The organism is Sphingomonas sp. ID0503, assembly GCF_048565625.1.
In the GTDB taxonomy this organism is placed as follows: Bacteria; Pseudomonadota; Alphaproteobacteria; order Sphingomonadales; family Sphingomonadaceae; genus JBLZUR01.
Window position 1 is genome coordinate 2,598,615 of sequence record NZ_JBLZUR010000002.1, and the last position, 41,386, is coordinate 2,640,000.

The 41,386-nt window shown below is 62.9% G+C and carries 35 protein-coding genes, 1 tRNA gene, 2 rRNA genes and 2 pseudogenes (2 of these 40 only partly in view); 19 read left to right on the forward strand and 21 right to left on the reverse strand.

The genetic code is table 11. The features are described 5' to 3' along the window. Positions 1-705, reverse strand: a protein-coding gene (locus tag ACM608_RS13705; RefSeq protein ID WP_419682130.1) for an IS5 family transposase whose coding sequence is annotated in 2 segments (ribosomal slippage) — positions 1-372 and positions 372-705 — 762 coding nt in all; it reaches 56 nt to the left of the window's first position. Because the reading frame shifts where the segments join, the coding sequence is not laid out codon by codon here. A 183-nt stretch (positions 706-888) separates the two neighbouring features. On the opposite strand from ACM608_RS13705, the gene ACM608_RS13710 reads away from it, so the two are divergent. After that, positions 889-1,656 carry an SDR family NAD(P)-dependent oxidoreductase gene (locus tag ACM608_RS13710; RefSeq protein WP_419683909.1) on the forward strand — a complete coding sequence of 256 codons (768 nt, stop codon included), beginning with the start codon at positions 889-891 and terminating at the stop codon, positions 1,654-1,656. 185 nt (positions 1,657-1,841) lie between these two features. Here the strand turns inward: ACM608_RS13710 and ACM608_RS13715 are convergent. Then, a pseudogene (locus ACM608_RS13715) lies at positions 1,842-2,957 on the reverse strand (IS3 family transposase). A 142-nt stretch (positions 2,958-3,099) separates the two neighbouring features. Beyond that, positions 3,100-3,377: pseudogene (locus tag ACM608_RS13720) on the reverse strand (DMT family transporter); the annotation flags it as partial. Here ACM608_RS13720 and ACM608_RS13725 point away from each other — a divergent pair. Next, a complete protein-coding gene (locus ACM608_RS13725; protein WP_419683911.1) occupies positions 3,377-3,508 on the forward strand; it encodes a hypothetical protein in 132 nt (43 codons plus the stop codon). The pseudogene ACM608_RS13720 and the gene ACM608_RS13725 sit on opposite strands and share 1 nt — an antisense overlap. A 415-nt stretch (positions 3,509-3,923) precedes the next feature. Here ACM608_RS13725 and ACM608_RS13730 read toward each other — a convergent pair whose 3' ends face one another. From ACM608_RS13730 to ACM608_RS13740, 3 genes are all read right to left on the reverse strand, one after another. Further along, positions 3,924-4,685, reverse strand: coding sequence for an SDR family NAD(P)-dependent oxidoreductase (locus tag ACM608_RS13730; protein ID WP_419683913.1), 762 nt, complete (start codon positions 4,683-4,685; stop codon positions 3,924-3,926). A gap of 166 nt (positions 4,686-4,851) precedes the next feature. Further along, positions 4,852-7,320 (reverse strand): TonB-dependent receptor, encoded by a 2,469-nt coding sequence (locus tag ACM608_RS13735; protein WP_419683915.1) that lies wholly within the window; start codon positions 7,318-7,320, stop codon positions 4,852-4,854. Between the two features lie 482 nt (positions 7,321-7,802). Next, positions 7,803-8,546: a glucose 1-dehydrogenase gene (locus ACM608_RS13740; RefSeq protein ID WP_419683917.1), complete on the reverse strand. Its 744-nt coding sequence runs from the start codon at positions 8,544-8,546 to the stop codon at positions 7,803-7,805. 308 nt (positions 8,547-8,854) lie between these two features. On the opposite strand from ACM608_RS13740, the gene ACM608_RS13745 reads away from it, so the two are divergent. The 4 genes from ACM608_RS13745 (at position 8,855) to ACM608_RS13760 (ending at position 12,554) form a co-directional block, all read left to right on the forward strand. Beyond that, positions 8,855-9,937, forward strand: coding sequence for a zinc-binding dehydrogenase (locus ACM608_RS13745; protein ID WP_419683919.1), 1,083 nt, complete (start codon positions 8,855-8,857; stop codon positions 9,935-9,937). A gap of 11 nt (positions 9,938-9,948) precedes the next feature. Further along, positions 9,949-11,214 carry a cytochrome P450 gene (locus ACM608_RS13750; protein ID WP_419683921.1) on the forward strand — a complete coding sequence of 422 codons (1,266 nt, stop codon included), beginning with the start codon at positions 9,949-9,951 and terminating at the stop codon, positions 11,212-11,214. After that, positions 11,211-11,702, forward strand: a complete 492-nt coding sequence (locus ACM608_RS13755) for a flavin reductase family protein (RefSeq protein ID WP_419683922.1) — start codon at positions 11,211-11,213, stop codon at positions 11,700-11,702. Before ACM608_RS13750 ends, ACM608_RS13755 begins: the two co-directional genes overlap by 4 nt. A gap of 97 nt (positions 11,703-11,799) precedes the next feature. Beyond that, a protein-coding gene (locus ACM608_RS13760; RefSeq protein ID WP_419681115.1) for an IS5 family transposase occupies positions 11,800-12,554 on the forward strand; the annotation gives its coding sequence in 2 pieces (ribosomal slippage) (positions 11,800-12,141 and positions 12,144-12,554; 753 coding nt in all). Between the two features lie 9 nt (positions 12,555-12,563). On the opposite strand, the gene ribB is transcribed toward ACM608_RS13760, so the two are convergent. After that, complete coding sequence (gene ribB, locus ACM608_RS13765; protein WP_419683924.1) at positions 12,564-13,673, reverse strand: 3,4-dihydroxy-2-butanone-4-phosphate synthase; 1,110 nt, start codon at positions 13,671-13,673, stop codon at positions 12,564-12,566. A 31-nt stretch (positions 13,674-13,704) separates the two neighbouring features. Further along, positions 13,705-15,390 (reverse strand): class I adenylate-forming enzyme family protein, encoded by a 1,686-nt coding sequence (locus ACM608_RS13770; protein ID WP_419683926.1) that lies wholly within the window; start codon positions 15,388-15,390, stop codon positions 13,705-13,707. A 284-nt stretch (positions 15,391-15,674) separates the two neighbouring features. On the opposite strand from ACM608_RS13770, the gene ACM608_RS13775 reads away from it, so the two are divergent. The 4 genes from ACM608_RS13775 (at position 15,675) to ACM608_RS13790 (ending at position 19,304) form a co-directional block, all read left to right on the forward strand. After that, positions 15,675-16,787, forward strand: coding sequence for an LLM class flavin-dependent oxidoreductase (locus tag ACM608_RS13775; protein ID WP_419683928.1), 1,113 nt, complete (start codon positions 15,675-15,677; stop codon positions 16,785-16,787). A gap of 69 nt (positions 16,788-16,856) precedes the next feature. Continuing rightward, positions 16,857-17,708 (forward strand): crotonase/enoyl-CoA hydratase family protein, encoded by an 852-nt coding sequence (locus ACM608_RS13780; RefSeq protein WP_419683930.1) that lies wholly within the window; start codon positions 16,857-16,859, stop codon positions 17,706-17,708. A gap of 19 nt (positions 17,709-17,727) precedes the next feature. Next, a complete protein-coding gene (locus ACM608_RS13785) occupies positions 17,728-18,660 on the forward strand; it encodes an SMP-30/gluconolactonase/LRE family protein (protein WP_419683932.1) in 933 nt (310 codons plus the stop codon). A 53-nt stretch (positions 18,661-18,713) separates the two neighbouring features. After that, positions 18,714-19,304: a TetR/AcrR family transcriptional regulator gene (locus tag ACM608_RS13790; protein WP_419683933.1), complete on the forward strand. Its 591-nt coding sequence runs from the start codon at positions 18,714-18,716 to the stop codon at positions 19,302-19,304. A gap of 51 nt (positions 19,305-19,355) precedes the next feature. Here ACM608_RS13790 and ACM608_RS13795 read toward each other — a convergent pair whose 3' ends face one another. Next, positions 19,356-20,492, reverse strand: a complete 1,137-nt coding sequence (locus ACM608_RS13795) for an LLM class flavin-dependent oxidoreductase (protein ID WP_419683935.1) — start codon at positions 20,490-20,492, stop codon at positions 19,356-19,358. Between the two features lie 248 nt (positions 20,493-20,740). Between ACM608_RS13795 and ACM608_RS13800 the strand changes: the two genes are divergently transcribed. Further along, entirely contained in the window at positions 20,741-21,415 is a 675-nt protein-coding gene (locus tag ACM608_RS13800) for a TetR/AcrR family transcriptional regulator (protein WP_419683937.1), read from the forward strand. A gap of 15 nt (positions 21,416-21,430) precedes the next feature. Here ACM608_RS13800 and ACM608_RS13805 read toward each other — a convergent pair whose 3' ends face one another. From ACM608_RS13805 to ACM608_RS13830, 6 genes are all read right to left on the reverse strand, one after another. Continuing rightward, positions 21,431-22,018: a TetR/AcrR family transcriptional regulator gene (locus ACM608_RS13805; protein WP_419683939.1), complete on the reverse strand. Its 588-nt coding sequence runs from the start codon at positions 22,016-22,018 to the stop codon at positions 21,431-21,433. Between the two features lie 59 nt (positions 22,019-22,077). Then, positions 22,078-22,335: a cytochrome C oxidase subunit IV family protein gene (locus tag ACM608_RS13810; RefSeq protein WP_419683941.1), complete on the reverse strand. Its 258-nt coding sequence runs from the start codon at positions 22,333-22,335 to the stop codon at positions 22,078-22,080. Next, complete coding sequence (locus tag ACM608_RS13815; RefSeq protein ID WP_419683943.1) at positions 22,335-22,883, reverse strand: cytochrome c oxidase subunit 3; 549 nt, start codon at positions 22,881-22,883, stop codon at positions 22,335-22,337. The genes ACM608_RS13810 and ACM608_RS13815 overlap by 1 nt, the downstream gene beginning before the upstream one ends. Before the next feature lie 120 nt (positions 22,884-23,003). Further along, positions 23,004-23,744 (reverse strand): hypothetical protein, encoded by a 741-nt coding sequence (locus ACM608_RS13820; protein WP_419683945.1) that lies wholly within the window; start codon positions 23,742-23,744, stop codon positions 23,004-23,006. A gap of 131 nt (positions 23,745-23,875) precedes the next feature. Continuing rightward, a complete protein-coding gene (locus tag ACM608_RS13825; protein WP_419683946.1) occupies positions 23,876-26,155 on the reverse strand; it encodes a TonB-dependent receptor in 2,280 nt (759 codons plus the stop codon). A 329-nt stretch (positions 26,156-26,484) separates the two neighbouring features. After that, entirely contained in the window at positions 26,485-27,255 is a 771-nt protein-coding gene (locus ACM608_RS13830) for an enoyl-CoA hydratase-related protein (RefSeq protein WP_419683948.1), read from the reverse strand. 586 nt (positions 27,256-27,841) lie between these two features. Here ACM608_RS13830 and ACM608_RS13835 point away from each other — a divergent pair. Continuing rightward, on the forward strand, positions 27,842-28,651 hold the full coding sequence (locus ACM608_RS13835; protein WP_419683949.1) for a hypothetical protein: 810 nt from the start codon (positions 27,842-27,844) through the stop codon (positions 28,649-28,651). 198 nt (positions 28,652-28,849) lie between these two features. Then, complete coding sequence (locus ACM608_RS13840; RefSeq protein ID WP_419683950.1) at positions 28,850-30,424, forward strand: hypothetical protein; 1,575 nt, start codon at positions 28,850-28,852, stop codon at positions 30,422-30,424. A 35-nt stretch (positions 30,425-30,459) separates the two neighbouring features. Here the strand turns inward: ACM608_RS13840 and ACM608_RS13845 are convergent, their stop codons facing one another. The 3 genes from ACM608_RS13845 to ACM608_RS13855 all read right to left on the reverse strand — a co-directional run bounded on the left by ACM608_RS13845 (position 30,460) and on the right by ACM608_RS13855 (position 33,719). Further along, positions 30,460-31,371 carry an IS481 family transposase gene (locus ACM608_RS13845; protein ID WP_419685215.1) on the reverse strand — a complete coding sequence of 304 codons (912 nt, stop codon included), beginning with the start codon at positions 31,369-31,371 and terminating at the stop codon, positions 30,460-30,462. A 238-nt stretch (positions 31,372-31,609) separates the two neighbouring features. Then, entirely contained in the window at positions 31,610-32,221 is a 612-nt protein-coding gene (fixJ, locus tag ACM608_RS13850; RefSeq protein ID WP_419683951.1) for a response regulator FixJ, read from the reverse strand. Continuing rightward, the gene (locus tag ACM608_RS13855) at positions 32,211-33,719 is read right to left on the reverse strand and encodes a sensor histidine kinase (protein ID WP_419683952.1); all 1,509 of its coding nucleotides are present in this window, start codon (positions 33,717-33,719) and stop codon (positions 32,211-32,213) included. Before ACM608_RS13855 ends, fixJ begins: the two co-directional genes overlap by 11 nt. A 137-nt stretch (positions 33,720-33,856) precedes the next feature. Between ACM608_RS13855 and ACM608_RS13860 the strand changes: the two genes are divergently transcribed. From ACM608_RS13860 to ACM608_RS13885, 6 genes are all read left to right on the forward strand, one after another. Next, positions 33,857-34,546 (forward strand): alternative oxidase, encoded by a 690-nt coding sequence (locus tag ACM608_RS13860; protein ID WP_419683953.1) that lies wholly within the window; start codon positions 33,857-33,859, stop codon positions 34,544-34,546. Between the two features lie 72 nt (positions 34,547-34,618). After that, on the forward strand, positions 34,619-35,068 hold the full coding sequence (locus ACM608_RS13865) for a globin domain-containing protein (RefSeq protein ID WP_419683954.1): 450 nt from the start codon (positions 34,619-34,621) through the stop codon (positions 35,066-35,068). 161 nt (positions 35,069-35,229) lie between these two features. Beyond that, on the forward strand, positions 35,230-36,828 hold the full coding sequence (locus ACM608_RS13870; RefSeq protein WP_419683955.1) for a DJ-1/PfpI family protein: 1,599 nt from the start codon (positions 35,230-35,232) through the stop codon (positions 36,826-36,828). A gap of 45 nt (positions 36,829-36,873) precedes the next feature. Next, positions 36,874-37,533 (forward strand): hypothetical protein, encoded by a 660-nt coding sequence (locus tag ACM608_RS13875; RefSeq protein ID WP_419683956.1) that lies wholly within the window; start codon positions 36,874-36,876, stop codon positions 37,531-37,533. Continuing rightward, positions 37,530-37,799 carry a hypothetical protein gene (locus tag ACM608_RS13880; RefSeq protein WP_419683957.1) on the forward strand — a complete coding sequence of 90 codons (270 nt, stop codon included), beginning with the start codon at positions 37,530-37,532 and terminating at the stop codon, positions 37,797-37,799. The genes ACM608_RS13875 and ACM608_RS13880 overlap by 4 nt, the downstream gene beginning before the upstream one ends. A gap of 207 nt (positions 37,800-38,006) precedes the next feature. Continuing rightward, positions 38,007-39,719: a recombinase family protein gene (locus tag ACM608_RS13885; RefSeq protein WP_419685217.1), complete on the forward strand. Its 1,713-nt coding sequence runs from the start codon at positions 38,007-38,009 to the stop codon at positions 39,717-39,719. Here ACM608_RS13885 and ACM608_RS13890 read toward each other — a convergent pair. The 3 genes from ACM608_RS13890 to ACM608_RS13900 form a co-directional block, all read right to left on the reverse strand. Next, positions 39,676-39,752, reverse strand: a tRNA-Met gene (locus tag ACM608_RS13890). The genes ACM608_RS13885 and ACM608_RS13890 overlap by 44 nt on opposite strands. A 115-nt stretch (positions 39,753-39,867) precedes the next feature. Continuing rightward, positions 39,868-39,982, reverse strand: a 5S ribosomal RNA gene (gene rrf / locus ACM608_RS13895). Positions 39,983-40,120: 138 nt separating this feature from the next. Continuing rightward, positions 40,121-41,386: ribosomal RNA gene (locus tag ACM608_RS13900) — 23S ribosomal RNA — on the reverse strand (it continues 1,525 nt past the right edge of the window).

Consider the following 41,386-nt stretch of genomic DNA (forward strand, 5'->3'; position numbering starts at 1 on the left):
TGTGCGCGCATCGGTCATAGCGTGTGTGGATGCGTCGCCAGTCTTTGAGGCGGGCGAACATGTTTTCGACGCGATGACGCTGGCGGTAGAGGGTGGTGTCGTGCGGGATCGGCACCTTGCGCGAGCGGGTGGACGGGATGCAGGGCGCGATCCCGCGTTGAGCGAGTGCGGCGCGGAAGCGGTTGCTGTCGTAGCCGCGGTCGCCGAGCAGTTCGCGGGCAGGCGGCAAGACCGGCAACAGCAGGGCAGCACCTTTGTGGTCGCTCATCTGCCCTTCGGTCAGCAGCATCGCGACGGGGCGCCCCTGTCCGTCGCAAACGGCGTGGAGCTTCGAGTTCAGCCCGCCTCTGGTCCGGCCGATGCAGCGGGGAGCAGCCCCTTTTTGGCAAGGCTCGCCGCCGTGCGGTGCGCCTTCAGGTGGGTGGCGTCGATCATTAGCCGTTCGGGCGGGGCACCCTCGGCCGCGAGCCCTGCGAATATGCGCTCGAACACGCCGAGCCGGCTCCACCGCACGAAGCGATTATACAGCGTCTTGTGCGGTCCGTAGCCAGCCGGCGCATCCTTCCACTGGAGGCCGTGGCGGATGACGTAGACGATCCCGCTCACCACCCGTCGATCATCAACCCGCCGCAGCCCGCGCGAGCGCGGGAAGAACGGCTCGATGCGCGCCATCTGTGCGCGCGACAACAGCATCAGGTCGGACATGGCTCACCTCCGACCCGATTGGAATCACATGCTCACGCCGTCGTAAAGGGTCCTGAGCCTAGACATGGCGCTTGCGATCGAGAACCCGACGCAAAATGTCGCCAACTCGACAGCCGATCATAAGGAAGTGGTACGGGCTTTTGCGGAAAAGCGGCCGCCCGGTTTCAAGGGAGAGTGAGCGAGATGGTCGTGAGCAAAGAGGAATTCAACGGGAAGGTCGCGCTCGTAACCGGCGGGGCTGCCGGCATCGGCCGCGCGACCGCGCTCGGCCTGGCAGCCGGCGGCGCGCAGGTAGTGGTGAGCGACATCGCCGTTGAGGCTGGTGAAGCGGTCGCGGCCGAGATCCGCGCCGCCGGGGGCAGCGCGCACTTTCGCCGCGCGGATGCGACGCAGGGAAGTGAGGTGCGCGAGCTCGTCGCCTTCGCCGCAGGCCTCACCGGCCGGCTGGACATCGCCCACAACAATGTCGGCTTCAGCTGGGGCACTGGCGTCGAGGACATCACCGAGGAGGACTGGGACAAGACCGTCGACCTCTGTATGAAGGCGCCGTGGCTCTGCATGAAGTCGGAGCTGCCCCTGATGGTGGCGAAAGGCACTGGCGCGATCGTAAACACCGCATCGATGTCCGGTGTCCGCTATTCGGAGGTGGCGAACGTCGCCTATTCGGCTGCCAAGGCCGCAGTCATCCACATGACGCGCTATGTCGCAGTCGCCTATGCCAAGCACGGCATCCGCGTCAACGCGGTCTCACCCGGGCTGGTGAAGACGCAGGCGGTGGAGAAGTTCCTGGACCCTGAGCAGCAAAATGCGCTTGCCGCCATGTCGCAGCCGATCGGACGGATCATCTCGCCGGACGAGATCGCCGACGCCGTCATCTGGCTCTGCTCCGGGGCGGCCTCCATGGTGACTGGTGAGAATGTCTGCGTGGCCGGAGGGCACCAGGCGCTCTGATCGAGCCGCTGTCCGGCGGCCGAGTCAGTCGGCCGTCCAAGCCTTGTCAAGTTGCGGCAGCTGGAGTGTGAAAGAATGCCAGCGGCGGCTAGTCTGAGCTGACGTGACCCCGGCCCTCACCCAACCGGAACCAGAGACCGGCGGTTGTTGAGCTGCTACCCGTTCTTGGACCACTCTGCTGGCCGTCATCCAGCATCTGCCATCAGCGGCGGGCCATGTGCCGCTGACCGGTTCACCAGCGATATCGGCGGCTTGTTACCGATGGCGCTATGCGGTCGCACCTCGTTGTAGTCTCTGCGCCAAGCCTCGCATTTTCGGACAGTCGTCGAGGCTCATGAACCAGTGCTGGTTCAGGCATTTCGCCCGGAACTTCCCGTTGAAGGACTCGATGAACGCGTTGTCCGTTGGCTTTCCAGGCCGGCTGAAGTCGAGCGTGACGCCGCGGGTGTACGCCCACAGGTCCAGGTCGCGCGAGATGAACTCGCTGCCCTGGTCGACCCGGATCGAGGCCGGATAGCCCACCTCGCTGCAGACCCGTTCGAGCACCGCCACAACGTCGGGAGCTCGAAAGCTGAACCGCGGCACCACGGCCGGCGAGAACCGGCTGAACGTGTCGACCGCCGTCAGGATACGCAGCTTCGGCCCCGTCGCGAGTTGGTCATGGACGAAGTCCATCGCCCATACCTCATTAGAACAAGACGCCGCGCAGCGGGCTTCCCTCAGCTTCGCCTTCACCCGGCGCTTCGGCGGCTTGTGTCGCAGCTGCAGCCCCATCTCCTTGTAAAGCCGATAGATCCGCTTCGCGTTCACGTCCCAGCCTTCCCGCCGGAGCAGCACGTGGATGCGGCGATAGCCGTAACGCACCCGCGTCTCGGCGATCTCCTTCATCCGCCTCTTCAGGTCGGCCTGATCGGCGCGGCACTCACGATAGTGGTAGCTCGACCGCTCCGCCCGGAGCACCCTGCAGGCCCGCCTGATGCTGACCTGCCATGTGCTGCGGACATCGTCGACGAGCTGCCGGCGCCGGTCAGGCCTTAGAGCTTTCGCGACACGACATCCTGCAACATCGCCTTGTCGAGGCTCAGATCAGCGACCAGTCGCTTCAGCTTGACGTTCTCCTCCTCGAGTTGGCGCAGCCGTCGCATCTCCGAGGGCATCAGACCCGCATACTTCTTGCGCCACGCATAGAACGTTGCCTCGCTGATCCCCGTCTTCCGGCACACCTCGCCCACGCTCGTGCCATCCTCCGCCTGCTTCAGCACGAAGGCAATCTGCGCCTCTGAGAACTTCGATCTCTTCATCGCTCACTCCGCTTCCCTGGCCCTCCTTCATAACTGGAATTTTCCAGCTCAAAGCGGTCCAAAAAACGGGCAGCAGGTCAGCTGCAGCGTCGAGCTTTTGCCCTTGAAAGGCCCATGCTATGGCAGAGATAAGGACGATGCCGACGCCGGACCAAATCGCATAGGCTATGCCGGTGGCATGGTCCGCAATGTTGTCGACAGGAAATAGAAGGCAACACCGTATCCCGCAATCGTGGTGGCTGCCCATGGAGGGTGCGTGAACCCGTTGGACTGCTTCATGGCGGTGGTACCGAGGACTTCAGCGACAATGGCGATAGCAAGCGTAAAATAGGTCATGCTCGGTCCCGTAGCACAAGGATCGTGACCAAATCTTGGTCGCCCGGGATGTCCGCGCTTCGAAGGGCAGCCGACCAAGAACATTGCAGCAGCGAAGCCCCCCGAGCGACTACCAGGTAAGCGGATCGAGCGCCACGGTCGAGGAGATCATCCGCACCGAGCAGCTCTGGAGGGCGAAGCTGCAGAGCCGCGAAACGGGCCTCAACCGCAACTGAGTGCCAGCGATCACGAAACAACAAAAAAACCGCTTCGAGAGATCCCCGAACGGTATGGGATGTTTGATGTTGGTTGCGGGGACCTGCAGCCACTTTGATTTGCTCACCCACGGGCGACTGCCTTCACCAAGTGCTTGATGTAAAGCATACATTTCAGTGGTCATATTCAAACTGATGTCGAGGATCAGTTGCTTTCGCCGCTCGTTTTCTTCTTTGCTCTCTTCCAGAAATAGCAGAAGGTATTAGCCGCTAGGTCCCTAGGATATTCACGCACAGCGACGCTCCTAGGCATGAACCTTATTCATGCAAACTTGGTTTGAAAATGTAGGTCCTGCGCTCAGTGTTGGCCGAGAGACCTATCCGGCAACAGTGCCGACCCATCGTCTGAATCAGTTGCCAGATCCAAGCTTGTGATTTACTTCGGCGCCATACGGATGGCTCTATCGAGACGGATCGTCTCTCCGTTCAGCATAGGGTTTTCGATGATACTCTGCACCAGCTGAGCGTCCTCGTCAGGCTGGCCTAGGCGGCTGGGAAACGGCACCTGCTTTCCTAGCGAGTCCTGCGCATCCTGGGGGAGGGGGGCGAGCAGCGGCGTCAGGAAGATCCCCGGAGCGATCGTCATGACCCGAATTCCGTAACGCGCGAATTCGCGCGCTACCGGTAATGTCATGCCGACGATGCCGCCCTTTGACGCGGCGTAAGCCGCCTGCCCGATCTGGCCATCGAACGCCGCCACGGACGCCGTGTTGATGATGACGCCGCGCTCCTCACCGACGGTGTCCGCGTCGTGTATCCGCGCCGCGAACTTCGATAGGACGTTAAAGCTGCCGATCAGGTTGATCGTCACGATCTTCGAGAAACCGGTAAGCAGGATCGCCCTGCCCTCACGGTCGATGACCTTGGCAGGCGGTCCGATTCCGGCGCAATTGACGAGGATGCGTGCCTTGCCGTGGACGCCTTCAGCCTCTTCGACCGCAGCTTCGACCGCCGCCTCGTCGGTGACGTCGAGCGAGATGAAGCGGCCGCCGATCTCCTGCGCGACCTCGGCACCCAGCGTCGCATTGAGATCGAAGATCGTCACGCGCGCACCCGCCGCCGCCAGCCGCCGCGCCGTTCCTGCACCCAGTCCGGACGCGCCTCCGGTGACGATTGCCGGAACACCTTCAATCTTCATTTTCTAAGTCCTTGATGGAGGCCGAACGGCGCAATAAAGCGACCGACGGCCTGAGGCACAAGACACCGGTCCGCAGAACTATGATCGGCACAGTGCATCATCAGGGCACAACAAACGGCGCCATCTAAGATCCCCAGCCGGCGCAGTGCAGGCTGGGGCAGTCACGTCAGAACTTGACGGACACCTCCGCACCAAGCGTCTGCGGCGCACCCGGGATTGCGGTGTTGAAGCCGCCTGCTGCACCTTCCACATACCCGGCCTGGTAATACTTCTCCTTGAACAGGTTCTTGGCGTAGAGGCCAGCCGAGATGGGGCTGCCCATGATCTCGTTCCAGCTCAGGCGAGCCGCCACGGTCGTGTACCCCTTGATGCGGGTGCCCGGCGTGATCGAGAAGTTGTTGTTCGAGAAGTAGGTGTAGGTCTGCGAGAAGCTGTCCATGCGGAAGTGGACGTCGCCCACGTCGGACGGCACCGGCAGCTTCAAGTCGAAGTAGAACGACCCCGTCCACTTCGGCGCGTCTGGATAGGAGTCGAAGGGAACCACGAAGCCGGGATTACCCGTCTGGACCGACAAATCTACCAGATTATCCGTGTACTTGGCGTCGGTGTAGGCGCCGGAAACGCCGAGCTTCAGCCATTCGGTCGCCTCGATATCTGCATCGACCTCGACACCCTTGATCTTCGCCTTCGGCACGTTGACCGTGAACGCCGACGGCGCTCCCGCCACGACCGCGTAGAGGGAGTGCTGCGCCTTCTTCACGATCTGCTGATAGGCGGCGACGTTGAAGTGCGCACGACGTCCGCCCACACGGCCGTTGAACTTATAACCAATCTCAAAGTCGTGGGTGTACTCGTTACCGAAGAAGTTGGCGTTGTTGTACGGGACGACCGCACCATTGAAGTTGCCGGCGCGGAAACTTCCGCGCTGCGTGAAGTAGACCTGGTTACGCGGGTTGAACTGGTACTGGATGCTGGCGTTCCAGCTCGGAGCATTCAGGGTCTTCTTCTGCCGCGGAAAGCCAGCCACGAAGGCGTGGTCGTCATACGGACGCAGGCTGACTGTTTCCCAGGTGTAGCGCGCGCCGCCCGTGATCTTCAGCCCCTCGGCGATCGCATCGGACAGGTCGTAGGTCGCCTGACCATAGACCGCTCGCGATTCCGTCTTGTTCTTCGTGTGGTAGAGAACCTGACCGGCCGGCGTCGGCAGGTCGCCGCCGACGATCACCGGGATCGCCTCTTCTTTGGTCGCGTAATTGTAGAAGCCGCCGATGATGAATTCGAGCTTCCCGTCGGCGGTCGTTCCCTGGATCTGCGCTTCCTCGGAAATGCTCTTGTTGCGGAACACCTCGCCACCCGGCGGGCCCGCGAAGTCGCCGGTCAGGTTGTACAGGTCCAGCGAGGCGAAGGGCGACCCGCTCAGGATGCCGGGCGTGCGCGCGAACGTCTTCTGATAGCCGAAGATGTTCTTGAACGTGAGATCGTCGCTCAGGTCGATCGACGTGGTGTTGGAGAGAAAGTAGCTGTGCGCCTTATGCGGCAGATCGTACGCGAGATACGTCTTATACGGGTTCTTCTTTTGCCAGGCGAGGTAGCCCGCCACACCGCCGGGGAAGGTGCCCGGACCGGGAGGCCCGTTGCCGACGCCGGGGAACAGGCCCAGTGAATAGAGCGTGTCGAGCGTGGTGGTCAGATTGTAGGTGATACCGGTCTGCGCCGACGTGTTCGTCGACCCGAACGGATAATAGGAATAAAGCTGGCCGTTCGACTCCGTACCGCCGAAGTCGCTGTATGAGAACACGGTCGTATTCTCGATACCCTCGGTCGGCTTCAGGACTAGGGTGACACGGCCTGACTTGTTGTCGATGTCGCCGAGGGTGTTGCCCGTCAGCATGTTGCGGACATAGCCGTCCTGCTTCTGGTAATCACCGGCGATGCGGATGAGGACTTTTTCGGGGACGACGGGAATATCAATCGCGCCCTGAACCTGGATCAGGTCGCGCTCACCGGCGCGAACGGTGGCGAAGCCGCCGAAATCCTCGCCCGGCTTGGTCGAGGCGTAGAGCACCGCGCCGCCTGTGGCGTTACGGCCGAACAGCGTGCCCTGTGGACCCTTCAGCACCTGGACGGAGGAGAAATCGTAGAAGGACGTCGCGGAATTGCCGCCGGTAAACGGCACTTCGTTCAGATACGTGAGCACGGCTGGGCTCGCCCCGGAAAAGGGGTCGAGGGTCTGGCCGCGCAGCGTGAAGCTGAGCTGGTTCTGGTTCTGGCCGTTCTTGACGACGAGACCAGGGACAAGCGCGGCAAGGTCCTGCTCCTGCGTCACCACGCGGGTCTGCAGCGTGTCGGACGACAGGGCGGCGACGGACAGTGGAACGCGCGACAGCGACTCTTCGCGGCGCTGCGCGGTGACGACGATATCGCCCGGCTCCACTACCGCCGCCTGAGGCACCTGTCCCGCCTGCTGGGGAGCCTCCTGTGGGGTCGGCGCTTGAGCGAATGCGGCCGTTCCAAAAGCGCCCGACAGGATCATCGCCATGCCGGCGGAGGAAAGTCGCAGAGCGGCCATATGTGCCGACTTCCGGTGCGATGCGGTGCCCGTCGCCGATTGCGAAGCCGATTGGATAGTCTTCATCGTTTCCGTCTCCTCGCCTGTGTTCGTCTTTGATCCTGCGCCGATCCGCCCTGCCAAGCGGGGTTCGGCCAGGGAGTTAGGTATGTCGTCGGGCTGAAAGGGTGATGTTGGCCGCGCGGCGCGCAACATGTTCCTGTTCGGCAACCCTCACGCACATCCCTCCGTTGGACCGCGGCGCCAATCGGAGCGTTCGCGGCGGTTCCGCACCCTTGATCGGGCGTCTTGGTTGATGAGCCTAATTGCTGTTAGGCAATGCCGCAAGAGAAATGATGCCTTTGAGCGATTTTCCGCCTGTCGATTTGTCGGCGTTCTAAAAGCGCGCATCCCCCTCGAACTACCAAGGGACGCCTACTTCCGGGCGCGTGACCGAACTATAGAGGGAGCCGACTAGGCGCGCACGCCTTGCTCCCACCGAACGGTCATTAGGAAGGCAGGGGGATGCCGCAGGCAAAATCACCCGATCCCGCCAGACTATATCGATCTCAATGCGCCAGCATACCCGCATCCACGAGGTGCTCGGCTCCAGTGATGTAAGACGATTCGTCTGACGCCAGGAACAGGACCAGGTTCGAAACCTCGACCGGATCGGCGATGCGGCCCAGGGGAATCTGCGCCAGCGCGTCCCCGCCACCCTCGTCCGTCGCCTCGACCATCATCGGCGTCTGAATGAAGCCCGGATGGACCGAATTCACCCGGATGTTGTGCTTGCCGTACTCCATCGCCGCCGCCTTGGTCATGCCACGGACGGCGAACTTGCTCGCGACATAGGCGAGACTTGGAAAGCCGTAATTCGCCGCCATGCCTGCAATCGAGGAGATGTTGACGATGGACCCCTTGCCCGCCTCGATCATCGCGGGAAGTACGGCGCGCATGCCATAGAACACCGAATGTTGATTCACGGCGCACACAAGGTCGTACCCCTCGTCCTCCAACTCTACTGTGGCCGCGACAGGTCCGAGGATGCCGGCATTGTTGACGAGGACGTCGACGGTGCCGTGAAGATCGAGCGTAGCGGCAACAATCTTCTTCCAGGAGGAGACGTTGGTCACATCATGGCTGAGGAAGGTCGCGGCGGTGCCGATCTCCTTGGCCAGCGCAGACCCGCTTTCGGCGTTGAGATCGGTAAGCACGACCTTGGCGCCCTCCCTCGCGAAGATGCGCGCATGCGACGCACCCATTCCGCGCCCCGCCCCCGTGATGATGGCCACCTTGCCGTTCAGCCGCATATCTCTCTCCGGTAACCGACTTTACCTAATCACCGTTATCTGACGTTCGTGCGCCAACCCTGTCAAGGTCTCCGCGAAGACCTCCCGACCGCGCTTACACTCACACGCTAAGGAAATATGCCATATCTCCTGATCTTAGCTTCAATCGATCATCGGCGGCGAGCTCCCGAAAAAGGCTGATGTGAATTCGGGCTTGCGCTCCCGGTCTAACTACCATTAGCCTAGCGTGAGACGGTCGGATCAACCGATCCGGACTAAACCAATATTTCTGATAGGCTCGTGTGCGAGCAGGTGCGAGAGGGATTGAAATGCACGCCAAGGCTGCGGTTCTGGTCGAAAAGAACCGTCTCGAAACCTGGGACGTCAAGATCCACGATCCGGAGCCGGGCGGCGCTCTGGTCCGCACCATCCTGGGCGGCGTTTGCGGCAGCGACGTGCATATCCTGACCGGTGAGGCGGGTGAGATGCCCTTCCCCATCATCCTCGGTCATGAGGGCGTGGGGCAGATCGAGAAGCTGGGCGCCGGTGTGTTCACCGATTATGCGGGCACGCCGGTAAAGGCGGGCGATCTCGTCGTCTGGTCGCCCATCGCGCTCTGCCATCGCTGCTATTCCTGCACGATCCTCGAAGAAACGCCCTGCGAGAACAGCCAGTTCTTCGAGGACGCGGCTAAACCGAACTGGGGTAGCTACGCCGATTACGCCTGGCTGCCCAACAACATGCCATTTTACCGCCTGCCGGACGGTGCGCGGCCCGATGCGATCGCCGCGCTCGGCTGTGCGTTACCGACGGTTCTACGCGGCTTCGACCGCTGCGGCCCCGTCGGCTTCGGTGACTCTGTGGTAGTCCAGGGTGCTGGACCAGTCGGGCTGTCGGCCGTGCTGGTGGCGGCGGAGGCGGGCGCGCGTGAGATCATCGTGATCGATGGCGCCCCGGCGCGGCTCGACGCGGCGGTTAAGATGGGTGCGACCGCGACCGTCTCGCTGAGCCTCCCGGCCGAGGAGCGTATGCGGGCGATCTACGATCGGGTCGGAAAGCAGGGGCCGGATATCGTGATCGAGGCGGCGGGCGCCCTTCCCGCCTTTCCCGAGGGCGTCGATATCAGCGGCATCCATTCGCGTTACATCATTCTCGGCCTCTGGGGCGCGATCGGCACGCAACCGATCTCGCCGCGAGACCTGACGCTGAAGAATCTGACGATTGGCGGCGCGTCCTTCCCTGCGCCGAAGAACTACTACCAGGCGATGCAGTTCGCCGCGCGCGTGCAGGATCGCGTGCCGCTCGCCGAACTCGTCAGCCACCGCTTCTCGATCAACCAGGCGGCTGAGGCGCTTCAGGTCACAAAGACCGGGGTTGCCACCAAGGCCGTTATCGACCCCACCATCAGCTAAGGAACGCAGTCATGGACGCTGACACGCTTCCCCCACCCGCCGTCAAGCACCGCGCGCCTGTTCCCAACTACGTCCCTCCGGAACTCATTCGCGAGGTCGACGCCTATGCGCTCGACGGCATCGAAGAAGGCGTCCACGAGGCTTGGAAGAAGGTGCAGGGCGCGGATACCCCGCCGCTGATCTGGACGCCTTTCACCGGCGGCCACTGGATTGCGACGCGCGGCGTTCTGATCGATGAAATCTACCGCAGCCCGGATCGCTTCTCCAGCCGGGTCATCTGGGTCCCGCGCGAAGCGGGCGAGGCTTATGCGATGGTCCCCACCAAGATGGACCCGCCCGAACATACGCCGTACAGAAAGGCGCTCGACAAGGGCCTGAACCTCGCCGAGATGAGGAAGGTCGAAAGCGACATTCGCGCGGTCGCCATCGAACTGATCGAAGGCTTCGCCGCCGAGGGACGCTGCGACTTCGCGCGGGATTTCGCAGGCATCTTCCCGGTCAAGGTGTTCCTGACTTTGGCCGGCCTGCCGCTGGAGGACGCACCGAAGCTGAACATCCTCGCCAAAGACATGACCCACCCGACCGGCGACACGCCCGAGGAGCAGGGCCGCACGCTTGACGCGGCGAACAAGGGGTTCTTCGCCTACGTCGCCCCGATCATCGCGGAACGGCGTGGCGGCACCGGCACCGATCTCATCACCAAAATGGTGAACAGCGAGATCAACGGGGCGCCGATCTCGGAAGAGAAGGCACTCGGGCTGGTTTCGCTGCTGCTGCTCGGCGGCCTCGACACCGTCGTCAACTTCCTCAGCTTCATGATGATCTACCTCGCGCGCCATCCCGAGACGGTGGAGGAAATGCGGGCCGATCCGATGAAGCTGCAGCGCGGGGTCGAGGAGATGTTCCGCCGGTTCGCGGTGGTCTCGGACGCCCGCTATGTCGTCGAGGACATGGAGTATTATGGCACGCAGTTGAAGGCCGGCGACCTCATCCTCCTGCCGACTGCGTTGCACGGGTTGGACGACACGCAGCACGACGATCCCATGAAGGTCGATCTGTCGCGCAAGAACGTCGCGCACTCGACCTTTGCCCAGGGGCCGCATCGCTGCGCTGGCATGCACCTGGCCCGGCTGGAGGTGATGGTCACGCTGCAGGAATGGCTCGCGCGAATTCCGACTTTCGCGTTGGAAGAAGGGGCCGCGCCGATTTATCACGCGGGCATCGTGGCTGCGGTCGAGAATGTGCCGCTCGTTTGGGAGGTTCCGGCGCACTCATGACCCTCGTCAAGGACGTGGCCAGCTTCCGGCAGATCCTCGGTCACTATCCGACCGGCGTCTGCGCGATCACCGGCATGCAGGCGGACGGAACGCCGGCGGCGATGATCGTCGGCTCCTTCACGTCGGTGTCGCTCGATCCGCCGCTGGTCGCCTTCTTCCCAGACAAGGGGTCATCGAGCTGGCCGAAGATCGAGGCTTGCGACGGGTTCTGCGTGAATGTGCTAGCGGACAGCCAGGAGCCGCTCTGCCGCACGCTCGCATCCAAGGATCCGAACAAGTTCGAGGGCGTGCCGCATCATCATTCTGAGCGCGGCGCGCCGATCATCGACGGCGCGCTGGCGTGGATCGATTGCTCCTTCTACGCCAAGCATGAGGCGGGCGATCACTACATCGTGATCGGCGAGGTCCATTCGCTGGACATCCACCATCCCGGCACGCCGCTCCTCTTCCACAAGGGCGCATACGGCAAGGTCGCGCCGCTCCTGTAGAGCGGCGTGCCAGACACCTTGATTAGGGTCCGGACCCAATAATGGCTTTTGCTACCGCTTGGATCGTGATTCACTGCGTTGGTGTGGAGGCGGTGGAATGGCTGATTTCTTCTGGTTTTCCGATGCGCAGTGGGAGCGGATCGCACCACTGCTGCCGACGGACGTTCGCGGCAAGGCACGTGTGGATGATCGCCGGGTGCTGAGCGGGATCGTGCATGCGCTCCGCTGCGGCGGTCGCTGGGTGGACTGCTCGGACGTGTACGGGCCAAAGAAGACGCTCTACAATCGCTTCGTGCGCTGGTCCGAGCGCGGCATCTGGGAGGGGATTTTCAGCGCGCTGGCAGGCGCCGACGACGCGCCGGACCGGCTGTTCATCGATAGCAGCTGCATCAAGGTCCACCGCTGCGCAGGCGGTGGAAAAGGGGGGCCTTGGCCCATGGTATCGGCCGCACCAAAGGCGGCCGGAACACCAAGGTCCATGCCGTCTGCGACGCCAAGGGCCGCCCTCACGTCCTCCTGCTGACGCCCGGCAACGTCCACGACTGCAAGGTCGCCAAGACCTGCATCGCGGCGCTGCCCCCATCCGTCGAACTCGTCGCCGACAAGGGCTATGACAGTCAGGAGTTGCGCGAGTGGCTCGACCAGCGCGGCACCCAGGCCGTCATCCCGCCGCGCTGCAACCGCAAGGTCCAGTACGACTACGACCGCACCATCTACAAACAGCGCAACGTCATCGAGCGCATGTTCTGCCGCCTCAAGGACTGGAGGCGGCTCGCCACCCGCTTCGATCGCAACATCAAGAACTTCATGGGCGCCATCGCCCTCGCCGCCACCGTCATCTGGTGGTTGTGAGTCCGGACCCTAGTCGCCGCTGCGGAGCGGCACGCGGCCGAGCACGGTCAGACCAAATCCCTCCAGCGCGGCAAGCTTGGCGTTGCTGGATGTCAGCAGGCGCATCTCACGAACGCCAAGATCGAGCAGGATCTGCGCGCCGATGCCGTAATCGATCGTCGCGTTAGCCTGATGGTACGTCTTTCGCCCTCCCGCGATCCGCTTGGAGATGGAGTCAGGGTTGGGGTCGCGCACGAAGACGGCGACTGCCTGACCGTCGTGTCCGGCGATCGCCTGCAGTGCCTGAGGGACATACTCGCGGTGCGCCGCCGACCAGCCGAGCATGTCGGCGGTCATGTCGACCTGATGGACGCGGACCAGCGTCTCGCGCCCAGGCCTGACCTCGCCCTTGACCAGCGCGACATGCTCACCGCCGTCGACGAGGCTGCGGTAGACGTGGATCGTCAGATCGCCGCCGTAGAAGCTGTTGAACGGCGCGCTCGCCACCCGCTCCACCAGCTTCTCGAAGCGGCGGCGATAGGCGATCAGGTCTGCGATGGTGCCGACCTTCAGCCCGTGCTCCTCCGCGAAGGCGAGCAGTTCGGGCAGCCGCGCCATGCTGCCATCGTCGTTCATCACCTCGCAGATCACCCCGGCGGGCGTCAGGCCGGCGATGCGCGAGATGTCGACCGCTGCCTCGGTATGCCCGGCCCGCACGAGGACGCCACCGTCGCGCGCAGTGAGCGGGAAGACATGGCCCGGCGAGACGATGTCCTCCGCCGACTTGGATGGATCAACCGCGACCGCAATCGTATGCGCGCGGTCCTGCGCGGAGATGCCGGTCGTCACCCCCTCTCGCGCCTCGATGGAGACGGTGAAAGCGGTGCCGTGTCCGGATTGGTTGTTCGCCGTCATCGGCGGCAGCTTCAAGGTCTCGGCGCGATCCCGGGTGATCGCCAGGCAGATGAGGCCGCGCGCGTGCTTTGCCATGAAGTTGATCTGCCGCGGCGTTGCGAATTGCGCCGGGATGATGACGTCACCTTCATTCTCGCGGTCGTCGGCATCGACCAGGATATAGGGCTGGCCGTTGATTGCATCCTGGATGATCTCCTCGATCGAGGAAATGCCTTGGGTCGTCATCTTGATATCTCTCGTCTTATGCTGTCGCGCCCTACGCCGCGCTCTGCTGCTCCGCCAGCCGGGCGAGCGCGATCTCCTTCAGAACATTCTTCTGAACCTTGCCGGTGCTCGTCTTGGGCAACTCCGCCTCCGCGATGAACCACACGTCGCGCGGCAATTTGTAGCCCGCAACCTGCGGCTTCAGCCAGGCGACCAGCTGCTCCGCGGAGATGTCCGCTCCCTCCGCCCGCACCACCCAGGCGCAACCGCATTCGCCCCAGCGGTCATCGGGCATTCCGATAAAGAACGCCTGCGCGACCGACGGGTGCCTGGTCACGAGCTGCTCCAGCTCCTTCGGCGACACCAGCTCGCCCTTGCTCTTGTAAAGCTCCTTCGAACGTCCCGTCAGATAGAGGTTGCCGTCCGGGCGGAAGCGGCCGAGGTCGCCGGTCTTCAGCCAGCCGCCGGGAAGGAACAACTTAGCGGTCTGCTCCGGCCGCCTGAAGTAGCCTAGACTGTTCATCGGTCCGCGCGTGCACAGTTCCCCGGACGCGCCATGCGGCAGATCCTCGCCTGTCTCCGGATCGATCGTCTTGAATTCGCAGATGCGGCCGTCCTGCTCGGCTATTCCGGCCACGCCCGCCATCACGATGCACCCCTGCGTTTCTGCAACCACATCGATCGGATCGCCTGGCTGGGTGCAGACGATCGTGGCAGTCGCCTCCGTCTGGCCATAGCTGGTGAATATCTCCTCGCAACCGAAGGTCTTCTGAATGTCGCGCCACACCCAGCTGGGCGTCGGCGCGGCGGCGCTGTGCACCGCGGAAAGCGAGGTGAGGTCGTAGGACTGGACTTTGGCGCGTTCCATCATCGCGATCGTCATCGTGGGCACGCCCATCAGATAGGTTGCGCGGTGACGCTCGGTCGCGGTCAGCAGGGCATGGGCGTCGAACCGCAGCAGCGGCACGATCGACCCGCCCACCACCATCCCGGACAACAGCCCGACGACCAGCCCAAAGCCGTGGTACAACGGCAGAGAAAAGACGGCGCGGCGTCCCTCATGAAAGGCCTGATGATAGGCGCCCGCATAGGCTGCGCGCAGAAGATTGTCGTGCGTCTGCATCACGGCTTTAGGCGCGCCGGTCGTCCCCGAGGTGAACATGATCACCGCGGGCGTGTCCGGATCGGCGCGTGACGCGGGCGGCGCGCCTTCAGGAAGGCCGTCGAGGAAAGCCTGTGGATCCTCGTGATCGTAGACAAGGCCGCCGCGCAGTTCCGGCAGCCCCGAGTAATCGCCCGTCCGCCATCCGGGAATGTGCTCGTCCAGCTCGCGATCGTACTGGCGCGAGCCGAAGCGTGCCATGCTGATCAGAAGGCCGCAGCCCGCCTCTCCAATGACATATTCCAGCTCCTTCGGGCCGTAGAGGGTATTGATCGCGACCGCCGCGGCACCCGCCCGCCACACCGCGAACATGAGGGAGACGGTGATCGGGTAATTGGCGAGCAGCACGCCCACACGGTCACCCGGCTGAACACCCAGGGCCGCGAGCGCACCAGCGAAACGCTCGCTCTGCGCATGAACGACCGCGTAATCCAGCGTCTCGTTATCCGTGATGACGAGTGGGCTGTCCGCGAAGTCAGCCTGAACCCGGGCGAGATACTGGTCGAGGGACATCTTCTGCCACGACGGATGACGGCGCGCGATCGCCTCGCGACGTTCAGTGATCGAACTGGTCACCGGTTCAACATTCCTCTGCCTAATCACGATTAACGTGACTTCGGGACGTTTCGGCGTCAAGGCGAAACTGCGGCGACCGGTTCAGGCGGACCGCCACAGAGTTGCCGGAAGCGACGTTCAACAGTGTAAGCGACTGACAAACATGGGCCGGCAAGCGGCATGGACTCGTCTGCGGCGAGCGCAAGAATGCGATCATGCGAACCCTGGACATCCATCTTAGCTCTTGCAGTCTCGCCTAACCGTAGTTAGGTTCGACGCTACGAACTTGCGAATGGGAGACGATCATGGATGTTGGCTTGGGTCTCACGTTTCAGAACCTGCACGATCGAGTCAGCGACATAGACGTCTTCCGGCACGAGCTGTCCCTGGCGGCGAAGGCCGAAGACATGGGCTTCGATTCCGTCTGGACGCCGGAACATCACTTCACCGGCTACATGATGACGCCGAACGTCCCGCAGTTCCTCTCCTGGGTCGCGGCCAAGACGAAGCGGATCAAGCTCGGCACGACGGTGACGGTGCTCCCCTGGCAGAACCCGGTTCGCATCGCGGAGAGCTTCCTCCTGCTTGATCAGCTTTCCGAAGGCCGCGCGATCCTGGGCATCGGCCGTGGCCTCGGCAAGGAAGAGTTCGACGGCTTTCAGGTCCCGATGCGGGAGGCGCGCAAGCGCTTCCGCGAATATGCCGAAGCGCTGCTGGATGCGCTGGAGACCGGCGTGATGGAATATGAGGGCGAGTATCTGAAGCAGCCGCGCGTCGAGCTGCGCCCCCGCCCCTATTCCAGCTATCGCGGCCGCGTCTTCGCCTCCGCCGTGTCGCCGGAGTCGGTCAAGCTGATGGCCAATCTAGACGTCGGTCTGATGATCATCGCGCAGAAGCCGTGGGATCGTGTTGCCGAGGATGTCGCCAGCTACCGCGACCGCTTCTTCGCGATGCAGGGTCGCCCAGCACCGAAGCCGGTCGTCGTCGCGTTCGTCGCGGTGAACGAGGATCAGGAGAGGGCGCGCGAGATGCGCGACAAGTATCTCGTCGAATACGCCCGCTCGACCTCGTCCTTCTACCAGTTCGGCAACAAGGAATTCGAGACCATAGAGGGCTACGAATATTACGGCGCCCTTGCTAACAGCGTCGAGAAGCACGGCATCGAGAAGTTCAACAACTTCCTCGCTGACCTGCAGATCTGGGGTCGCCCGGAGGAGGTGCTCGAAAAGCTCAAGGCGATGGTCGAGCGTTTCGACGTCGGCAGCTTCATCATCTACACCCAGTTCGGCGATATGCCGTTCGAGGTTGGGCAGCAGAACTATGAGACGTTCGCCCGCACCGTTCTCCCCCACCTCAAGGACATCGACGTGTCAGCCCCGGCCCTCGCCCCTCAGCAGCTGCAAGCCGCAGTCGCCTGAACGGTTTCGATTGCTTCGCGCGTGGGCGGCACGAAGAATGCCGCCGCGCATGGCCGGGCGAGGATGAGAATGGCAGAAGACGAGTCGCAGGTATTGTCCGAGATCCGGGACGGCATCGCCTGGATCACGCTCAACCGGCCGGAAAAGCGGAACGCGTTGAGCGAGCCGATGCAGGAGCGGCTGAACACGCTCCTCTGGGAAGCCGACGAGGATAACCGCGTCCATGCGGTCGTCCTCCGTGCGGCCGGTCCGGACTTCTGTTCGGGTTATGACCTCCAGAAGTACGACCAGCCGGTCCCCGGACAGGTCGACAACCGGCGCGGCCGGGCGAAGTTCGACGACGACAGCTGGCATCAGGAAAAGGCGCAGCGCCTTCGCATGGTGCTGTTCGACATGCACAAGCCGGTCATCGCGCAGGTGCACGGCCGCTGCCTGGCGGGCGGCACCGATCTCGCCCTCCTCTGTGACATGGTGATCTGTTCCGAGGACGCGCTGTTCGGCTTTCCCCCGGCGCGTTCGCAGGGATCACTTCCCAGTCACATGTGGCTGTACCTGACCGGCCCGCAATGGGCGAAGCGCCTGCTTCTGACCGGCGACTCCATTCGCGGCGACGATGCGGCGCGTCTCGGTCTGGCGCTGAAGGCCGTGCCGGCGGACGAGCTCGATTCCGAGGTGGGCCATCTGGCGGCGCGGCTCGCCCTGATCGACCCCGATCTGCTGAGCGCGAACAAGCGGATCGTGAACCTCGGCCTCGAACTGATGGGCGCCCGAACGTTGCAGCGCATGGCGGCTGAGATGGACGCGCGCGGGCACCTAGCGGCCAGCCGCACCCGCTTTAACGAAACGGTGCGGACGGAAGGCCTCAAGGAAGCCGTCCGCCAGCGTGACGAGCCGTTCGGCGACTCCGTGGTGAGACTCTAGAACAAGATCGGGTGGGATGATGCAGGGTGACGGTTGGCGGTGCCTTTGGGATGCGAAGGCGATCATCGGCGAAAGCACGATCTGGGATGACCGTGACGGCTGCATCTACTGGGTCGATATCGAGGCACCGAGCATAAACTGGCTGAACCTCGCCAGTGGCGATCGCGGCACCTGGGTGCCGCCGATCTGGGTCAGCGCGATCGCGCCACGGGCGAGCGGCGGGTTTATCGGATCGAGTGCGGACGGCTTCGTCCATGTCGATCCGAAGGCGCAAATCTACAAGCCGCTGATCCACCCTATCGCCAATCCTAAAATCGCGCGGTTGAACGATGGCGTGACCGATCGCGAGGGGCGTTACTGGTCGGGGTCGTGCGACTCCAGTCAATGGGATGAGAGCACGACAGCGGAGGACAAGGAAAGCACACTCGGCAACCTCGACGCGCGCAGCACCGGCGAGCTGTACCGCCTCGATGTTGAGGGCAACGTCAGCAGTCAGGAACAGAACATCGTCACCGCCAACGGCCCGGCTTTCAGCCCCGACGGGCGCACCGCCTATGTTAACGACTCGATGCCGCTAGTAAGCTGGGTTTACGACGTCTCGGCGGATGGGACGCTCTCGAACCGGCGCGACTTCCTGACGTTCAAGCCGGAGGACGGCTACCCGGACGGCATGGCGGTCGACACCGAAGGCTGCATCTGGATGGCGTTCTACGAGAGCTGGGTGTTGCGCCGGTTCGCGCCCGACGGGACGCTGCTTGAGGAACGCCGCCTGCCGGTGCGGCGAGGCCTGCGCCCGGCCTTCGGCGGCAGCGACTATTCCCGCCTGTTCCTCACGACCGGCTCGCAGGGCTTCACCGCCGAGACCTTCGCCAGCCAGCCTCTTGCCGGCGGATTGTTCGAAATCCTCGATCCGCCCGCACCCGGCGTACCCAACGTCGCTTACGCCGGATAGGCGACGGCTCGCCGGGGTACTTCCCCTGTGCGTTGTTCGGGTTAAGAGGCTTCATGGCACATGCAGATAACGGCCGAACGCGCATTCTGGACTCGGCCGCAGCCATCTTGCGGCAGAAGGGGCTGGCCGGGGCGAAACTGAGCGACATCGCAAAGCGCGCGGGCATGCTGGCACCCAGCATCTACCATCATTTCCCTTCGAAGGATCATCTGGTCGAACAGGTGATGATGGACGGCATCTACCACAACAGCCGTTACATCGTAGCGCGGGTGGAAGTGCTCGGGCCCGATGCCCTGCCGCTGGTCCGTCTTCGCGCAGCGATCGTCGCGCATGTCGAGTTTCTTCTATCTGGGGACGATTACTCGTCGGCCGTCGCCCGCGTATTCGACGACCTGCCCGATGAAATGCGCCTCAGAGTGCTCGCGGCCTATTCGGCATTCGATAATTACTGGCGCGACCTCATCGTCGCTGCGCAGGGCAGCGGCGACGCCAACCCCGCCCTGAACGCGACGGTCGTTCGGAAATTGCTGATCGCGATGCTCGATTCCTGCTCCTCCTGGTACAGGCCCGGCAAGCTCGGTCCCGCACAAATCGCCGAACAGGCGGCGAACCTCATCCTTCACGGCTTCGCCGCCACGCCGTAGAAGACGGCCTGAGAAGCAGGGCGACGGCGCCTACCGCCGCCCCTTGGTCGATCAGGCGGCAACGGTCTCCGCCACCGGCGCAGCGCTCGGCAGCTTCACACGCGGCGCAACTTCCTTCGCCAGCAGTTCCAGCGAGTAGAACCACGGCGACGGATCGTCATAGTAGTCGTGCGCTTCCACCTGCAGCGTACCCCAGCCGCCGCACTGCTCAAACAAGGTGTTAAGCTTGTCCACCACGGTGTCAGGCGATCCGACGACGAACACGTTGTCGACCAGGAACTCCAGATCGGCATCCTTGGGATCGATGCCTGCGTCCTTGGCGAACCCGTCCATCATACCGAAGCGGTGCCAGATCGGGATCAGGTACTTGTTGAAGCAGTAGCCGATCGGCCCCTCCATCACGAGGCGCTTCGCCTCGGCATCGGTGTCCGCGCAGAACACCGTCTGCGACACGGCATGGCGCTGACGGTTCGGGGTGAAGCCCGCCTTGATGTTCGCCTCCGAATAGATCTCCCAATGCCGCTTCAGCGCGTCCAGCCCGGAGAAGATCGAAACGGGCTTGAAGTTCTTCTCGCCCGCCAGCTTCATCGACGGCGAGTTCATGCTGAACCCGGTGACCGCGAATTCGGGGAATGCGCCGTTCCAGGGGGAGAAGTCGGCAAGCATATGCTGCTCGTCCTCCTCGGTCACAGCCGGGGTCTCCTCGGGATAGCCGGCGTCCCAGTACTTGCCCTCATAGAAGAACGGCTCGCGCTTCCAGATCTTCTCCATGATGGTGAGCGATTCGCGCACCATGTCGTTCAGCATCTGCGGCTCCGCATCCTTGATGCCGTGGATGTAGGACGCCTGCGGATAGGCGCCCGCACCGATCCCCATGAAGTAGCGCCCCTCCAGGATCTGCGACAGCCAGCCCACCATGATTGCGAGCTTGGCGGGATGCTGGTGCGGCAGGATGTGCGCCATCGGCGCGAACTTGATGCGGGTCGTCTGCAGGGCGGCGGCCGCCATGATGAGCTCGGGATTGGGGATGTTCTCCCAGATCTGCGAGGCATGTTCGGAGATCATCATCGACGTGAAGCCCGCCTTGTCGCAGGCCACCGAGTTCTGAACGCCCCATTCAAAGGTCTGACGCGCCGTACGACCGGGCCGCATATAGGGGTGGAAGATGAGGCCGGTTTCCATCGCCATCGAAGTCTCTCCTTGCATCCTGATCACCGGCTTTGGCCATCTGACGCGGCAAGGCCCGGCAAGTCGCCCGAACGGCGATTAGGCAGTCATACGACCGTCTGAGTTTAAGTCAATTGTAAATTGCGATAGTCTGCATAGCGATGCTGACAAGGCTTGCTGCGCTGCAAAATACTTTGACCAACCCCGTTTAATCGCCTCGTCCGCCCCACACGCTGGACACGCCTGTTACAACTGTTTTAGGGTTCTGAATGACGAACGGCATTCTTGACACCGCGGCACCGATCGCCGGTGACCCAATTGACGGCAAGACACGCCTGATCCTTGCGGGCGAACAGATCTTCGCCAAGAACGGCATCGCTGGCGCATCGATGCGCGAAATCGCGACCAAGGCCGGTCAGGGCAATCACGCCGCGGTCCAGTACCATTTCGGCTCCCGCGACGGGCTGGTGCGGGCGATCTTCGACTATCGCATGGATCAGATGGAGACCGCGCGCGGCTCCATGCTCGTCGAGGCGGAGAAGCATGGCCTCCTGAAGGACGCCCGCACCCTGCTGGACGTGATCCTCCTGCCGCAGCTGGACCTTCAGGATGCCGACGGCAACCACTCCTATGCGAGCTTCCTCAGCCAGTATCTTCTGCAGAGCCAGTCGCCCGAATTCGGCGATTTCAGCGGATCGGAGCCGCCGCACCTGACCCGCGCGCTGCACCTCCTGCGCGAACGTGTGGACTACCTGCCCCGCTATGTGGCCCAGCGGCGGCTGATCAGCGTCAGCTTGATGTTCCTCAACATCCTCGCCCGCCATCACGGCACGACACGATTGGAGTTGGGTGAAACATTCGGCGAGGCGCTCGATGACACGATGGAGCAGATCGTGACGGTGATGTGCATGCCGGTTCGGCCACGGAGGCCCCCCACTGCATAGGCTCGGCTTCTCGGCCTATCGCCCTCGATGGAGATGAGCGATCAGCGCGTGAAGCAGAGCCTCGTTGACCGCCTCGTCGTTCGGATCGGAAGCGGCCGTCATCGACACCGCGCCCACGGCGCTGGTCCAGAGCATGGCCGCCGCCGCGTTGGGCGTCATCGAAAGCAGACCTTGCTGGCTTAGCTCGGAAAGATCGCGTCTCAGCCGGCGCAGCGTCAGTTGAAGCGCCAGAGGAGGCTTGCCGTCGACGACGTTGCCGATCAGCGCGCGCGCCATCAGCGGCTCGGCCCGCGCGAAGCGGAGAAGCGCCCGCCAGGCGGCACGAACCGCTTCCAATGGGCCCTCGGCCAGGTTGCCCCGACGGTACGAGGCCATCACTTCGATAAACGCGGCATTGATCGCGGTGGCGTGCAGCCCTGCGAGATCTCCGAAGTAATGGTAGAGGGTCGGCGCGCGAACCCCTGCCCGGTCGCAGATAGCCCTCGCCGTCGCGCCCGCCGGACCCAATTCGCTCATCAGGTCGCGCGCCGCGTGGACCAGGCGCTGACGGACATGCGGCGTGTCTGACGGTTCCCTGGCACGATGCGGATCTGGCGATCTCATGGGCGGCGGATGCTCTATCCGACCACCGTTGTCCATGCCGGGGCGAGATCAGCCCCGTGTTACGCGGCGGCGACGATAATCGCCATCACAAGGGCACCCGCTGCCAGCCAGCCCTCGAACATCATCCGCCAAGGCCCCGGCGCATCCCGCGCCTCCATATAGTCCAACACGATCCATCGTGCCTTCAACGCGGCGAGCGCGACGACGGCATAGCCCGAGATCGCACCCAGCAGATGCCGCTCGCCAATAAAAACCGAGATGGTCGTCAGCCCGACCAGACCGATCCAAATCAGGGTGCCACGCGAAAGTTTCATCATCACCGCAGCCCGACGAGGTAGAGCAACGCGAAGATGTAGACCCAGAGAACGTCGACGAAGTGCCAGAACAATCCGACATTCTCCATGGTCCCGATCGCTGGAGCCGTTTCCCGACGCCGCAGCCGCAGAGACATGCTAGCGATGAATGCCAGGCCGAAAAGAACGTGAAGAAGGTGGATACCCGTCATCACGAAGTAGAACGACATGAAGGAGTTTCCGGCGATATCCACGCCGCTCACGATCTTGTGGTAGTACTCCGCGACCTTGATGCCGCAAAACGCGCCGCCGAGGAGCAGGACGATGCCAAGCCGCCTGCGCGCCGCGACAAGCCGCTCCGCCCGCCACGCCTGTATGGCGGTGAACATTATCCAGGAACTCGTGAGGAGAATGACGGTGTTGGCAAGTCCCAGCCAGCCGTCGAGAAGACGCTGCGAAGAGGCATAGAGCAGCGGAAGCCTCAGCCTTTCCGACATGAACGTCAGGAAGATAAGCAGGAAGACGAGCATGTCGATGAAGAGGAAGGTCCAAATGCCCTCACTTCCGGGCAAGCGCCGATCATGTCGAATGGCCACGAGTTCCCCTGAGCAGAATGAAGCGAAGATCTTTGGCTGAAGCGAGAAGCGCCGGCCGCGTGTTTTGCGGCCAGCGCTCTCGTACGATTACAACGGTCAGGCGTGAGCCGTGCGCCCCGCCCCTTCGGCCAGCGCCCGCCTGTCCCCCGATAGCGCCCTCAGCATGAAGAAGCTGAACGGGGTGAAGAAGGCGAACAGCCAGATACCGAAGACGATGAAGAAGTTCCAAAGGCCGTTCACGGCGAAGGGACCGTCCGCCGCGAACGGCACCAGAACCAAAGGCAGGAAGCTTGCGCCGACCGCCAGTGCCGACCAGCCGGTCCAGGCAGGAAAGATCGTCTGATTGCGCGAGAGCACGACATAGAGACCGAGGCCGGTAAGCTGAATTGTCGTGATCATGAAGGTGCAGTCGTAGATCAGCCACGTCCCGAGATGGAGAAGGTGGATGAAGCCGGGATCGATCTTGCCCGCCATAAGACTGCATGCGGCCCATAGGGCGGGGCAGAAGGCGAGCAGCCAGCCGGTAAGCAGGCCGCCCGTGAGTTCCAGCAGTCCCAGGACGCTCAGCGAGCCGTCTTGGCTCCGCAGCATCGACGCGAGGAGGCAGGACCAGGGCATATACAGCAGACCGGCAACGCAGCACCCGATCATGCCAATCGCCACTTCCGGAAAGCGGGTGTAATAAGAGGCGACGAAATCCGCGCTCGTCAGCCCGAGCATCTTGGGCGGCGGGATGTTGTGGCCGAGCAGGCCGAAACAGATGATGTAGCCGATCACGAACGCGGGCCCGCAGTATGCGATGCCCCGCTTCACCGCCAACTCAGTCTCAGGACTCATCGTTCCTCTCCTTTATCAATCATATCTGTATAACGTTGTTATACTTTATACGCCAGCTTGGGAACCGCTTTTCGGCACCGCAGGCGTGGATCTGGCAAGACCGTCGCTCCGACGTCTCGCCAGTCGTGCGGTCAGAACTTGACCGACACTTCCACCCCATACATCCGCGGCGTACCCGGCAGGCGTCCGTTGGAACCGGTCACAGCCCCGAGCGGGAAGCCGCCAACCCAGTACTTTTCCTTGAACAGGTTGTTGACGAAGAAGGCTGCGCTGGCCGGGCTACCCAGCATGTCGTTCCATTCCAGGCGGCTATTCACGATGTGGTAGCCGGGGATCCTTGCACCCGGCACCAACGTGTCGCCCAGATTGGCGTAGAAGAATTTGCTCTGCGCGTAGAAGTCGCCGCGCAAAGCCACCTCGCCGCCTCCACCCTCAAGCCGGTGGTGCAGCTTCCCGAACGCAGACCCGCTATACTTCGGCGCGTCGCCATACGGCCCGAAGACGAATTGTGATCCGGCGACGGTCGCACGGGGGTCGCGATATTCCGCGTCCGTATAGGTGAACGCGCCGCCCGCCTGCAGCCAGGGGGTGAGATCGAAGCTGCCGTCGATCTCGACGCCGCGCACCCGCGCCTTGTTCACATTGCCGGCGAGAGCGGAGATGTTGAGATAGGGCGCGCGCTGCACATCCTTGATGATCTGGTTGTAGAGCGCGATGTTCAGGCGTGCCCGCATCGATCCGATGAGGCCGGCGAACTTGGCGCCAACCTCGAAATCGTACGTCGTCTCGGGCTTGAAGGTCGACGCGTCGGGCAGGCTCGCCCCCGAGGTGCCGTTAAAGCCGCCGGTGCGCCAGCTTCCGCGCTGGTTGAAGTACAGCAGAAGGTCGTCCGTGACCTTGTAATCGACGCCGGCGAGCCAGCTGGGATTGTCATCCTTTCGCTTACGCTTGCCAAGGTTGGCGATGGCCAGCACACTATCATCGCCTTGGCGGATCGACACGTCTTCCCATGTGTAACGCAGGCCACCCGTCACATTGAGGCGGCTCGTCAACGCGTAGCTGAGTTGCGCGTAGCCCGCCTTCGACTTGTCGGTTACGGTGAAGTCATAAGGCCCCATGAATGGCGCGCCCAAGTCTCCAGTGACGCGAAGCGGCACACGGTTGTAAGATTCCTCCTTGGACATGAAGAATCCGACGATGTATTTCAGGGAACCCGCTTCACCGGACACCTGGATCTCGTTCGACCACTGCTTCGTGCCGAAGGTGTACCCTTGGTCCCTTTCAGCGACACCGCCACCGATGCGAAGGAAATCGTAAGGACTGCCGTCGATATCGGAACTCTCGAAGCTCCGCACATTGTTGTATCCGAAGATGTTCTTCACCGTGGCGTCGCCAAGGTCATAGCTCGTCGTGTTGGTGACGGTCTTCTGCCGCCCGCGACGACGCTGGTCCGAATTCACGAAGACGTCGTAGAAGCCGTATTGCCCCTGCTTGTTCAGGTAATCCGCGATCCCGTTGAACAGTGCATTCACGCGCGAATCGGTCACCTGCACGCCGGGCTGGTAGACGTCGCGCATGTTGGTGACGAGCGGTTTGGTTGTCCCGCTGACCGGGTCGAAATAGGTAGCCGGCGCGCCGTTCGCGCCATTCGCGTTCTGGATCTTGACCGCGCCGGTCCTCCCCCGAAAGCGGCCATACTGCCCCACTGTGACGTTCTCGAAGCCCGATCCCTCCGGGGCGATCAACAGGCTCAGGCGTCCGACGCGCGAGTCGACCGAGTTCGGGCGGTTGCCCAGCAACAGGTTGCGCTGAAAGCCGTCCCGCTTCTGGAAGCGGCCCGCAGCGCGCACCGCGACGCTGCTGCCGATGGGCAGGTTGACCGCCCCTTCCAGTTCGCGATCATCGTAATTCCCGAGCGCACCTTTCAGGTATCCCTCGAATTCCAAGGTCGGGCGCTGGGTTGCATAAAGAACCGCGCCCCCCGTCGCATTCCTGCCGAACAACGTACCCTGGGGCCCCTTTAACACCTGGATGCTGGCAAGATCGAAGAAGGCGGTGGCAGCCGCTCCGCCGATCTGCACCTCGTTGAAGTAGGACGTGACGGCGGGGGACGCGTAGGAAAAGGCGTCGATCGATTGACCGCGGATGGCGTAATTCAACTGATCCGAAGAGCCGGTCTGCCGAACGGTCAGCCCGGGGGTTGCCGCCTGCAGATCCACCTGTGACACGATCCGCCGCTCGGCCAAGGCCTCTCCACCGAAGGCCGTGACCGCGACAGGGACGTCCTGCAGCCGTTCTGACTGACGGCGGGCCGTTACGACGATGTCCACCACCGAATCGAGGCTTGCGGTCTGGCCCGGCTCTACTGGCGCGGAAGGCGAGGTCTGCGCGCTGACGTTAGGCGAAAACAACGGAACGACGGTAGCAACGCCTGCCAAAAGAACGGCTGATCGCACGAAAGCGCTCCGCATCTTCACAATCCTCCCCAGTTCAGTCTTTCTGCTGAACGTCGATTAGGCTTGTAACGTCGTTACATTGGAGATCAAGAGGAATCCGCACCTCTCATTGTGCCCCCCCCCTCCGGGACGCACCGGACCAGCACGGCTGGCAGCAGTGGAGCCTCTGCCCGTCAGATCACCGGCGAAGTCGCCTAATCCGTCTTAGGCAGTGTCGCGACAGAGAAACGCGATACGCCTCCGCTTTAACGTCCGCTTCGACCGCTCAACGATGATTGCGACGGTCAGCGACCCGTCCAGACGGGCTTGCGGCGCTCGCTCGCGGCAAGCTCCCCTTCCCGCTTGTCGTCGCTCTCCGCGTACCGCTCGATCTCATCGAAGCGCGTCGTCAGCGCGACGTCCAGCGGATGACCAAGCCGACCGAGCGCCGCCGCCTTCGCCGCCTGGTTAGCAAGCGGTGAGGCGGCGATGACCTTGTCGGCCCACCTCTCTGCCGCTGCGGCGAGATTGACGTAGGGAACAACCTCGTTGACGAGGCCGAACTGCGCCGCCGCGTCGGCCTTGATGCGATCGCCGGTCAGGATCATCCCCATCGCTATATGGTGCGGCAGCTGGCGAACCGCGCGGTGCACGACGCCGCATGCGCCGATGATGCCGACCTTGGTCTCCGGAAGGCCGAACTGGGCATTGTCCGCCGCAACGATGATGTCGGCGCACATCGCCAGTTCGAAGCCGCCACCGACGCAGAACCCCTGAACGGCAGCAATCAACGGCTTCTGAAGCCTCACCAGGGGACCGCCGATCCCGGTCAATCCGCCTGCAAAGGCGATGGGCGATCGAGGCTGGACGCCGCCGGAAACATCCGCACCGATGCAAAACGCCCTTTCACCTTCCGCACAGAGGATCGCGCACCAAACGTCGGGATCGTCGTTGATCGCGTTCCAAGCATCGAGCAACAGGCCATCCATCTCTTGAGTGATCGCGTTCATCGCCGTCGCGCGAGTGAGAGTGACGCGCGCGACCCGACCCTCCTTTACGAAACTTATGTCTGCCATTGCGACTCCAGATCGTGGTCAGGCTTCTGAAGCAGACCCGCCTTGTTGAACCAATGGCTTCATAGCCGTCAGATGAAGAGGGAGCCACCTCCGCATTCGTTAGACCCTTGAGCTGTATCCCCTCTGCACCTCAATCTGGTGGCGCTCGAGGGCCGGCTTCAGGCTAATGCAGGGCACAAAAGTGCGCTACTCGGACACCGCACACACGTTCCACCAAGCATCGCTCTCGACCTTTCGTTCGCCTCCCGCACGCGCGCTCAAGCGACAGCGTCGAATTAGACAATCTCCGGCATAGAGGTGAACGCCCGATAGCGCACGTTTGAAGCTTTCCGAGCAAGCCTGGTTCTTGACGGAAAGGGTAGCCCCCAAAGCGCCTTGGATCCGAGCCGCTAGGCGGCTTCCTCCACAAACAATGGAGGTAAGTGTGGAACACTCTGACGACTACAATCGCACCACCTTAAGGATCACGGAGGCAGTCTTCGAACCCGGTTCCCGGGACACAGCCTTGCAGCAAGCAGATCGAGTAGCGGCAGCTAGCAAGTTGGTGGCAACCAAGTCGAGGTTGACGGAGGTGCCACCCGAACGAGTGATCATCTGGCCGCACGCCGCGCAGCAGCCCGAGAACCTGGCGCCAGAGGATTGCGAGAAGGGAGCCGATCTGATCGAACAGAGCGGCACACAGCACCCTCCAGCGATCGGGCGAGCGGTTGACGATAGCTTCATCGAGATCGTTGGCAACGCTTACGTCGTTTCCTTTGTGGCTGCCTATAATCAGCGCCACCCGGAAAACCGCATCAACATTCCCGTCCAAATGCGCACCTTGAACGACGATGACGCGTTCCGCCTGGTCGCGGCCGAACTTCGCGAGGGTCCTGTCGTGAGCCCGTGGGAAAAGGGCCGCTTCTACCTCGCCGCAATTAGTCGCTATGGTAGCGAAGCTGAAGCTGCCCGGGTTCTCGGCGTGCATAAAAGCACGATCTCGCGACGGCTGGATGTAGCCCGGGCCGTTCATGTGTTCGGCAGCAAGATCGTCTGTCATCGTGATGTTGCCCAGCGCGACGCGTCGTGGCTCATGGAGGTTTTGGGGCGAGCGCCAAACTTTTCGGAGGCCCCGAACCTTGATGCGGCTCAGGCCGTTGTCATCGCTTATGCCGAGGCCGAGCCGATGCCTGCCAAGCAGCTCTTCAATGTTCTGCGAGCCGCGTTGAAGGTCGAGGCACCGAAGCCTTGGATCACCAACCTTGCGTTGGGCAATCACAAGCTTGGCACGATCAGCCGCAAGAAGAACGGCCCGATCCACATCAATATCGATGCTGCCGGCGACATCGAACTCGACGCGCTTGTCGAAGTCCTTCGTGACGCGCTTGCGCGAGTGCGGGCGCCCAACACCCTCTAAGATAGAGATCGAGGCGGTTGCGCATGCGCAACCGCCTTCTTTTTTATCTCAACAACCAGATACATCCGATCGATCTCGCCCGAGATCTGTGTTCGTCATGTGAGAAGGCGTAGAAGTTATGGGGCGCGCGATAATGTGTTCCGGATTTCGGTGCCCTCTGATCCGCAACCCGATAGCCCCATAACTTGGTGGGATACTATGGCAGACAGGATCAAATGGAAGGTCGATGGGACAGCCGCAAGTCAGCGCGACATGAAGGAGTGTGTCCTGCAGGCAAAGCGTCATCGGGCCTGCGCCGTGAATCGGGAGCGCGAAATCGCACAGCTCGATCGTGACGCCCGCGCTGTAGGCGCCGTTCTGCGTCGACTTGCACGCGAGAAGACCGCAAAAACCTTCCCGCTCCGCTGCCGTCCGCGCGATATTTCCGGACGACGGAAAGGTACGCTTCGTAGCCGCGCGTTCGAACAGGTAGTCGGTCTCGGTATCACTCGACCGTCTCATGTCGCGTCCGACGGCTTCTCATCTTTTCACTTCCGCTTGTCCAGTCGCGGTCTCGGTTCGCACCGCAAGGCTGCTGGGCGTCCCTACGTGCAGGGAGAGGCCGTGCGGGCCGTCCGCTATATCATGCGCGACGCCGCTCGTGAGATCGAGGGCGGCGGCATCGTGTCAAACATCAGCGCGGACCCAGATAAGGTGGCTGGCGTTTTTGATGCGCTCGAAGAATTGGAGAGAGTAGCCGGTGACCGAAACGGGAACGTCTACATCTCGATCGTGGTCAGCCTGCCGCACGAACTACATGATCGCGAGGATCTTCTGAGGCAGATCTGCGCACCCCTTGAAGCCGATTCGCTTGCCTACGCTGCAGTTCTTCACAGACCCGATTTAGACGGCGACCAGCGGAATTTTCACGCTCACATTCTATCCAGCGTCCGCCAGATCCGCCTGGAAGACGACGACGAGATCTCGTTTTCTGCCCTAAAGGCTTCAGAGCTGAACGACACCGTTTATATCACCGAGCTTCGTGAGCATATCGCCACCGTTATGAACGCTGCAATGGAGCGCGAAGGTCATTGCCGACGGTTTACCGCGAAGTCGCGCGCTGCCCGGCGGTTAGAACTGCCGGATCCTATCGAGGCCAAACACAGCCCGGGACGCAAGCATCGCGACCGCCGGGCGGCCGCGATCGCAGCGGCCAAAACTGAGCGCAGCGCTCTGAAGGCCATGATGGACGGCGTGACGCGGCTGAAGTTTAGTCTCGAAGCTATATTGACGAGGTCGATTTCAACGCGAGGCGAAACCCTGGGGAAGTTCGAGGAATTTGAGCGTGAAATGAAGCGAACTGCCGCGGTTGCGCATGCGCAACGCTCAGCTCCCTCAAAGAGAACGAAGACAAAGCGGAAACTCCGATATGAAGTACTCCTGCGTGTTGTTCAAGATTTCCGAATGACCGATGCTTATACCTCGCTTGAGCAGAGCGAAAGGGTCGCGCTTGATTTGGCGATGCAGTACCCCCTACAGCGTATTCTCGCTGGAACGGCCGCTCTCCGCATCATTGGTGACGAGCCCGAAGCCGCTGTTTCTGCGACCGTAGACATCAGGGCATTCCGATCGCTCGCAAGTAGTGACGCCGGACGTGCTTTGCTGCGCGCTGCCGCCGAGGCACTTTCAGCGCCGGACGCCCCTCCGGGATCGTGGCAGCAGGTCGCACCTTCCGACGAGATCCCCCTGCATATCCTTGCGGCCTTGCAGCGGGGATCACCCGCCAGACATTAGCATGTCGACTTGCCCCATGCCCCTGCGGGCTTGAGCTAGCTGTTTAGTCCCGAAGTGTGGTGATACGGGTGGATTTTGAAGCGGCTTGGGTCTTCTGTCCAGGTGCGAGCGACGTTTTTGTAGGGTGTGAGGCCGCGCAGGGTCTTGAGCCGGCGACCATGATTGTAGGCGTCGATGAAGAGCTGGAGGTGATGAAGCAGTTCGTCATGGGAGCCGCAGTGGTATCGCTTGACGGTCGCGTCCTTGATGGTGCGGTTCATTCGTTCGACCTGCCCGTTGGTCCACGGATGGTTCGGCTTGGTGAGCCGGTGTTCGATGCCGTGCTCGCGGCAGATGCGATCGAACATGTGCAGGCTATACTGGGCGATCGGGCTGTTGCGGTTGCGCGGCGCGTGGCAGAACTGGACGCCGTTGTCGGTTAGCACGGTGTGGATGCCGTAGGGCACGATCTCGATGAGCGCCTCGAGGAAGGCGCTTGTGATGGCGATCGTGGCCTTCTCCTCGAGCTTGGCGACGGCGTATTTGCTGGTGCGGTCGATCGCCACGAACAGCTGGAGGCGTCCCTCGGCCGTCTGCACCTGAGCGATGTCGACGTGGAAGTAGCCGATGGGGTAGGCCTTGAAGCGCTTTTTCTCGGCGGCCTCCCCTTCCAGGGCCGGCAGGCGGCTGATGCCATGCCGCTGGAGGCAGCGGTGCAGCGACGATCTGGTCAGGTGCGGGATCGTCGGCTGGAGAGCGTAAAGGCAGTCGTCCAGCGGCAGCAGCGTGTGCCGGCGGAACGCCACGGCCATCGCCTCCTCCTCGGTCGTGAGCACCGTGGAGTGAATGGCCTTCGGCCCCATGCGAGCATCGGCGGCGTGTGTCCGCTTCCGCCACTTCTGCACCGTAGTCGGACTGATCCGGTGACGTCGGGCAAGCGCGCTCACGCTCTCTTCACTGCGCTGTATCGCTCGACGGACCGCCTCTGACCTTCTGGCGCTGTCGTGTAGAACCTGGTGGGAAGCGGCCCGTTGGTTTCAGGCGGGAAGATCGCGTAAACAGACGTTCGTTCATGGAGCGGGCTCCGGCTCGTTGCAGCCGCCAGGCCGCACGTGAACCAATGGCCGGTTGCACGGAGCGCTCAAGCCGCGGCGAGCGGCCGCATCTGGGTCACCCCGGCCAATCCGAAAACAATTGCAACGCTCGTCAGGAAAAGCGCGCGATTGTGACCATTCGCACCAGCTCCGAGAGTGTCTTAGCCTGCATCTTCAGCATGACGTTGGCGCGGTACACCTCGACCGTTCGGGCGCTGATTCCCAGATCGAAGGCGATCGCCTTGTTGGCGTCGCCCCGTACTAGCCCTTCCATCACATCGCGTTCGCGCCCGCTGAGACTGGCGATCCGATCGACGACCGACTGTCGTTCCGCCCGTGCGGCCTCGTCGCTCTGCTGCGTCGCCAAGGCCTTGCGGATCGCGTCCAGCATCGCCTCATCGTCGAACGGCTTTTCGATGAAGTCGGCGACACCGGCATGCATGGCCTGGATCGCGAGCGGCACATCGGCGTGGCCGGTGATGACGATCACGGGCACTCTGGCGCCACGCCGCTTCATCTCCTCGACCAACTCGATGCCGCTCCGGCCGGGCATGCGCACGTCGGTGACGACGCACGCGCCGCCGAGTGGCGGCGCGGCGGCGAGGAACGCATCGGCCGAGGTGAAGGCGCGAACACGAATGCCGGCGCAGTCGAGCAGGAACTCGAGCGAATGGCGCGCGGCCTCGTCATCGTCGATCACATAGACGATCCCGTCATTCGCCATCGTAAAGACCCTCCTCGTCGACGCGCTGTAGCGTCAGCCCGAACAGCGCGCCGCCGCCGGGGCACGGCTCCGCCCACAACCGCCCGCCGTGCGCTTCGACGATCGTGCGCGAGATCGACAGACCGATCCCCATGCCAGTGCGCTTGGTGGTGACGAAGGGCTGGAACAGGCGATCCGCCACTTCGGGGTCGATGCCCGGCCCGGTGTCGGCGACGGTCACCTGCGCCATGTTCTCCTCGGCCGGTGCGATGGAGATCGTGAGCTCACGCTTCGGCAGCACTGCCGCCGTCATCGCATCAACGGCGTTGCGCACGAGGTTGAGCAGCACCTGCTGGATCTGCACCTTGTCCGCCAGCACGCGATCGACGGCGGGACTGAAATCGTAGTCGACCCTGATCGCATGTTCCTTGACGCCGATCAGCGCCAGCGCGCTCGCCTCCTCGACCAGCTTGGGCAGGCTTTCCACCGTCCGTTCGGTCTCGCCGCGGGCAACGAAGTCGCGCAGCCGGCGGATGATGTCGCCGGCACGCAGCGCCTGCTCGCTGGCGCGCACGACGGCATCGCTGACGCGCTCGACCGGCACCTCGTCACGCGCGAGCAGCAGCCGGGTGCCCTTGAGATAGTTGGTGATCGCCGACAGCGGCTGGTTGAGTTCATGCGCCAGCGCCGATGCCATCTCGCCCAGCGCGGTCAGGCGGGAGACGTGGACGAGTTCGTTCTGCAACTCCTGCAGCCGCGTCTCCGCCTGCTGGCGTTCGGTCAGGTCGCGGATGAAACCGGTGAAATGCCGTTGTCCGCCGACGCGCATCTCGCCCACGGCGAGTTCGATGGGGAAGGTGGATCCGTCCTTGCGCGCGCCCACCACGACGCGGCCCTTGCCGATGATCCGGCGCTCGCCCGTGCGATAGTAACGCCGGAGATAGTCGTCGTGCCCGCTGCGATACGGATCGGGCATCAGCAGGCTGACATTGCGGCCATGGACCTCGCTTGCCTCCCAGCCGAACATCCGCTCGGCCGCCGGGCTGAAGTCGCGGACGAGACCGGCTTCGTCGATCACCACAATCGCGTCCGGCACCGTGTCGATCAGCGAGCGCAGATGCGCCTCGCGCCGGGCCAGGCCGTCGGTCACGCGCTCGGCTTCTGCTCGGGCGCGCTGGAACCACTCGCCGCCGAGCGCGATCGCGGCCCCGATCGCGACGAATGCGGCCGCTGCGATCCAGCTGCCTGCGGCTACGAGACCGATCAGGCGATCGCAGCAGAGGCCGGCGGCGGCACCGGCGACGCTCGCGGCGACACCGGCGCGCAACCCGCCCAGCGCGCTCGCCAGCACGACCGCGGGCACGAAGAAGATGTAGGTCGCGCGCTGGCCCAGCTCTGCGGCGAAGCCGATGCGCACCGCGGCCCCCAGCGCCAGTGCGACGGCCGCCAGCGCCAGCGTCGCGGCGAGGGGCAGCGCGGGGATGATCGTGTGGCGCAGAGGAAGGCGCTGCCGGGTCACGCGGCGCTCCATGCCGCCTTCGCGAACGAAACGCCACCTCCGGGAAATCCCGTAGGGACATGATCCGAATGTCGCGACGCGCACCGCACGACTAGATCAGCGCCATCGAACAACACAGACCGGAACGGACGATCACCATGAAACCGCCCTTCATTGACCTGAGCATCCATCACCAGCCCAAGGGCGTGTCTGACCGGATCGCGTTCGGCTTCACCAAGCTGCTGCGCTGGACCGCCGACACCTTCTTCGCGGAGCGCTACGGCCATCGCGCCGTCGTGCTGGAAACCGTCGCGGCGGTGCCGGGCATGGTCGGCGCCACGATCACGCATCTCGCCTGTCTGCGCCGCATCTGCGACGACAAGGGCTGGATCCGCACGCTGATGGACGAGGCGGAGAACGAGCGCATGCACCTGATGACGTTCATCGAGATCTCCAAGCCGACCTGGTTCGAGCGCGCGGTGATCATCGGGGTGCAATGGGTGTTCTACCTGTTCTTCTTCGCGCTGTACCTGGTCAGCTCCAAGACCGCGCACCGCGTCGTCGGCTATTTCGAGGAGGAGGCGGTGATCAGCTACACGCACTACCTCGCCGAGATCGACGAGGGCCGTAGCGCCAACGTGCCGGCGCCCGAGATCGCCAAGCGCTACTGGAACCTGCCCGACGACGCGACGCTGCGTGACGTGGTGCTGGTGGTCCGTGCCGATGAGGCACACCACCGCGATGTAAATCACGGCTTCGCCAACGAGCTCGCGGGTCTGCCGAGCGGTGCCGTCGCCGATTGCCCGCCGCATCTCGCGCTGGAGCCGATCTGGAAGAAGGCGGCCTGATCCCGCACGACCCCGGAGGGGGGACGCCGTCCGCTGCCCCTCCTCGCTACCCCTTCTTGAGGAACCTTGCCCATGCGCACCATTACTCCCGAGGCGACGGCGATCGTCAAAGCCACCGCGCCCGCGCTCGAGAAGCACGGCGTCGCGATCACCACCGCGATGTACGCTCGCCTCTTCCAGAACCCGGAAATCGAAGCGATGTTCGACCGTGCCGCGCAGCAGAGCGGCGAACAGCCGCGCCGTCTCGCCGGCGCGATCCTCGCCTACGCCCGCAACATCGACAAGCTCCAGAACCTTGGCGCCGCCGTCGAGCGGATGGTCGTGCGGCATGTCGAGACCGGCGTGAAGCCCGAGCATTATCCCCACGTCGCGGCTGCGCTCCTGCCAGCGATCCGGGATGTGTTGGGCGCTGATGTCGCGACGGACGAGGTTCTGGCGGCGTGGGCGGAAGCATATTGGATGCTGGCCGACATCCTGATCGCTGCCGAAGCCGAGAAATACGAGCACGCAGCGGCGGCGTGATACTGCGGCCAGGAGTTCAACGCCGCTGCGCTCGCCGCTATCGGCCTGATTGTGGCGGGCGTGGTAGCGTTGAACCTGTTTTTACGTTCAATCGGTCAATAGCGACCCATCACCTTACGCACTGGGCGGCCAGGAAGGATCTGCTGAGGTTTTGGACCGCTTTGCCGCCGCCGGTCCTTCGGTCATCTACCCCCCAGCGTCAGCTGAATGGATGTCCGCTTCTGGGGAGCGTTGTCGACCGGCCGAACGACCGAGTATGGGTCCGAGCAGTCACGTGGCAGAAAGTGATAGAAGGCCGGCATTTGAGCCAGGCGGAATCCAGCCGACAAGAGAGCGGCAACTCTCAGGCGGATAGACCTCCCATGCATCAATCTCGCGGCGCCCGTGCGGGCATACTTCTCCTCCTCTCGGCTGCCAGTCTCCTCGTAGGCAGAAGCTCGTTAGCCGCCGACCGTAGCGCGGTCCGTCAACAACAGAGCTCGGCGAACCTTCAGGTCGAGGAGCGGATCCAGCCTTTCAAGGCGCGGTTCGAACGGACACGGCCAGTCATTGCCGTCGTTGGTGAGAACAGCGGTACCGAACTGACCGACTACGTCATCCCTTACGGCATCCTCCGGCAGGCCGACATCGGCGAGGTGATGGCGGTCGCGACGCGGTCGGGCTCGATGACGATGCGCCCCGCGCTTAGCCTTCAGCCGCAGGCAAGCGTGGCCGAGTTCGACGCGCGCTATCCGGAAGGGGCGGACTATGTGGTCGTGCCGGCGGTGGTCCGGCGTGAGGATCCTGCGCTGCTCAACTGGATCCGGGCGCAGGCAGCCAAGGGCGGCACGATCGTCAGCATCTGCGATGGTGCGCTTGTGGTTGCCGGCAGTGGCGTGCTGAACGGACATCGCGCGACCGCGCACTGGGCGACCGCCAGCTATCGTCGCAAGCACTACCCGCAGGTGCGCTGGGTCCCGGATCGGCGCTATGTTGCAGACGGTATGGTTGTCTCCAGCGCCGGGATCAGCGCTGCTATCCCGACGTCGCTGGCGCTGGTTGATGCGGTCGCCGGCCATGCGCGCGCCGCTGCAGTCGCAGCCGAGATCGGGATCTCAGATTGGAGCTCGGTGCACGACAGCCGACGCTTCCTTCCCAAATTTGGCCGCAACCTGTCGGCATTCGCGGCGACCCAGTATTTGAACGCCTGGTTCCACACGCCGCAAAGCCTCGGGATCCACGTGGCAGCCGGGGTGGACGAGATTGCGCTGGCGCTCACGGCGGACGCCTATACCCGGACTGGCCGCGCTCACGCCTATGCGCTCGGCCCCGGCCCGGCACCGATCAGAACGCTGCATGGCCTCATACTGCTTCCTGATCGCACCGAAGCCGCATCGCTCACGCGCACCATATCCGTTCCTGCGAGCAAGGCGGGGGGTACGCTGGATCGCGTGCTGGACGACATCGCGCGGTCCTATGTCGATCCCGCTACCGGCCAAGTGTCAGTGATCAGGTCGGCAGCCGCCTTGGAGGCGGTGAGCGGTGAGACAGTAACCTTCGACCGCACGCTCGCTGCATGGGTGGCTGAAGTCTCGATCAATATCGAGCGGGCGAAAAACGGATCGTCAGCGAAGCGGGCTGCGGCTCGGACGCCGGATAAAGAATGGCGGCGCACTGCTCGTACGTTCTCGAAGGAGGCGTCCCAAGAACATCGATCGAAGATGGATGCGAAGCTGAAGGCTTTCCACGACGCGATCCTGCGAGGCCTCACCGCTCGTTGATGAGGGGGTAGCCCCCGAAGCTCAATCCGGCTCGCCGACCAAAGTTTGTGGATGGCGAATCATGATGTCGATAATCAGCTGCGCGCGCAGGCACTGAGCCTCCTGCAAGCGATCGACACGCAGCGTCTCGCGTCCCGCGCGGCCGAGCTGGACCTCTTGATACACGACGCCGAAGCGCGCGAGCATCGCCGCGCAGCTTTCGATGCGCGCGACGCCGCCTGTTATCGTTTAGGTAGCGCCTTCGAGCCATTCGACGCGCTGGACCTTGATCCAGTGGCGCTGGTGGGCTGGCTTGAAACCCAAGCGGTTGGCGTTGCGCTTCTTGCGCAGCACGTTCTCGCCGCACCCGGTGCATCGATCACTGAATGCCTCCGCACGCTGTTCGCCTCACCGGTTGGCCGCCAGCTTCGCGCCATCGGCGTTTGGAAACGGTGGCGTTGGCTGCACGCTCTTTACGACGCCGAAGTGTCGGCGTTCCTCGCAAGCAACGCCGGCCGCCGCCCGGAGCGCTGGAAACCCAAGCCGCCGACGCCGCGGCAGAGATATCTTTGCGCGACGATCGCCGAGCTGCTTCAGAAGGAGCCACCGACCTTCTCAACGCGGGCCGCGGCGTTCGAGTGGCTCCGCGAGCAAGGCGGCAATCCGCGCTTCACGACTGAGCCTGTCCGTCCCGATATCGCCGACATCACGGCGGCGCTCCGATGAGCGCCCCCGTTCATCTCGAGACCGTCGCGGCTGACTTCGCGGAAACGGTCGACCGCATTGCCGATCTCACCGCGCACCTGACCCAGATCGACGCAGAATTTGAGTCGCTGGTCCAAACACTATGCGCCGCCCATGCGGCGGGGCGCTCCGTGCCCGCAGAGATCCAACGCGCATGCGAGCTCGATCGCCAGATCGAAAGCCTCAATGCTCAGCTCGCGGGTTCGATTGAGTACGCCACTTATTTGCTGAGTTCAGTAGGTGGCTGAGCATCTGCCCCCGTCGGGTGCAGCCTTACAGAAGGTGAAGGCGCCTCCGCCTCCGCGCCCGCTGGCCCTCGAGGTCGCGAAGCTTCTTGCACGAGAACTGGCACGCGCCGACCATCGGTGCCGCAAGGCAGTCACGGCTCAACCGGAGAAGGCGTTGGTGGTTGAAGATCGAGGTGATTGTTAGAGAGACCCGGGAATGAAAAGACGATGCGCGCAGTGATCTACGCAAGGTACTCGACGGATCACCAAGATCCTTTGAGCATCGATACACAGCTGACGATGTGCCGCAGCGAACTCGCTCGTCGCGGGTGGGTCGAGGTTGGCACCTACACCGACGCTGCGAAGTCGGGTGCGACCATGCACCGCGAGGGCTTGCAGGCGATGTTGGCAGCGGTGAGCCGAGGCGGGGTGGACTTGATCTTCGCGGACGCCATGGATCGGCTTTCTCGCAGCCAGGCCGACATTGCTATGCTTTATGAGCGGCTGCGCTTTCGTAATGTCCTGCTCGTGACCCGAAAAGAAGGTGAGGTGACGGCGCTCCACGTCGGTATGGCTGGCACTATCAACGCGCAGCAGATCACGGCGACAAGTGAGAAGACCCGAGATGCCCTGACAATGCGGCATGCCCAAGGCAAGAACCCAGGTGGCAACGCCTTTGGTTATGAAAAGCGCATCGCATATGGGTCGGACGGCGAGCGCATCAAGGGCTTGCAGCAGATCGTGCCCGCGCAGGCTGAAACCGTCGTTCGAATCTTCCAAGAGTTTGCGGCTGGCCTGTCCCCGGGCCAGATCGTTCGGAGTCTGAACGCCGAGGGGGTCCCGCCGCCCCGCAGCGGAAAACGCGACAAGACACCGAGCATCAAGCCACCGGCGTGGTCGCCCAATACGCTCACTGGCAATGCAGAGCGCGGGACGGGTATCCTCAATGATGTACTCTATACCGGCTGGCGCCCGTACCTGAAGCAAACGTACCGCAAGAATCCTGATTCTGGTAAGCGCCACGCGTTCGTTCGCAGTGAAGAAGATCGTCCAGATCTCGTGGCGGCGCCTGAGCTCCGCATCGTCTCAGATACGCTGTGGCAGGCAGTGAAGGATCGCCAGGCCCAACTCGCGCGTGGGTCAATGCGAAAGACCGACGAGACCCCCGCCCTACCCTTCTTTGCCCAGCAGCGTCCTAAGTACTTGCTCACTGGCAAGGCGACCTGTGGCGAATGTGGCGCGAGCTATGCAAAGTCCGGAGCGCACCGTTTCGGCTGCCAAGGATCGGCAAAGAAGGGTCCCAGCTACTGCTCCAACCGACTTACAATCCGACAGGATGACCTTGATGCACGCGTGCTGGAGGGTCTCACGCGTGAGATGCTGCGGGATGACGTCTTGGCGATCTTCCTCGAGGAGTATGAGGCCGAGACGCGGCGTCTGGACGCCGTTAGCGTCACCGTGCGTCCGGAACGCGAGGTTGCTCTGTCGCAGGTCACCGCACAGCTGACCAACATCAAGGCCGCCATCCTGCAGGGCGTAAACCCGACGCTATTCGTCGACGAGCTTCGCCAGCTTACCGAGCGGCAGACGCGGTTAACGGCCGAGATCGCTGCGGCATCGACGCCTTCGAGCAACAGCGACCTTCTGCATCCCGATCTCGGCCGGATCTATCGCGAGAAGGTGGCGAAGCTGACCAAGGCCTTTGAGGACGAGGCACTCAAGGCCGAGGCTTTCGAGCGGATCCGCGCATTGATCGATGCGGTCGTGCTGACCCCCGAGGACGGCGAGCTTAAGATCGATCTGCGCGGCGAGTTGGCGTCGATGCTCGAGCTATGCGCCTGTCCCGAAATGCGAACAGCCCCAACCAACATTTCCGAGAGGGCGCTGCAAATCAAGTTGGTTGCGGGGACAGGATTTGAACCTGTGACCTTCAGGTTATGAGCCTGACGAGCTACCGGGCTGCTCCACCCCGCGCCAACGTGCTCGCCCCAGACGCAAAAGCCTCCGCTGGGCGGAGGCGTGCGGCCCTAGCGGGCGATAACATGTGAATGGGTTCGGATGTCCGATGCGCACCGGCGCCGGCCGCAATGCCTGGCGACGACCTACTCTTCCATCGCTTAAGCGATAGTACCATCGGCGCTGTCAGGTTTCACGGCCGAGTTCGGGATGGGATCGGGTGGGTCACTGACGCTATGGCCACCAAGCAATGGGGCCGGCGCAGATGCGTGTCGGATATGGTTCGAAATCGATGCACCTTGATTGAAGGGTATTCAAAGGCGTCGCATATAATCCGCGATCTCGGACAGCCGACGAATGTCAGTGCTGTCGTTGATGGCGGGACTCTCAAGCGTGAATAGGACAATTAGGACCGGTTAGCTCCATGCGTTACCGCACTTCCACATCCGGCCTATCAAGGTCGTGGTCTCCGACCGTCCTAAGAAATCTTATCTTGAGGGAGGCTTCCCGCTTAGATGCTTTCAGCGGTTATCCCGTCCGTACATAGCTACCCAGCTGCGCCGTTGGCACGACGACTGGTGCACCAGAGGTACGTTCAACCCGGTCCTCTCGTACTAGGGTCAACTCCTCTCAAATTTCGACGCCCACGGCAGATAGGGACCAAACTGTCTCGCGACGTTCTGAACCCAGCTCACGTACCACTTTAATTGGCGAACAGCCAAACCCTTGGGACCTGCTCCAGCCCCAGGATGTGATGAGCCGACATCGAGGTGCCAAACAACCCCGTCGATATGAGCTCTTGGGGGTTATCAGCCTGTTATCCCCGGCGTACCTTTTATCCGTTGAGCGATGGCCCTTCCACGAGGGACCACCGGATCACTATGACCGACTTTCGTCTCTGCTCGACTTGTCAGTCTCGCAGTCAGGCTGGCTTATGCCATTGCACTCTAACAGACGGTTTCCAACCGTCCTGAGCCAACCTTCGCGCGCCTCCGTTACTCTTTAGGAGGCGACCGCCCCAGTCAAACTACCCGCCACAGAGGGTCCCAACACCGGCTAACGGTGCGTGGTTAGACATCAGAAAACAACAGGGTGGTATTTCACCTATGGCTCCACACCAGCTGGCGCCAGTGCTTCAAAGCCTCCCACCTATGCTACACAGTTCTTTCCTAATGCCACTCTGAAGCTGCAGTAAAGGTGCACGGGGTCTTTCCGTCTAACCGCGGGTACTCCGCATCTTCACGGAGAATTCAATTTCGCTGAGCATGTACTGGAGACAGTGGGGAAGTCGTTACGCCATTCGTGCAGGTCGGAACTTACCCGACAAGGAATTTCGCTACCTTAGGACCGTTATAGTTACGGCCGCCGTTTACCTGGGCTTCATTTCGATGCTTGCACATCTCCACTTAACCTTCAGGCACCGGGCAGGCGTCAGACCCTATACGTCGTCTTGAAGCCGACTTAGCAGAGCCCTGTGTTTTTGCTAAACAGTCGCTACCCCCTGGCCTGTGCCCCCTGCAATTGCTTGCGCAAAAGCAGGGCCTCCTTCTTCCGAAGGTACGGAGGCAATTTGCCGAGTTCCTTCAGTACACTTCTCTCAAGCGCCTTGGTATACTCTACCAGACCACCTGTGTCGGTTTCGGGTACGGTCT

Coding starts and splice junctions, on each gene's coding strand:
- ACM608_RS13755 (WP_419683922.1), top strand. CDS start 11,211: ATGACCCTCGTCAAGGACGTGGCCAGCTTCCGGCAGATCCTCGGTCAC.
- ACM608_RS13885 (WP_419685217.1), top strand. CDS start 38,007: ATGCGCGCAGTGATCTACGCAAGGTACTCGACGGATCACCAAGATCCT.
- ACM608_RS13750 (WP_419683921.1), top strand. CDS start 9,949: ATGGACGCTGACACGCTTCCCCCACCCGCCGTCAAGCACCGCGCGCCT.
- ACM608_RS13880 (WP_419683957.1), top strand. CDS start 37,530: ATGAGCGCCCCCGTTCATCTCGAGACCGTCGCGGCTGACTTCGCGGAA.
- ACM608_RS13800 (WP_419683937.1), top strand. CDS start 20,741: ATGACGAACGGCATTCTTGACACCGCGGCACCGATCGCCGGTGACCCA.
- ACM608_RS13860 (WP_419683953.1), top strand. CDS start 33,857: ATGAAACCGCCCTTCATTGACCTGAGCATCCATCACCAGCCCAAGGGC.
- ACM608_RS13840 (WP_419683950.1), top strand. CDS start 28,850: ATGGCAGACAGGATCAAATGGAAGGTCGATGGGACAGCCGCAAGTCAG.
- ribB (WP_419683924.1), bottom strand. CDS start 13,673: ATGACGACCCAAGGCATTTCCTCGATCGAGGAGATCATCCAGGATGCA.
- ACM608_RS13790 (WP_419683933.1), top strand. CDS start 18,714: ATGGCACATGCAGATAACGGCCGAACGCGCATTCTGGACTCGGCCGCA.
- ACM608_RS13805 (WP_419683939.1), bottom strand. CDS start 22,018: ATGAGATCGCCAGATCCGCATCGTGCCAGGGAACCGTCAGACACGCCG.
- ACM608_RS13795 (WP_419683935.1), bottom strand. CDS start 20,492: ATGGCGATGGAAACCGGCCTCATCTTCCACCCCTATATGCGGCCCGGT.
- ACM608_RS13780 (WP_419683930.1), top strand. CDS start 16,857: ATGGCAGAAGACGAGTCGCAGGTATTGTCCGAGATCCGGGACGGCATC.
- ACM608_RS13775 (WP_419683928.1), top strand. CDS start 15,675: ATGGATGTTGGCTTGGGTCTCACGTTTCAGAACCTGCACGATCGAGTC.
- ACM608_RS13710 (WP_419683909.1), top strand. CDS start 889: ATGGTCGTGAGCAAAGAGGAATTCAACGGGAAGGTCGCGCTCGTAACC.
- fixJ (WP_419683951.1), bottom strand. CDS start 32,221: ATGGCGAATGACGGGATCGTCTATGTGATCGACGATGACGAGGCCGCG.
- ACM608_RS13740 (WP_419683917.1), bottom strand. CDS start 8,546: ATGCGGCTGAACGGCAAGGTGGCCATCATCACGGGGGCGGGGCGCGGA.
- ACM608_RS13820 (WP_419683945.1), bottom strand. CDS start 23,744: ATGAGTCCTGAGACTGAGTTGGCGGTGAAGCGGGGCATCGCATACTGC.
- ACM608_RS13735 (WP_419683915.1), bottom strand. CDS start 7,320: ATGAAGACTATCCAATCGGCTTCGCAATCGGCGACGGGCACCGCATCG.
- ACM608_RS13865 (WP_419683954.1), top strand. CDS start 34,619: ATGCGCACCATTACTCCCGAGGCGACGGCGATCGTCAAAGCCACCGCG.
- ACM608_RS13810 (WP_419683941.1), bottom strand. CDS start 22,335: ATGATGAAACTTTCGCGTGGCACCCTGATTTGGATCGGTCTGGTCGGG.
- ACM608_RS13745 (WP_419683919.1), top strand. CDS start 8,855: ATGCACGCCAAGGCTGCGGTTCTGGTCGAAAAGAACCGTCTCGAAACC.
- ACM608_RS13785 (WP_419683932.1), top strand. CDS start 17,728: ATGCAGGGTGACGGTTGGCGGTGCCTTTGGGATGCGAAGGCGATCATC.
- ACM608_RS13730 (WP_419683913.1), bottom strand. CDS start 4,685: ATGAAGATTGAAGGTGTTCCGGCAATCGTCACCGGAGGCGCGTCCGGA.
- ACM608_RS13830 (WP_419683948.1), bottom strand. CDS start 27,255: ATGGCAGACATAAGTTTCGTAAAGGAGGGTCGGGTCGCGCGCGTCACT.